The 57,671-nt window shown below is 61.5% G+C and carries 44 protein-coding genes and 2 pseudogenes (2 of these 46 running past the window's edge); 18 read left to right on the plus strand and 28 right to left on the minus strand.

From position 1 onward, the window contains the following. Window positions 1-2,250, minus strand: the 5' portion of a protein-coding gene (locus tag L8K08_RS19390; RefSeq protein ID WP_242199437.1) for a winged helix-turn-helix domain-containing protein. It extends 567 nt beyond the left edge of the window; 2,250 of the gene's 2,817 nt are visible here — the first part of the coding sequence; it begins with the start codon at window positions 2,248-2,250; its stop codon lies beyond the left edge, outside the window. Between the two features lie 567 nt (window positions 2,251-2,817). On the opposite strand from L8K08_RS19390, the pseudogene L8K08_RS30360 reads away from it, so the two are divergent. The 3 genes and pseudogenes from L8K08_RS30360 to L8K08_RS19400 form a co-directional block, all read left to right on the plus strand. Then, window positions 2,818-3,015 (plus strand): annotated as a pseudogene (locus L8K08_RS30360) (DUF2063 domain-containing protein); the annotation flags it as partial. 240 nt (window positions 3,016-3,255) lie between these two features. After that, window positions 3,256-4,620 (plus strand): MFS transporter, encoded by a 1,365-nt coding sequence (locus L8K08_RS19395; RefSeq protein WP_242199438.1) that lies wholly within the window; start codon window positions 3,256-3,258, stop codon window positions 4,618-4,620. Window positions 4,621-4,690: 70 nt separating this feature from the next. Further along, window positions 4,691-5,818 carry an MFS transporter gene (locus L8K08_RS19400; RefSeq protein WP_106579913.1) on the plus strand — a complete coding sequence of 376 codons (1,128 nt, stop codon included), beginning with the start codon at window positions 4,691-4,693 and terminating at the stop codon, window positions 5,816-5,818. A gap of 74 nt (window positions 5,819-5,892) precedes the next feature. Here the strand turns inward: L8K08_RS19400 and L8K08_RS19405 are convergent, their stop codons facing one another. Beyond that, window positions 5,893-6,414 (minus strand): DUF3087 domain-containing protein, encoded by a 522-nt coding sequence (locus L8K08_RS19405; RefSeq protein ID WP_242199441.1) that lies wholly within the window; start codon window positions 6,412-6,414, stop codon window positions 5,893-5,895. A gap of 117 nt (window positions 6,415-6,531) precedes the next feature. Here L8K08_RS19405 and L8K08_RS19410 point away from each other — a divergent pair, with 117 nt between their 5' ends. Both L8K08_RS19410 and L8K08_RS19415 read left to right on the plus strand, forming a co-directional pair. Further along, entirely contained in the window at window positions 6,532-6,708 is a 177-nt protein-coding gene (locus tag L8K08_RS19410; RefSeq protein WP_178119767.1) for a hypothetical protein, read from the plus strand. Between the two features lie 15 nt (window positions 6,709-6,723). Beyond that, the gene (locus L8K08_RS19415) at window positions 6,724-6,921 is read left to right on the plus strand and encodes a DUF6021 family protein (RefSeq protein ID WP_242199442.1); all 198 of its coding nucleotides are present in this window, start codon (window positions 6,724-6,726) and stop codon (window positions 6,919-6,921) included. Window positions 6,922-6,958: 37 nt separating this feature from the next. On the opposite strand, the gene L8K08_RS19420 is transcribed toward L8K08_RS19415, so the two are convergent. Beyond that, a complete protein-coding gene (locus L8K08_RS19420) occupies window positions 6,959-7,195 on the minus strand; it encodes a DUF6555 family protein (protein WP_106579910.1) in 237 nt (78 codons plus the stop codon). Between the two features lie 120 nt (window positions 7,196-7,315). Here L8K08_RS19420 and L8K08_RS19425 point away from each other — a divergent pair, with 120 nt between their 5' ends. The 9 genes and pseudogenes from L8K08_RS19425 (at window position 7,316) to uvrA (ending at window position 19,543) form a co-directional block, all read left to right on the plus strand. Beyond that, a complete protein-coding gene (locus L8K08_RS19425) occupies window positions 7,316-8,149 on the plus strand; it encodes an arylamine N-acetyltransferase (protein ID WP_242199445.1) in 834 nt (277 codons plus the stop codon). Between the two features lie 124 nt (window positions 8,150-8,273). Further along, window positions 8,274-9,026, plus strand: coding sequence for an outer membrane beta-barrel protein (locus L8K08_RS19430; RefSeq protein ID WP_145166135.1), 753 nt, complete (start codon window positions 8,274-8,276; stop codon window positions 9,024-9,026). 230 nt (window positions 9,027-9,256) lie between these two features. Further along, window positions 9,257-9,355 (plus strand): annotated as a pseudogene (locus L8K08_RS19435) (hypothetical protein); the annotation flags it as partial. A 107-nt stretch (window positions 9,356-9,462) separates the two neighbouring features. Then, window positions 9,463-10,080 (plus strand): transcriptional repressor LexA, encoded by a 618-nt coding sequence (lexA, locus tag L8K08_RS19440; RefSeq protein WP_106579904.1) that lies wholly within the window; start codon window positions 9,463-9,465, stop codon window positions 10,078-10,080. Further along, a complete protein-coding gene (gene imuA, locus L8K08_RS19445; RefSeq protein ID WP_106579903.1) occupies window positions 10,080-10,694 on the plus strand; it encodes a translesion DNA synthesis-associated protein ImuA in 615 nt (204 codons plus the stop codon). The genes lexA and imuA overlap by 1 nt, the downstream gene beginning before the upstream one ends. A gap of 7 nt (window positions 10,695-10,701) precedes the next feature. Continuing rightward, window positions 10,702-12,117, plus strand: coding sequence for a DNA polymerase Y family protein (locus L8K08_RS19450; protein ID WP_242199448.1), 1,416 nt, complete (start codon window positions 10,702-10,704; stop codon window positions 12,115-12,117). After that, the gene (locus L8K08_RS19455; RefSeq protein WP_242199451.1) at window positions 12,093-15,185 is read left to right on the plus strand and encodes an error-prone DNA polymerase; all 3,093 of its coding nucleotides are present in this window, start codon (window positions 12,093-12,095) and stop codon (window positions 15,183-15,185) included. The genes L8K08_RS19450 and L8K08_RS19455 overlap by 25 nt, the downstream gene beginning before the upstream one ends. A 126-nt stretch (window positions 15,186-15,311) precedes the next feature. Beyond that, window positions 15,312-17,015 (plus strand): ATP-binding protein, encoded by a 1,704-nt coding sequence (locus tag L8K08_RS19460; RefSeq protein WP_242199454.1) that lies wholly within the window; start codon window positions 15,312-15,314, stop codon window positions 17,013-17,015. 8 nt (window positions 17,016-17,023) lie between these two features. After that, window positions 17,024-19,543, plus strand: a complete 2,520-nt coding sequence (gene uvrA, locus L8K08_RS19465) for an excinuclease ABC subunit UvrA (RefSeq protein ID WP_242199456.1) — start codon at window positions 17,024-17,026, stop codon at window positions 19,541-19,543. Window positions 19,544-19,595: 52 nt separating this feature from the next. Here uvrA and tkt read toward each other — a convergent pair whose 3' ends face one another. Beyond that, entirely contained in the window at window positions 19,596-21,653 is a 2,058-nt protein-coding gene (gene tkt, locus L8K08_RS19470) for a transketolase (RefSeq protein ID WP_242199457.1), read from the minus strand. A 175-nt stretch (window positions 21,654-21,828) separates the two neighbouring features. Here tkt and L8K08_RS19475 point away from each other — a divergent pair, with 175 nt between their 5' ends. After that, window positions 21,829-22,053: a DUF465 domain-containing protein gene (locus L8K08_RS19475; RefSeq protein WP_145166142.1), complete on the plus strand. Its 225-nt coding sequence runs from the start codon at window positions 21,829-21,831 to the stop codon at window positions 22,051-22,053. A gap of 156 nt (window positions 22,054-22,209) precedes the next feature. Here L8K08_RS19475 and L8K08_RS19480 read toward each other — a convergent pair whose 3' ends face one another. Next, window positions 22,210-23,586 (minus strand): VOC family protein, encoded by a 1,377-nt coding sequence (locus L8K08_RS19480; RefSeq protein ID WP_242199458.1) that lies wholly within the window; start codon window positions 23,584-23,586, stop codon window positions 22,210-22,212. A gap of 290 nt (window positions 23,587-23,876) precedes the next feature. On the opposite strand from L8K08_RS19480, the gene L8K08_RS19485 reads away from it, so the two are divergent. Together L8K08_RS19485 and L8K08_RS19490 are read left to right on the plus strand one after the other, a co-directional pair. Next, the gene (locus L8K08_RS19485) at window positions 23,877-25,286 is read left to right on the plus strand and encodes an OprD family outer membrane porin (RefSeq protein ID WP_145166144.1); all 1,410 of its coding nucleotides are present in this window, start codon (window positions 23,877-23,879) and stop codon (window positions 25,284-25,286) included. A gap of 146 nt (window positions 25,287-25,432) precedes the next feature. Next, window positions 25,433-28,066: a glucosidase gene (locus L8K08_RS19490; RefSeq protein WP_242199459.1), complete on the plus strand. Its 2,634-nt coding sequence runs from the start codon at window positions 25,433-25,435 to the stop codon at window positions 28,064-28,066. A 1,282-nt stretch (window positions 28,067-29,348) separates the two neighbouring features. Here the strand turns inward: L8K08_RS19490 and nuoN are convergent. The 22 genes from nuoN to L8K08_RS19600 form a co-directional block, all read right to left on the minus strand. Then, window positions 29,349-30,812, minus strand: coding sequence for an NADH-quinone oxidoreductase subunit NuoN (gene nuoN / locus L8K08_RS19495; protein ID WP_242199460.1), 1,464 nt, complete (start codon window positions 30,810-30,812; stop codon window positions 29,349-29,351). A gap of 7 nt (window positions 30,813-30,819) precedes the next feature. Then, window positions 30,820-32,352 carry an NADH-quinone oxidoreductase subunit M gene (gene nuoM, locus L8K08_RS19500; RefSeq protein WP_106579875.1) on the minus strand — a complete coding sequence of 511 codons (1,533 nt, stop codon included), beginning with the start codon at window positions 32,350-32,352 and terminating at the stop codon, window positions 30,820-30,822. 49 nt (window positions 32,353-32,401) lie between these two features. Next, window positions 32,402-34,255, minus strand: coding sequence for an NADH-quinone oxidoreductase subunit L (gene nuoL, locus L8K08_RS19505; RefSeq protein WP_145164680.1), 1,854 nt, complete (start codon window positions 34,253-34,255; stop codon window positions 32,402-32,404). Beyond that, window positions 34,252-34,560, minus strand: a complete 309-nt coding sequence (nuoK, locus tag L8K08_RS19510) for an NADH-quinone oxidoreductase subunit NuoK (protein WP_003219560.1) — start codon at window positions 34,558-34,560, stop codon at window positions 34,252-34,254. The genes nuoL and nuoK overlap by 4 nt, the downstream gene beginning before the upstream one ends. Before the next feature lie 2 nt (window positions 34,561-34,562). After that, entirely contained in the window at window positions 34,563-35,066 is a 504-nt protein-coding gene (gene nuoJ / locus L8K08_RS19515; RefSeq protein ID WP_017137519.1) for an NADH-quinone oxidoreductase subunit J, read from the minus strand. A 9-nt stretch (window positions 35,067-35,075) separates the two neighbouring features. Continuing rightward, a complete protein-coding gene (nuoI, locus tag L8K08_RS19520) occupies window positions 35,076-35,624 on the minus strand; it encodes an NADH-quinone oxidoreductase subunit NuoI (RefSeq protein WP_003174725.1) in 549 nt (182 codons plus the stop codon). A gap of 11 nt (window positions 35,625-35,635) precedes the next feature. Further along, window positions 35,636-36,643, minus strand: coding sequence for an NADH-quinone oxidoreductase subunit NuoH (gene nuoH / locus L8K08_RS19525; protein WP_053256843.1), 1,008 nt, complete (start codon window positions 36,641-36,643; stop codon window positions 35,636-35,638). Continuing rightward, window positions 36,640-39,354, minus strand: a complete 2,715-nt coding sequence (nuoG, locus tag L8K08_RS19530; RefSeq protein WP_242199461.1) for an NADH-quinone oxidoreductase subunit NuoG — start codon at window positions 39,352-39,354, stop codon at window positions 36,640-36,642. Before nuoG ends, nuoH begins: the two co-directional genes overlap by 4 nt. 135 nt (window positions 39,355-39,489) lie before the next feature. Continuing rightward, a complete protein-coding gene (nuoF, locus tag L8K08_RS19535) occupies window positions 39,490-40,848 on the minus strand; it encodes an NADH-quinone oxidoreductase subunit NuoF (RefSeq protein WP_106579872.1) in 1,359 nt (452 codons plus the stop codon). Next, window positions 40,845-41,342 carry an NADH-quinone oxidoreductase subunit NuoE gene (gene nuoE / locus L8K08_RS19540; RefSeq protein ID WP_056861694.1) on the minus strand — a complete coding sequence of 166 codons (498 nt, stop codon included), beginning with the start codon at window positions 41,340-41,342 and terminating at the stop codon, window positions 40,845-40,847. The genes nuoF and nuoE overlap by 4 nt, the downstream gene beginning before the upstream one ends. Window positions 41,343-41,344: 2 nt before the next feature. Next, complete coding sequence (gene nuoC / locus L8K08_RS19545; RefSeq protein WP_106579871.1) at window positions 41,345-43,129, minus strand: NADH-quinone oxidoreductase subunit C/D; 1,785 nt, start codon at window positions 43,127-43,129, stop codon at window positions 41,345-41,347. Between the two features lie 72 nt (window positions 43,130-43,201). Continuing rightward, window positions 43,202-43,876, minus strand: a complete 675-nt coding sequence (locus L8K08_RS19550) for an NADH-quinone oxidoreductase subunit B (protein WP_003174719.1) — start codon at window positions 43,874-43,876, stop codon at window positions 43,202-43,204. A 10-nt stretch (window positions 43,877-43,886) separates the two neighbouring features. After that, a complete protein-coding gene (locus L8K08_RS19555; protein WP_003219575.1) occupies window positions 43,887-44,300 on the minus strand; it encodes an NADH-quinone oxidoreductase subunit A in 414 nt (137 codons plus the stop codon). A gap of 572 nt (window positions 44,301-44,872) precedes the next feature. Further along, window positions 44,873-46,198: an isocitrate lyase gene (gene aceA, locus L8K08_RS19560; protein ID WP_003219577.1), complete on the minus strand. Its 1,326-nt coding sequence runs from the start codon at window positions 46,196-46,198 to the stop codon at window positions 44,873-44,875. 492 nt (window positions 46,199-46,690) lie between these two features. After that, the gene (locus L8K08_RS19565) at window positions 46,691-47,428 is read right to left on the minus strand and encodes a secretin N-terminal domain-containing protein (protein WP_242199462.1); all 738 of its coding nucleotides are present in this window, start codon (window positions 47,426-47,428) and stop codon (window positions 46,691-46,693) included. 259 nt (window positions 47,429-47,687) lie between these two features. Beyond that, the gene (locus L8K08_RS19570) at window positions 47,688-48,110 is read right to left on the minus strand and encodes a GNAT family N-acetyltransferase (RefSeq protein WP_145164686.1); all 423 of its coding nucleotides are present in this window, start codon (window positions 48,108-48,110) and stop codon (window positions 47,688-47,690) included. After that, window positions 48,103-49,269 (minus strand): cupin domain-containing protein, encoded by a 1,167-nt coding sequence (locus L8K08_RS19575; RefSeq protein WP_124417851.1) that lies wholly within the window; start codon window positions 49,267-49,269, stop codon window positions 48,103-48,105. The genes L8K08_RS19570 and L8K08_RS19575 overlap by 8 nt, the downstream gene beginning before the upstream one ends. 84 nt (window positions 49,270-49,353) lie before the next feature. After that, window positions 49,354-50,724, minus strand: a complete 1,371-nt coding sequence (gene purB / locus L8K08_RS19580; protein WP_242199463.1) for an adenylosuccinate lyase — start codon at window positions 50,722-50,724, stop codon at window positions 49,354-49,356. A gap of 124 nt (window positions 50,725-50,848) precedes the next feature. After that, window positions 50,849-51,472, minus strand: coding sequence for a high frequency lysogenization protein HflD (gene hflD / locus L8K08_RS19585; protein WP_046068637.1), 624 nt, complete (start codon window positions 51,470-51,472; stop codon window positions 50,849-50,851). Further along, entirely contained in the window at window positions 51,469-52,593 is a 1,125-nt protein-coding gene (mnmA, locus tag L8K08_RS19590) for a tRNA 2-thiouridine(34) synthase MnmA (protein WP_242199467.1), read from the minus strand. The genes hflD and mnmA overlap by 4 nt, the downstream gene beginning before the upstream one ends. Before the next feature lie 59 nt (window positions 52,594-52,652). Beyond that, the gene (locus L8K08_RS19595; RefSeq protein ID WP_124417848.1) at window positions 52,653-53,099 is read right to left on the minus strand and encodes an NUDIX hydrolase; all 447 of its coding nucleotides are present in this window, start codon (window positions 53,097-53,099) and stop codon (window positions 52,653-52,655) included. Between the two features lie 220 nt (window positions 53,100-53,319). Next, window positions 53,320-55,545: an NADP-dependent isocitrate dehydrogenase gene (locus tag L8K08_RS19600; protein ID WP_242199470.1), complete on the minus strand. Its 2,226-nt coding sequence runs from the start codon at window positions 55,543-55,545 to the stop codon at window positions 53,320-53,322. 493 nt (window positions 55,546-56,038) lie between these two features. On the opposite strand from L8K08_RS19600, the gene icd reads away from it, so the two are divergent. Beyond that, complete coding sequence (gene icd / locus L8K08_RS19605) at window positions 56,039-57,295, plus strand: NADP-dependent isocitrate dehydrogenase (protein WP_122729012.1); 1,257 nt, start codon at window positions 56,039-56,041, stop codon at window positions 57,293-57,295. A gap of 80 nt (window positions 57,296-57,375) precedes the next feature. Here the strand turns inward: icd and cspD are convergent, their stop codons facing one another. Continuing rightward, window positions 57,376-57,671 carry the 3' portion of a cold shock domain-containing protein CspD gene (cspD, locus tag L8K08_RS19610; RefSeq protein ID WP_145164692.1) on the minus strand. It continues 16 nt past the right edge of the window, so the window shows 296 of its 312 coding nt (coding positions 17-312); the start codon falls outside the window, past its right edge; its stop codon occupies window positions 57,376-57,378.

Consider the following 57,671-nt stretch of genomic DNA (forward strand, 5'->3'; position numbering starts at 1 on the left):
GTACCAGAGGGTCGCCGGGTGATCGAGTGACACCGCTTCATCGACGCAGGTGCTGATCAGCCGCAGGGCCGGGTCGACGTCGCCTTCCATCAGTTGCACCTTCGCCTTGAGGCAACGTGCGGCGATGCGCTGATCAAACAGCGCGTCGATGATGTGCGAGCGCGGGGCCGACGGTGAACCCAGGGCTTCGTCGATATTTTGTCGGGCGCCCGCCAGGTCGCCCATGTGAAACAGCACCACCGCCCGCATGCGTTTGCCCAGCAGTTGCTGGTTCCCGCTGTTGTTCAACGCAATGTAGCGCTCGGCCAACTCCAGCGCTTCGGCGTACTGGTTACACGCGCAACGGTCACCCCAGAGCCCCCACAGCGCGCGAAGTTTGTGCTCGGCATCGCCGAGTTCGCGGCCGTCCTCGCGCACCTGGCGCCACGCTTCCCGCAACGGGCCGCCCGTGCCGTCGGTGAGCATCAGCGCGCTGGCCAGCGCGGTGTTCAGCAGCATGCGTTGGCGCGCCGGCAACGGGGTGCTGGCGTCGCTGGCCAGGCCCTGGTCAACCCAGCTGCGGCACTCACTGACCAGCGACAGGCGCAGCCATAACGGCACGCCGCCCAACGTCAGTTCAACCCCCAATGGCAGGTTGCCGGTCGTTGAGTAGGCCCAGTCGAGTGCCGAGCGCACCGTGTTGATCTCGGGGCCATACAGCGCGACCCAGGTTTGCGGTGACAGGCCATCCAGGGTCTGCCCGGCTTCCTGCAACACCCCAAGGGCATAGCGCGCATGGCGTTCGGCGGTGGCGTTGGTTTCGCCCTGTTCGGCGAGCTTTTCCAGGGCGTAGGCGCGGGTGGTTTCCAGCAGGCGATAACGTTTGAGCAACTGCGATTCGCCGGCGAGCAGCAGTGACTTGTCCATCAGGCTTTCGAGCAAGGGCAGGGCATTGCGCGGGTCGAGGGCGCTGCTGGCAGTCATGGCCTTGACGGCATCAAGGGTGAAGGAGCCGGTGAAGACCGCCAGTTGGCGCAGCATCGCCTGCTCGTCGCCGCTGAGCATCGAATAGGTCCAGTCCAGGGTCGCGCTCAGTGAGCGATGGCGGGCGAGGGCGGTGCGCCGGCCGGTCATTTGCAGGCGAAAGCTGCCGTCCAGCAGGCCGACCAGGTCCTGGATGCCAAAGGTGCGTACCCGCGCGGCCGCTATTTCGATGGCCAGCGCATTGCTGTCGAGCTTGCGGCAGATGGCGCTGACGGCCGCCACGTCGGCGTCGTTGAAAACAAAGTCGGGGTCGAGGGCGCGCACGCGCTCCACAAACAGGCGCACGCCGGACCATTTCAGGGCTTCGACGGCGCTGAGTGTCCTGTGTTCGTCGGGCACTTGCAGCGGCGCCAGGTCGTGCACGCGCTCGCCCTCGGCGCGCAGCGGCTCGCGGCTGGTGGTCAGCACGTAGCATTGAGGGGCACTGCGCAACAGGGTTTCCACGGCATCGGCGGTGGCCGGCAACACGTGTTCGCAGTTGTCCAATACCAGCAACAGGCGGCGGTCGGCCAGGGTGGCGGCGATGCTGCGCAGCGGCTCGTCGCTGACGGTCTGGATGCCCAGGGCGCTGGCGAGCATGCCAGTGACCCATTGCCCGCTGGTGGCCGGCGCCAGGTCGACGAAGCAGGTGTCCAGCTTGAGTTCGTTGGCTAATTGATGGGCCACGGCCATGGCGACGGTGGTCTTGCCGATGCCGCCAGGGCCGGTGATGGTCAAGAACCGCTGGGTCAGCACCTGGTCGGCAAGGCTGTCGACCAACTCATCGCGGCCAATCACCTCGCAGGACGGCGGCGCGACAGAGGGCTCATGGACGCGCGCGTGGGGCACCGGCAGATGGTCTTCGCCGGCCGCCTGCACGGTCACCGGCGCCACGAAGCGGTAGCCGCGGCCCGGCACCGTGACGATATAGCTGAAGTTGCCATCGTCGCCCAAGGCTCGGCGCAGCGCGACGATCTGCGCGCGCAGGTTGCATTCCTCCACCACCACCTTGGGCCAGGCGAACGAGATCAGCTCGGCTTTCTCCAGCAGTTCGCCGGCGCGGGTGGCCAGGGCAATCAGCAAACACAGGGCGCGGCTGCCCAAGGTGACGGGCTCACCGTTTCGCAGCAATACGTGCTGGCGTGCGAGTAACAGGAAGGGGCCAAAACCAAGGGCGCTTTCGGCGCACGCCGGGGCCAGGGGTTCTGCGTCCATGAAGGACACTGCGTGGTTCTTGCTCGAGCTCATCAATTCGTCCTTTTTATAGTCAGGCTTGTTATTGGCGATCAGGCCATTCGCCCTTTTGGGTACAGATGTGCAGCAGCAGTCTTGGAAAGTTGATGTCGATCAAAAAGTCGAAAAGGTCGCCCTCCTTTGGGGCGTTGTCGTTTTTATTGGCGTGCCACGGATTGTGTTTCAGTTGATGAGACTGTCTCAAAGCTGAAACATTTTATTACCAGAAACAGGGATAAAGCAGAATGTATGCCAGTTGGCATGTAACAAAGATGACAACAACCGCATGAAATTTATGGTGATTTTTAGGGTCATCGAGGCCGCTTGGAGGGCTTCGTTCGGAAAGGCGAATATTTCTAATTGTGTCGTTCGGGATGCCGAATAATTTGGCGTCTATCTGGCGGTTAATTATTCACTGTGTATCGCTGTGTATCCGCGCACCACCTTGATACACCGGCATGACGTTCTGTCGTGTTTGCGACACAGAGCGCATACACGCCTGGCGTTAACGCTGTTCACCAGCCGGCGCTGGCGGTCACGCACCGCGACGTTGAAGACGGTGTTCCCGCATAACCCCGACGTGTATGGCGGCGCCAGTTCACCTCGCGCTTGCGGCAGGTGCAGGCGTTGGAGCTTGACGCTTTGCTGCATGTGCAGGGCGACGGCCGTTGTGCCCGGTTGTGTGAATTTTTGATGGCGCGCCTGGGCGAGGAAGCAGGCGTGGTCTAGGCCGGTTGGTTGGGCGGTGAGTTGATAGTGGGGGCTGTGGCGAGTGAATAACCTGTGGCGAGCGGGCTTGCCCCGCGTTGGGCTGCGAAGCGGCCCCAAAGGCTGCCTACCGGGTTTGTCAGATACACCGCGGCGACTGGAGGGGGAGCGTACGCACTCCAACGCGGGGCAAGCCCGCTCGCCACGAGGCGGTGGTAAACATGAAAACTCTGACAGCCAGGCAATTGGCCACTGAAAAAATCCGCATCTGCCCGTACTCTAGGGGCCTTTGTTACCAGTGCCGGATTGTTCATGTCTTCTGTTGCCGATGGGTTGCACTTCAATAAACGCCTGCCGGCCGTGATCGCTCTTTCTTTGGGGATCGGCATGGCGACCCTCGACACGGCCATCGTCAACACCGCGCTGCCCACATTGGTCGAAGGCATCGGCACCGACTCGGCCTCGGTGATCTGGGTGGTCAACGCCTACCAACTGGCGATTATCGCCACGGTGCTGCCATTCGCTTCGTTGAGTGATGTGTGGGGGCACCGTCGGGTGTACCTCGGTGGGTTGCTGCTGTTTATTGTCTCGTCGCTGTTGTGCGGGCTGGCCGGGTCGTTGCTGACCCTGACGGCCGCGCGTGTGGCGCAAGGCCTGGGCGCGGCGGCGGTCATGAGCGTGAATACCGCGTTGCTGCGGCATATCTACCCGGCAAAAATGCTCGGGCGCGGCCTTGGCTATAACTCGCTGGTGGTGGGGCTGGCGTTCACCCTCGGGCCGACTGCCGCGTCGGCGATTCTGTCGGTGGCCAGCTGGCACTGGCTGTACCTGATCAACGTGCCGTTGGGCCTTTTGGCCCTGGGGCTGGGCCTGCGGTCATTGCCGACACTGCCCATGACCGGTCACGCGTTCGACCGCCTCGCCGCGCTGCTGTGTGCCGGGTTGTTCGCCTTGCTGGTGCTTGGCCTGGGCACGGCGGTGCACGGCGTTCAGGGCGCATTGACCCTGGGCCTGATCGCCGTGGCGCTGGTCTGCGGTGCGTTATTGTTACGCCGCCAGGCTGGGCACCCGGCGCCGATGCTGGCCCTGGATCTGTTCAAGCGCCCGGTGTTTGCGCTGTCTTCCCTTACGGCGATCTGTGCGTTCAGCGCTCAAGGCCTGGCCTTTGTGTCATTGCCGTTTCTGCTGCAGGCGGTGCTTGGTCATAGCCAGGTGGAAACCGGTTTTCTGATGACGCCGTGGCCGGCTGTTGTTGCGGTCATGGCCCTGGTCGCAGGGCGCCTGGCAGACCGCGTGTCGCTGGGCGTGTTGTGCGGCATCGGCCTGTTGCTGCTCAGTGCGGGGATGGCGGCGCTGGCCACCCTGGGCAGCGGCGCGTCGGCCTTTGATATCGGCTGGCGCATGGCGCTGTGCGGCGCCGGTTTTGGCTTTTTTCAATCGCCCAACCTCAAGGCGATCATGACCAGCGCACCCTTGGCCCGCAGCGGCGGGGCCAGCGGCATCGTGGCGATCTCGCGGCTGCTGGGACAAACGCTGGGGGCGTCATTGGTGGCGTTGTGTTTTCACCTGTCCCTGGGCAGTGGCCCGCAATACGCGCTGTGGCTGGGTTGCGTGTTTGCGTTGGTGGGCAGTGTGGCCAGCGGTTTGCGTTTGTTGCCCTATGGGAAAAAGGCGTGATTGGGCGTTGTAAAGTCCGCCATGGGAAGGCTAACGTGGCGGCCTGAATATTTCAGGATGTTTCAGATTTATGTCCAGCCTGGCCCAACGCACTGCCGATACCACGTCCCGACGCGCCGCGCTGACCCTCGCGTTATGCCTGCCCAGCGATGTGTTGCTGTACTTGCTGTTGCCGATGGAGTCCCAGGCCTTTGGCATCACGCTGGCGCAGGCCGGGGTGTTGTTGGCAGCCAACCGCCTGGTGCGGATTTTTGGCTATCGGCATGTGCTCAATTTCTATGCGCGCAACGGTGACCGGCTGACGTGCATGATTGCTGCCGGCGCGGCGACGGTGTGCGCCCTGGGCAACTCGCTGCTGTCAGGGTTCGCTGCGCTGCTGGGCCTACGGCTGATCTGGGGCCTGTGTTTTGCCGCGTTGAACCTGTCGACCCAAGTGTTGGCAACGTCCGAGCCCGCTGGCGCAGCCCGCCGCGCGGGGCGTTCACGCGCGATGATCGCCCTCGGGCCGATGCTGGCGCTGCCGCTGGGTGGCTGGTTGACCTTATGGGCCGGTCCACGTCCGATCTTTGTGATGCTTGCCGGCTGCTGCCTGGCGGGCTTGTGGGTGGCGCGTGGCTTGCCCACCGCCGGGCATGATTTGCACAGCACCGGGCGGCGCTTCAAGTGGCCCGACAGTGTGGCGACCTGGTCGTTTATCGAGGGCGTGGCGCTGGACGGGCTGTTTATTTTTGGCCTGTCGATCCAGGCACAAAAGATTCTCGGCGGCGATGCGGTGCTGATCGCCGGCGGCTTGATGGCCCTGCGGTATGCCTCGGAAATGCTCCTGAGCCCCCTGGGCGGCCGGGCGGCGCAGCGCTTTGGCGCCACGTCGATGCTGTTGCTGTTTTCATTCTTGAGTGCTCTGGCCCTGACGGCGTTCGGCAGTTATTGGGTGATCGTCGGCGCGGCGGCGGTATTGGTGCTGCGCGCGCTGCAACTGCCGCTGGTGACCACCCTGGTGGCCGAGCGCAACCCGGGCTCGATGCGCGTCTCGGCACTGGCCTCGAATGCGGTGTGGCGCGATGTCGGCGCGGGCCTCGGGCCGTTGCTGGCGGGTCTGTTGCTGCCGGTGGCGTCAGCGCCGTGGGTGTTCGGCCTGGCGGGCGCGGCCATCGCGGTGAGCGCGGTATTTTGCTGGCGCACCCAGGTTTCCAACTGACACGGTGGGGGGTGTGTGTCCCTTCAAGAAGACTTCGTACAGGTGCTGGATGAACAGCGCATCGGCGTGCTGGCTTAGGCGCTTTTAAGGCTGTCCAGCCATGCGGGGTCCAGGCGGGTTTGCTCGGTGTCGATGCCCAGTGCCTGCATCTTCGCCTGGTGGGCGTCGATCTCGCCGAGCAATTGCGCCTGGGCACTGGAGTTGGCGTCCAGCGCATGCATCTGCGTGAGCCCCAAGTGGTAAAAACGCAGCAGCTTGATCGCCGTCGGGTCGTTGGCTTGCACGCCTTCGGTGACCTTGTGCATCACGTTGGTGACGCTCATCAAACTGCGCTTGAGCTGCCAGCCATACACCGCCGGCGCGAGCCAGGGCTGGGTCCAGAACGGCCCGCGCACCAACGCGACGGTGATCAACACCCCGGCAAACACGCCGCCGACATTGAAGCGAAAGTTGTCACCGCCGGGTTCACCAAACAGCATGACCGCCAGGCTCGACAGCAGCATCGCCAGGGCCACGAACAGCACGGCAATGATCAGGGTGCTGCGGCGGGTCTGCTGGCGGAAGGTGGCGGGGTCGCAGGGTTTGAGCTCGAACATCCGGGTCTGGTCTCAAGAGGGGCGGGGTGGCATCTTCGCATGCTTTGCGCAATCAAGTTGAACGATGGCTTGCCGCGGTTTCTCTACATCTGTGTAGCCCCCGTGAGGTAAACCATCATGCCCGAATACAAACAGCCGCCGCCCGGCACCCCTGACCCTGATCGCACACCTGGTGAAGAGGAGCGCGATAACGATGCGTTACGCCCCAACGACCCGGCGCAGCGTCAGGACGACGATGTGGAACAGGTCGAGCAAGACCTCGAACACCTTCACGACAAAGCCCGCCCGCTTTAAAACCAGGAGATCGCCGTGAGTAATCCCCCGAAAGGCCCGCGTTCAGACGAGCATGGCAGTGGCAAGGACGAGCTGGGTTTTGACCCGGACTCCCCGGATGTAGCCGACCCGCAAGTCGACCCCATCGGCCCTGCGATCGCGCCGCTGGACAAGGAAAAACAGCCGAAAAAAAAGCCGCCCTATGATCCGCTGGGCGACTTGAAAACTAACTAAAGAAACACAAAAAGCCCCGCCATTGCGGGGCTTTTGCTTATTTGGGCGGCACCCAGGTGACGTCGGTAATACCGAACTTTTCCGCCCAGGGCCGGGTGGTTTTTTTCACCTGTTCGTGACCCACACGCCCAATGCGGCTGACATGGGCGATGTCGGCATCCACCGCTGCCCAATGCCACGCCTCGGCGTTGTTCATCACCTCCGCGCGCACCACAAAGGACTTCGGTTGGCCGTGCAGCTGGTAATTAATGGTGTAGATTTTTGCGGTACTCATGTTGCCTCCCTGTCTTGTTATAGATGGATCGGTGAGTGTTCAAAAAGGTTCAGTCAAAATGACAAGTCGCACACTGGCCCTGCATAGTGAGCGCTTCGCCCCGCGCTCAAGGATCGTGCCATGCCCCGCTTGACTCATCGCCAGCTTTATCTGCAACGCCTGGGCTACGACACGCCGCCGCCGCCGACCCTGCAAACCCTGCAGCAATTGCAACTACGCCATGTGTGCACGTTCGCCTTTGAAAGCCTGTCGACGTTGCTGCACTGCCCGGTGCCGATCGACTTGCCGAGCATCGAGCAAAAGGTTCTGCTCGATGGGCGTGGCGGGTATTGCTTCGAGTTGAACCACTTGTTTCTCGCGCTCTTGCAGGATTTGGGTTTCGAGGCGCGCGGTCTCACCGGCTGGGTAGTGATGGGCGGGCCGGTAGATGCGCGCACCGGGCGCACCCATCGCCTGAGCCTGGTCACCCTGGAAGGCGTGCGCTATGTCACCGACGTCGGCTTCGGCGGCATGGTGCCAAGCAGCCCCTTGCAGCTGGACACCGAGGCGATCCAGGCCACCGCCCACGAACCCTATCGGCTGACGTTCAATGGCGCCGATTACACCTTGTGGGCCAAGGTGGGCGAGGAGTGGCGTGGCTTGTATGTGTTTGACCTGCAGGTGCAGGCGGACAGGGACTATGAAATCGGCAACTGGTACGTGTCGACGCACTCGGATTCGGTGTTTGTCGGCCAATTGAAAGCTGCGCTGCTCGCGCCGGGTAAACGCTACACATTGAATAACGCCCACTACGCGGTCCACTGCCTGGATCAGCCCAGTGAAAAGCGTGCAATCGAGAGTGTTGATGAGCTGCTGGCAGTGCTGCATGGCACCTTGGGCATTCGCCTGCCGGCGCATCCACTTCTTCGCGAGAGCCTTAATGGCCTAGTGATGGCGATTTCCAAAGAGGCTTGAGATAGAGCCTGCGCTGAACCGTTTTTTCTCCAAATCGACGCAAATTAATTCGAACCTTTCGCGAAAGCCGAGGTTCGAAGCGATTCCTGAATAATTTGCTCACCAGACAAGGAGATGTAAAACGATGTCCAAGCTATTCGGAAAATTCCTCAAGGGCTCCTCGCTGTTGGCGCTGGTCGCTGCGCCTGCCGTGGTGTTCGCCGCTGCACCGACGGGCCCGATTTCGGTTTTCGGTCTGCAGGGCAGCTACAACGACTTCAAACTCGAAGGCGGCAGCGACAGCGACAAGGACCACATGCCTGAAGCGGGCCTGTTCTACAACTTCGGCAACAAGCTCACCGCTGAATCCGGCTTTATCTACCAGGCCGGGATCGAAGCCAAGTACGGCGAAAAGAGCGACAACAAACTCAAGGAAGGCCAGGCTGACCTGGACCTCGGCTGGCGTGCCGCGCTCGACGCGCGCAACTTTGTCGACGTGATTGTGGGTGGTGGCTACAGCTGGACCCGCTACGAGCCGGACACCAATGACTACGACGTCAAGCTCACCAACAAGTCGCCGTTCGCCAAAGCTGCCCTGGGTTACAACCACCAGTTCGATGACATGACTCTGCGCGTCGAAGCCGGTGCCCGTCGTACCATCGACGGCCGTGCCAAGCTCAAGGTCGATGGCGTGGGCAGCGACACCGTGGACCTCAAGGACCGCACCAACCCTTACGCTGAAGTCAGCCTGCTGATGAACCAGAAAGGCGACCTGCCAGTGATGGCGGGCCTGTACTACACCCGTACCGAATACAAGCTTGACGACGACTCCTATGTCGCCGACAACACCAAGCTCAAGCGTGACGAGTACGGTTTCAAGGTCGGTATCGCGTTCTAAGCGAACCGCTGGATGCGGGGTGGCCAACGCCCCGCATTCGACTGTCCCACCAAGCCCCCTTTGTGTCCGCCAAAACCCTCAACGCCGTGGCGTTGCTGCCTTAGTGTGCAAGCAACTTCCACAGCCTAAGAAGAGAGGGTGGCCATGCGCTGCGTTGCTTTATTGCTGGCCGTCCTCGGCCTGCTCACCGTCTGTAACGACACGCCCAAACATCCCCCCCGAACGCGCCACTGCGGCCCACGCAGAGTGAGTATGTGCTGTTGCAGTTTGGGGATCTGCTGGCGGTGCGCGGCGCAAAGATAGTTGAGACCTGGCCTGTTTATGGCTGACTCGAGGGGCAGGCTTGCGCTGAGTGCCGGTGCGTTGCGGCCCTGAGATAGGCACTCAAGCGCTCCCGACTGACGGCTATTGTCAGAGATTTCCTACAAGAGTACAAATGTACTCCATGACGACCCTGACCCCCCGCCGCACTGCCATCCTGACCTTCATCCGCGACCGTATCGCGCAGCAAGGCCAGCCCCCCAGCCTCGCCGAGATCGCCGAGGCGTTCGGTTTTGCCTCCCGCAGCGTTGCGCGCAAGCACGTGGTGGCCCTCACGGAAGCCGGTTACATCGAGGTCAACCCTAACCAGGCCCGGGGCATCCGCCTGCTCAACCAGCCGGCACGCCCCGAATGGCTGGATGTGCCCGTGCTCGGCCGCGTCGCCGCCGGTTTGCCGATTGGCGCCGACGCCGAAGTGCACAACCGCCTGCAACTGGACCCCGCCACCTTTGCGAAAACCCCGGATTACCTGTTGCGGGTGCAGGGCGACTCGATGATCGAAGACGGCATTCTCGACGGCGACCTGGTCGGCGTACGTCGCAGCGCCGAAGCCTTGAACGGCCAGATTGTGGTGGCGCGTCTGGACGGCGAGGTCACCATCAAACGCTTCGAGCGCCATGGCGAGCATGTGCGCCTGCTGCCGCGTAACCCCGCGTATCAACCCATCGAGGTAGGCCCCGACCAGGACCTGGCCATCGAAGGGGTGTTCTGCGGCCTGGTGAGGCAAGGCTGATGGGCGCCGTCGTTGCTCTGGACTCGCTGTTCAATGGCGGCCGAGTCTGGAAGGGCCGGCCGGTTGCGCCGCCGGCCAGCGTGCACCCCACCGGGCTGGCGGCGCTGGACGCGGTGCTGCCCAGCGGCGGCTGGCCGGAGGCGGCCCTGAGCGAAATCCTGATGGCCAAGGAAGGGGTCGGCGAGTTGCAATTGGTGTTGCCGACCCTGGCGCGCTTATCAACGGCAGGGGAGCGCATCGTGCTGGTCGCGCCGCCTTACACGCCGTACCCGCACGCCTGGCAGAACGCCGGGGTGGATTTGCGCCAGCTTTCGGTAATCCAGGCCGAGGAGCGCGATACCTTGTGGGCCGTCGAACAATGCCTGCGTTCCGGCAGTTGCGGCGCCGTGCTGTGCTGGCCGCGCAAGGCCGATGACCGCGCCTTGCGCCGTTTGCAGGTGGCGGCCGAAACCGGGCAGACCCTGGCGTTTGCCTGGCGCTCTTTACACGAGGCAATCAATGCCTCGCCCGCCGCCTTGCGCCTGGCCGTTGAGGCAAAACCTGCGCAAGTGCGGGTGCTCAAGTGCCGGGGCGGGCTGGCCCATCCGGCGCCGATTGCGCTGGCGGGGCACTGAGGTTGCCATGCGCTGGGTGTGTATTGTCTTCCCGCAATTGGCGCTGGACGGGGTGCAGCGTGTGCATCCCGAGCCCGACCAGCCGCTGGTGCTGCTGGCCGGCACGCCACAGCGCCGCGTGTTGCAAACCGTCAATGCCGCCGCCCGCGCGCTGGGCCTGCGCCCCGGGCAATCGCTGACGGCTGCGCATGCGCTGGTCAAGACCTTCGCCAGCGCCGAATACGACCCCGCCGAGATCGAGCGCTGGCAGCAGTTTCTGGCGGCCTGGGCTTACCGTTTCAGTTCCCAGGTCAGTGTGTATTACCCGCGCGCCTTGCTGTTCGAGATCGAATCGAGCCTGGGCCTGTTCGGGCCGTGGCCGCAGTTCGAGGCGCGGTTGCGCAACGAGCTGACCGCGTTGGGGTTTCGCCACCGTATCGTCGCCGCGCCCAATCCGGCGGCGGCGCGGGTGCTGGCCAATATCTACGATGGCCTGGCCGTGGCCGATGATCACGCGCTGCACCAAGCCCTGGCGCCACTGCCTGTCGACCGTTCAGGCCTCGACCCGCAGGCCGCCACCGCCTTGTCACGCATGGGCCTGCGCACGCTGGCCCAGGTGCAGGCGTTGCCCCGCCACACGCTGGCGCGGCGCTTTGATGCCGGCTTGCTCAAGCACCTGGATGCGCTGAGCGGGCAGCGGCCGCTGCCACTGGCGTTCTATCAGCCACCGGAGCAGTTCGATGCACGCATCGAGCTGAATTTCGATGTGCAGTCCCACCAGGCCTTACTGTTTCCGTTGCGCCGCCTGACCGGTGACCTGTCGGCCTTCCTCTGCGGTCGCGACAGCGGCGTGCAGCGTTTCGACCTGCACCTGGAACATGCCCAGGCGCCTGACAGCGTGATCAAGGTCGGCCTGCTCAGCGCCGAGCGCGAACCGGCGATGCTGTTCGAACTGGCCCGCGGCCGTCTGGAGCAGGTGCAAGTCACCGCGCCGGTACGCGGCTTTCGCCTGGTGGCCCAGGACCTGCCGGTGTTCGTGCCGCAGCGCCAGGACTTGTTCGACGACCGCCCGCAACAGACGTTGCCCTGGGAGCAACTGCGCGAACGCCTGCGCGCACGCCTGGGCGATGAAGCTGTGCAAGGCCTGCGCTTTCATGCCGACCACCGCCCCGAATGCGCCTGGCAAGCCGCCGCCGATAGCCGCGCGTGCCCCACCTTGAACAAGGTGCAGCGCCCAGGCTGGTTGCTGCACGAGCCGACCTTGCTGGCCGAGCAGGGCGTACAGATTCTGATGGGCCCGGAACGCATCGAATCCGGTTGGTGGGATGGCGCCGATATTCGCCGCGACTATTACCTGATCCAGACCCGCGCCGGGCAGCAAGGCTGGGCCTATCGCACCGTCGGGCAAAGCGATGGGCTGTGGCTGCAAGGCTGGTTTGCATGAGTTACGCCGAGCTGCATTGCCTGTCCAATTTCAGTTTCCAGCGCGGCGCGTCGAGTGCGCTGGAGTTGTTCGAGCGCGCCAAGCGCCAAGGCTACAGCGCCTTGGCGATCACCGACGAATGCACCTTGTCGGGCATCGTGCGCGCCTGGCAGGCGGCGAAGGCGGTGGAGATGCCGCTGATTATCGGCAGCGAGGTGCGCATCGAGAACGGCCCCAAACTGGTGTTGCTGGTAGAAGACCTCAGTGGCTACCAGCACTTGTGCCGGCTGATTACCCTGGCCCGACGCCGTGCCGAAAAAGGTCGTTATCGCCTGCTGCAGGAAGACTTCGACCAGCCTCTGCCTGGCCTGCTGGCGCTGTGGGTTGCCGAGGACAGCGACACCCAGGCCTCGATCCAGTGGCTGCGGCGTACCTTCGCCGATCGCCTGTGGCTGGCGGTGCACCTGCATTGCGGCCAGAACGATGCGCGCCACCTGGAGCAGCGCCTGGCCCTGGCCGCCAGCCTGCACATCAAGGCGGTGGCCTGCGGCGATGTGCACATGCATGCGCGCGGACGCCGCGCCCTGCAAGACACCATGACCGCCATCCGCCATCACGTCACGGTGGCCGACGCCGGCACACGCCTGCACCCCAATGGCGAGCGGCATCTGCGCAGCCTCGACGCCCTCGGCGCGCTGTACCCGCAGGCCTTGCTCGATGAAACCCAGGCCATTGCACGGCGCTGCACGTTCGACCTCAGCCAATTGCGTTACCACTACCCGCGCGAGCTGGTGCCCGCCGGCCAGAACGCGAAATCCTGGTTGCGCCAGCTCACCGAAGAAGGCATTGCCCAGCGCTGGCCTGAGGGTGTCGACGCCAAGACCTTGCAGCAGATCAACCATGAGTTGGCGCTGATCAGCGAGCTGGGTTACGAAAGTTATTTCCTCACCGTGCACGACATTGTGCGCTTTGCCCGCAGCCGTTCGATCCTGTGCCAGGGCCGGGGCTCGGCGGCCAACTCGGCGGTGTGTTTTGCCTTGGGCATCACCGAGATCAACCCGAGCCTGATGAGCATGCTGTTCGAGCGCTTCCTGTCCAAGGAGCGCAACGAGCCGCCGGATATCGACGTCGACTTCGAACACGAACGCCGCGAAGAAGTGCTGCAGTACGTGTTCCAGCGCTACGGCCGCACCCGCGCGGCCTTGACGGCGGTGGTCAGCAGCTACCACGCGGCCGGCGCAGTGCGCGATGTGGCCAAGGCCCTCGGCTTACCGCCGGACCAGATCAACGCCCTGGCCGAATGCTGTGGGCGCTGGAGTGACGATGCGCCGCCCCTGGAGCGCCTGCGCGAAGGCGGCTTCGACCCGCAAAGCCCGCTCCTGCGCCGTGTGCTCACGCTGACGCAGCAATTGATCGGCTTCCCCCGGCACTTGTCCCAGCACCCGGGCGGCTTCGTGATTTCCGAATACCCGCTGGACACGCTGGTGCCGGTGGAAAACGCCGCCATGGCCGAGCGCACCATCATCCAGTGGGACAAGGACGACCTCGACGCCGTCGGCCTGCTCAAGGTGGATATTCTGGCCCTGGGCATGCTCAGCGCGATCCGCCGCTGCTTCGATTTACTGCGCCGGCATCGCAACCTGGACCTGGCGCTGGCGACGATTCCCAAGGAAGACGCCGCCACCTACGCGATGATCAGCAAGGCCGACACCATTGGCGTGTTCCAGATCGAGTCGCGCGCGCAGATGTCGATGCTGCCCAGGCTCAAGCCGCAAAAATTCTATGACCTGGTGATCGAGGTCGCCATCGTGCGGCCGGGGCCGATCCAGGGCGGCATGGTGCACCCGTATTTGCGCAGGCGTAATAACGAAGAGCCGACGACGTATCCCTCACCGCAACTCAAGGCGGTGCTGGAACGCACCTTGGGCGTGCCGCTGTTTCAGGAACAGGTCATGCAGATCGCCATGGTCGCCGCCGACTATGGCCCCGGCGAGGCCGACCAGTTGCGCCGTTCCATGGCCGCCTGGAAACGCCACGGCGGGCTGGAACCGCATCAGGAGCGCCTGCGCACCGGCATGCTCAAGAACGGTTACAGCGAGGCATTTGCCGCGCAAATCTTCGAGCAGATCAAAGGCTTTGGCAGCTATGGTTTCCCCGAGTCCCACGCGGCCAGCTTTGCCTTGCTGACCTACGCCAGTTGCTGGCTCAAATGCCATGAGCCGGCGGCCTTTGCCTGTGCACTGATCAACAGCTGGCCCATGGGTTTCTACAGCCCGGACCAGATCCTGCAGGATGCGCGGCGTCATCGCTTGCAGATCCGCCCGGTGGATGTGCTGGCCAGTGACTGGGATTGCAGCCTGGAACCCATCGACGGCCAGCAACCGGCGATCCGCATGGGCTTGCGCATGATCTCGGGGTTTCGCGAGGAGGACGCGCGGCGCATCGAAGCGGCCCGCCAGCGCGGTACGTTCAGCGACATTGCCGACCTGGACGAACGCGCCGGGCTGGATGCTCGCGCCCAGGCGTTGCTGGCGGACTCGGGCGCCTTGCGCGCGTTGGCCGGCAACCGGCACACGGCGCGCTGGGAAGTGGCCGGGGTGCATAAACAGCTGGGGCTGTTCGCTGGCCTGCCCAGCCCCGACGAAGCGGCGGTGGAGCTGCCGGCACCAACGGTTGGCGAAGACCTGCAGGCCGACTACGCCACGGTCGGCACCACCCTTGGCCCGCATCCCTTGGCGTTGCTGCGTGATGAGCTGCGTAAACGCCGCTGTCGCAGTTCCCTCGAGCTGATGGCGGTGGCGCATGGGCGCAACGTCAGCGTCGCGGGGCTGGTCACTGGCCGGCAACGCCCGGGCACCGCCAGCGGGGTTACCTTCGTCACCCTGGAAGATGAGTTCGGCAACCTCAATGTGGTGGTCTGGCGTGACTTGGCCGAGCGTCAGCGTCAGGCGTTGGTCGGTTCGCGCCTGTTGAAAGTCGACGGGCGCTGGGAGGCGGTAGGCGAGGTGCGGCACTTGATTGCCGGGCGCCTGACCGATCTGACGCCGCTGCTGGATGGGATTAACGTGCGCAGCCGGGATTTTCACTGAAGGGAGTTGCCCAGGCCTTCTCGGATAAGCTATATGCAATGAAACGAATTATTGCAGGCAGGCTCCAAGTTTTTATCAGCGTAACTGCATCACTCATCCATCCTTCTCTTCGCCACGAGCCCATAGATGCAATTTTTCTCCAACACCCATGGCTGCGAAGGCTGGGGCGGTGAAATGGCCCAGCGGATCCGCGCCTTCGACTGGTCGACCACTGACCTGGGCCCGATCCACGCCTGGCCGAAGAGCCTGGTCAGCGCCGTGCAGATGCTATTGGCATCCCCCATGCCGATGGTGATGCTGTGGGGACGGCCGGGTTACATGATCTACAACGACAGCTACTCGATATTTGCCGGCGGCCGGCATCCGTTTCTGTTGGGCACGCCCGTGGAGCTGGGCTGGCCGGAAGTGGCCGAGTTCAACCGGCATGTCGTGGACACCTGTCTGGCGGGCGGCACGTTATCGTTCAACAATAAGGCACTGGTGCTGCTGCGCAATGGCAAGCCGGAAGATGTCTGGATGGATCTTTACTACAGCCCCGTCGCCGGCGATGACCAACAACCGGCCGGTGTGCTCGCGATTGTGGTGGAGACCACCGGCCACGTGAACTCCGAGCGCTTGCGCCAGGAATTGACGCATAACCTGGAGCAACGCGTGGCGGCCGAAGTGCAGGCGCGCTCCTCGGCCGAAGCGCAATTGCGTCAGTCGCAAAAACTCGAAGCCATCGGCGGCCTGACCGGTGGCGTGGCCCACGACTTCAATAACCTGCTGCAAGTGATCGCCGGCAACCTGCACCTGCTGGCCCGGCACGAACCCGAGAATGCCCAGGTACAGCGCCGTGTCACGGCCGCCATCGCAGCGGTGGAGCGCGGCGCCAAACTGTCGTCGCAACTGCTGGCTTTTGCTCGACGCCAGCCGTTGTCGCCGGCTGTTTACAACCCCCAGCGCATCTACGCAGGTTTGGGTGAATTACTGCAGCGCGCGTTGGGCGAAACCATCCATATCGATGTGCAGTTGCCCCAGGATTCCTGGTGCATCAACGTCGACCGCAACCAGCTGGAAAACGCCTTGCTCAATTTGGCGATCAATGCCCGCGATGCCATGCAAGGCGAGGGCGTGATCCGCATCACCGGCGATAACATCATCCTCAACCCCGACGACTGTGCGGGCAAGAGCGTCCTGCCTGGCGAATATGTGCGCCTGGCCGTCACGGATATCGGCGTGGGCATGTCGTCGGCGGTCCTGGCGCGGGTGTTCGAACCGTTCTTTACCACCAAGCGTGAAGGTCATGGCACCGGCCTTGGCCTGAGCATGGTGTTTGGTTTTGTGCGGCAAAGCGGCGGCCATGTCGAGGTGTGGAGCGAGGAGGGCAAGGGCACGGTGGTGCAGATGTACTTTCCGCGCAGCCTCGGCGCCGAGGACCCGGACAGCCACCCCGTTGAGGCTGTACCGCACGCGGGGGGCCAGGAAACCATTCTGGTGGTCGAGGACAACGTCGATGTACGGGTGACGGTGGTGGAATTGCTCGAGCAGTCGGGCTACACCGTGCTCACCGCCGAAGACGGCGACCGCGCAATGCAAGCGCTGCAGGGCGGCGTGCAGCCGGACCTGATTTTTACCGACGTGGTCATGCCCGGCCGGGTCAAAAGTACTGACTTGGCCGACTGGGCCCGCGCCCAGGTACCGCCGGTGGCGGTGCTGTTCACCTCCGGGCATACCCGCGACATTCTCTCCAGCAATCATCTGCTGAGCCCCGACATTCATCTGCTGAGCAAGCCCTACAGCCCCGAATCCCTCACACAACGGGTGCGCAGCGTGCTCACTGTCCGATAAGGTCTTTCATGACTTCACAGCGCAACATCCCTCCTGTCACCGGCCAGCACCTTGGCTTTGTGCGAGTGCGCGGCGCTCGCGAACATAACCTGCGTAACGTCGACGTCGACATTCCGCGGGACGCCCTGGTGGTGTTCACCGGCGTCTCGGGCTCCGGCAAATCATCCCTGGCGTTTTCCACGGTGTACGCCGAAGCCCAGCGTCGCTATTTCGAATCGGTAGCGCCTTACGCACGGCGCCTGATCGATCAGGTCGGCGTGCCGGATGTGGATTCCATCGAAGGCCTGCCGCCGGCCGTGGCCCTGCAGCAGCAGCGCGGCACGCCGAGTGCGCGTTCTTCGGTGGGCAGCGTCACGACCTTGTCGAGCCTGATCCGCATGTTGTACTCGCGTGCCGGCAGTTATCCGCCGGGCCAGGCCATGCTGTACGCCGAGGACTTTTCGCCGAACCTGCCCCAGGGCGCGTGCCCGCAGTGCCATGGCCTGGGCCGGGTGTATGAGGTGACCGAGGCGCTGATGGTGCCCGATCCGTCGTTGACTATTCGCCAGCGTGCGGTGGCGTCGTGGCCGTTGGCGTGGCAAGGGCAGAACCTGCGCGACATCCTTGTGACGCTCGGCTATGACGTGGACATTCCCTGGCGCGACCTGCCAAAAAAACAGCGCGACTGGATCCTGTTCACCGAAGAAACCCCGACCGTGCCGGTGTACGCAGGCTTCACGCCCGAACAAACCCGCGCGGCCTTGAAGCGCAAGCTCGAACCCAGTTACCAGGGCACCTTCAGCGGCGCGCGGCGCTATATCCTGCACACCTTCACCCACACCCAAAGTGCGCTGATGAAAAAGCGCGTCTCGCAGTTCATGCAGGGCAGCGCCTGCCCGATGTGCGAGGGCAAACGCCTGACCCGCGCGGCGCTGTCGGTGAAATTTGCCGGGGTGGATATCGGTGAGCTGTCGCAACTGTCGCTGTCGCAGTTGGCCGAGTTGCTGCGGCCGGTTGCGGCGGGGCAGGACAAGATGAAGCTGTCGGTGGAAAAACGCCTGGCCGCCCAGCGCATCGCCGAGGATTTGCTTGAACGCGTGAGCACCCTGATCGAGCTGGGCCTGGGCTACCTGTCCCTGGAGCGCAGTACGCCGACGTTGTCATCCGGCGAGCTGCAGCGCCTGCGCCTGGCCACGCAATTGGGCTCGCAGTTGTTCGGCGTGATCTATGTGCTGGATGAACCATCGGCGGGTCTGCACCCGGCGGATGGCGAAGCGTTGTTCACTGCGCTGGAGCGCTTGAAAGCCGCAGGCAATTCGCTGTTTGTGGTTGAGCATGACCTGGAAACCATGCGTCGCGCCGACTGGCTGATCGACGTGGGGCCGGCTGCCGGCGAGCACGGCGGGCAAGTGCTGTACAGCGGCCCGCCAGCGGGCCTGGCGGATATCGAGGCGTCGCAGACGCGCGAATATCTGTTTGCCGAGCGGCGCCCGCCGAGCCAGGCGCGCCGTGAGCCCACCGGTTGGTTGAAGCTCGAAGGCGTGACGCGCAACAACCTCAATGACCTGAGCGTGGACTTCCCACTGGGATGCTTTACGGCCGTAACGGGTATTTCTGGCTCGGGCAAATCCAGCCTGGTCAGCCAGGCGCTGCTGGAACTGGTGGGCGCGGGGTTGGGCCGTGTGGTGGAAGCCGACGAAGAGCCCAGCCTGGAAGACGACACCCCGCAAACCAGCGGCGGACGTATCACTGCGGGTCTGGAGTCGATCCGGCGCCTGGTGCAGGTGGACCAGAAACCCATCGGCCGTACGCCGCGCTCCAACCTTGCGACCTACACCGGGCTGTTCGACAACGTGCGCAAACTGTTCGCCGCCACGCCGGCGGCGAAGAAGCGCCACTATGACGCCGGGCAGTTCTCCTTCAACGTCGCCAAGGGCCGCTGCCCCAATTGCGAGGGTGAGGGGTTTGTGAGTGTCGAGTTGCTGTTCATGCCGAGCGTGTACGCGCCGTGCCCGACTTGTCACGGTGCGCGCTACAACCCTGAGACCCTGGCGATCAAATGGCAGGGGTTGAGCATTGCCCAGGTGCTGGGGCTGACGGTGGAGCAGGCGGTGGCGGTGTTTGCCGAGCAGCCTGGCGTGCTGCGCTCGTTGCAGGTGTTGCGCGATATTGGCCTGGGGTATTTGCGTTTGGGCCAGCCGGCCACCGAGCTGTCCGGCGGTGAGGCGCAGCGCATCAAGCTGGCGACCGAGCTGCAACGCAATGCGCGCGGCGCCACGCTGTATGTCCTGGACGAGCCCACCACCGGGTTACACCCACGCGATGTGGACCGCTTGCTCAGCCAGCTGAATCATCTGGTCGAGGCGGGGCATACGGTGGTGGTTGTGGAGCACGAGATGCGCGTCGTGGCGCAGAGTGACTGGGTGATCGATATCGGGCCGGGGGCCGGCACGCAGGGCGGGAAGGTGGTGGCCAGTGGCACGCCGCAGAAGGTGGCCAAAAGCAAGGTCAGCCGTACTGCGCCGTTTCTGGTGCGAGAACTGACTTAACTGCCAATCAGGTCAAAATGCGCAAGCGGGCCAGCCGCTTGCGCATTTTTTATCAGGCGTTAGCCAGTTGTTCCTTGGCCAGCTTCACCACATTCTCTGTGGTAAACCCAAACTTTTCCTGCAGCTTGGCCAAGGGTGCCGAGGCGCCAAAGGTGCTCATCACCACTTTGGCGCCGGTCTGCCCGACGTAACGGTCCCACCCCAGCGGGCCGGCTTGTTCCACGACGACCCGGGCTTTCACCGCCGGCGGCAACACGCTGTCGCGGTATGCCTGGTCCTGTTCTTCGAACAGTTCCCAGCTGGGCATCGACACCACCTGCGCGGCAATGCCTTCGCTTTTCAACTGCTCATAAGCCGCAACCGCCAGGCTGACTTCACTGCCTGTCGCCAACAGCAGGACTTTAGGGTTATCCGCGCCCGCCAGGACATAAGCGCCCTTGGCCGCACCGGACGCCGCCGCGTATTTCGTACGGTCCAGGGTGGGCAGCGCCTGACGCGACAACACCACACAACTTGGCCGATGGGTCTGCGCCAGCGCGACTTTCCACAGCTCCAGGGTTTCGTTGGCGTCGCCGGGTCGCAGGGTCAGCAACCCCGGCGTTGCGCGCAGTTGCGTCAGGTGCTCGATGGGTTGGTGCGTCGGCCCATCTTCGCCGACGCCGATCGAGTCGTGGGTAAACACAAACACCACCGGCAATTCCATGATCGCCGCCAGGCGGATCGGCGGTTTCATGTAGTCGCTGAACACCAGGAAAGTCGAGGTGTAGGGTCGCAGGTACGACAGCGCCATGCCGTTGGCAATCGCGCCCATGGCGTGCTCGCGAATACCGAAGTGCAGGTTGCGCCCGCTGTAATCATCGGCACTGAACCGCCCGGCGCCATCAAAGGTCAGGTTGGTCTTGGTCGACGGCGACAAGTCTGCGGAGCCGCCAAGCAGCCACGGAACCTGTTGAGCAAAGGCATTCAATACCTCGCCACCGGCTGCACGGCTGGCGACGCCTTTGGCGTCGGTGTCGAAGCTGGGCAGCTCATCCTGCCAATGCTCGGGCATTTCGCCTGCGCGCATGCGGCGCAGTTCATCGGCCAGTTCCGGTTCGTGCTGTTCCAGCTGCGACACGTGGCGGGTCCATTCTTCATACTGCGGCTGGCTGCGTTCAAGCAGCGCATCGCGCAGCACGGTGCGGACCTCGTCGGGCACCAGGAAGCTGGAATCCTCGGGCCAGCCGTAGGCAGCCTTGGTCAGACGGATCTCATCAGCGCCCAGCGGTTCGCCATGGGCGGCGGCGGTGTTGTGTTTGTGTGGCGAGCCGTAGCCGATCACGCTGTCGACCACAATCAGGGTCGGCGCGCCGGTGTTGGCCTTGAAGGTTTCCAGGGCGCTGCTCAAGGCCTGCAAGTCATTGGCATCGGTGACGTGCAGGGTGTGCCAGCCGTAGGCCTGGAAGCGCTTGATCACATCTTCACTGAATGCCAGTTCGGTATGGCCCTCGATGCTGATGGTGTTGTTGTCGTAGATCCAGCACAGGTTGTCCAGCTTCAGGTGCCCGGCAATCGAGGCCGCTTCGCTGCTGATGCCTTCCATCATGTCGCCGTCGCCGCACAGGTTGTAGACGCTGTAATCGAACAGCACGCTGCCGTCGCGGTTGAAACGCTGGCCCAGCCAACGCTCGGCCATGGCCATGCCGACACTGTTGGCGCACCCCTGGCCAAGGGGGCCGGTGGTGGTTTCAACGCCGGTGGTCATGCGGTATTCAGGATGGCCCGGGGTCTTGGAACTCATCTGCCGGAACTGCTTGATATCGTCCAGGCTGATTGCCGGCTGGCCGGAGCGCTTGCCTTGAGCATCAATTTCCACCACGCCGGCCAGGTGCAGCAGCGAATACAGCAGCATCGACGCGTGCCCCACTGACAACACAAAACGGTCGCGGTTAGGCCAGTCGGGATGCTGCGGGTGATAACGCAGGAAGCGGCTCCACAACGTGTAGCCCACTGGCGCCAGGCCCATCGGCGTGCCGGGGTGGCCGGAGTTGGCCTTCTGCACGGCGTCCATGGCCAGGGTGCGAATCGTGTTGATGCATTGGGTGTCGACAGCAGTGGCAGCGTGTTTCATGAAACCGTTCTCCCTCGGGTGGCGATCTACAGTGGAGGGCAGGGCGTGGCAAAGGTTTGATCGCATCGCCCGCATTACGACGAACGGGGATGTAATGACCCCGGACATGACAAGACCCCCCGCAATGGGCTAGCTTCAAACGCGTAGGCCATTGATCAACTTGCGGAGGTACTCCATGCCAGTGAAACACGACCTGTATCAGGATCTGGGTTTGACCAAGGAAGTCGTTCACGAACGCAGGAGGGGCGATGACCGTTTGAACACGCTGCTCGAGCAATACGACGCCGCCGACAAGGAGGTGCTGGCATTCGAGTCTTCAGGCGGGGCTGACGAAGAACTGGAAAAATTGAAGAAGAAGCGCCTGCTGGTCAAAGACAAGATTGTGCAGCAGTTGGCGTAGTTGCAGTCCGCGCTCCTACAGGGCGCGGACATATTTGTTCAGAATTGTCTGAGGGACAGAGCGCTTCTCACTGTCTATCATGCGCACCGCCCACCCGGCTCTGGGGACTGTTGCGGCGCAAGGATTGCGCTGGTGAGCCGGGTGGGCACTCTCATTTCATGCCTGCAGCGCCTGGATGCATTCATCCATCGAGCGCTGTTGCGTCTCGCTGTACAGCTTCAGCTCATCAATCGTTCGGCAGCCCAGTGCTTTCTCGAATTCGGCCTGGTTTGAATTCGCCGCATAGTGACTCTGCGCCGCATCGCCAAGATTGGACTGAAAGATCCCCGCCGCACTCACCGGCAGAAAATCCTCATACACCAGCGGTTCCACGTCCACATGGCCGGCAGCAATGCGCGCCTGGAGTGTGGCCGGTTGATTGGCTTGGCCGCGCGCCGCCAGGCCTTGCTCAGTGACGAAATAGCGAAAGTACGCCAGCCCTTGCTCGCGCATCTGGGTGTGGTTGTCGGGGAAGGCCTCGAAGTGCTGCTCCATCAATTGCACATACCGCGCGGCGTTGGCCTCGTTCGGGAAGGCGCCCAATTCGTCGCGCGCAGCGTTCAGCAACTGGTCGTACAGGGCGCGGCCCTTGGGGGTCAGCGCGACGCCGCGTTGTTCGATTTCGCCGAAGCGCGCGCTGTGGCTGCCCTTCGCGTCGGTAAAGGCGATCGGCTCGTCCAGCGCCTTGAAGCTGGTCTGGCGGAGCAGGATCGGACAGTGGCGACGTGGTGGCCCTTCGATCACAGCCTTGGGGGTGATGCCTTTGCCGGGCATGGCGGCCTGCACCTGGTCGATGTCCAGGGTGCGCGGGGTCAGGTGGTTGATGTGCGGGCCCTTGAACGCAACCACGTCGGCGATCAGGCGGTGCTGGTCGCTCAGTTGCTGGTATTGCGCGCCGGTGACCGTGGCGGTGTGGTGCCAGCGAAAGGTTTCCAGGGCTTGGCGGATAAATGCATCGGCGTCTTGGGCGTTGAGGCCGCCGTCGCGTTCCGCTTGTTCGATTAACGCCATGGCGCCGGGGGTGAAAATGTTGCGTTTGGCCAGGGCGTTTTCGGCAAAGGCGCGCAGCTCAGGGTTTTCAATCAGTTCCAAACGCAGCAGTGAAGTAAAGACACGGAACGGGCTGGCTTGCAGTGAGCGTTCATGCACGGCGCGAAACGCAGTGGAATGCACCGGCACGCCCGCGGGCGTCAGGTCGTAGTAGCCCACCGGCTGCATGCCCATCACGGCAAACAGACGGCGGATGGTTGCCAGTTCCATGGCTGTGCCCAGGCGAATGGCGCCGTGGCGTTCCATGTCCAGACGCTCGATTTCACCCGTGCGCTGCAACTGCCGGGAAAGCCCCGAATCACCGGCCAACACCCGGCTATTGGTCTCGGCCACCAGGGCCATCAGCGCCCCGTACAGCGGAACTTCATCTCGGTACATGTCGGACATGGCTTTGGAAAAGCCTCTGCGGATGTCGTCGGGGCTGACATGTGCGGTGGTGGGCATAGAAAAATTCCTGATGGCTAGGGGCGTGAACTTGGCCTATCGCTGGATTTTGTTGAGCTTGAGCCAGTGTTGCAAACGAAGAATCCTCTGGACTTCATTCTGCAAATGAATGAGATGACGTGAATATGACAAAAAACCCTGGCGGCGAAATTTCATTTTCACAGGCACTTTTCTAACAAATTCTTCACGAGGAGCGCCGCGGTGCTCATGAAACAATCGTCACGTTTGTAGGGATGAAAACGCCGTTTTGCACACAACGCACATAAAAAAATGTTTAGGGGCCGTCACGCATGAAAATTTCTACACTGGCGTTATCCATCACCGCTGCATTGCTCGCGCAACACGCCTGCGCGGATGACTTCGGGCTCGGTTCTCTGGGCACTGGCACAGGTCACAGTGGCTTTCTTGAAGACAGCCACGCCGCCATCAGTTCGCGGACCATGTACTACAGCGCAGACAACCGTTCGGGGACCAACAACGATCTGCGCGAAGCTGCGACACTGCTGCGCTTCGACTACAAGTCCGGCTACACCCAAGGCACCCTTGGTGTCGGTTTCGACGTCATGGCGTTCGGCGCCTTGCGTCTTGATGGTGGCGACGGCCACGCCGCAGGCCCAGGGCTGGCAGGGAACGGCAACAGCTTCTTCCCGACCAAGAACAACGGCACTGAACCGGCCGACAGTTTCGGTCGCGCCGCCGGTAACGTGAAATTCCGTATTTCCCAGACCGAGTTGCACGTCGGCGGTGGTTTGGCCCCGGTGCTGCCTATTCTGGTCTCCAACGACAGCCGTGTTGCGCCACAGACCTTTGACGGCGGCATCCTTACCTCCAGCGACATTCCGAACGTAACCTTCACCGGCGGTGAGCTGAACAAGGCCGAAGGCCGTGCGTCCAGCAACTCCACGGGCCTGAGTGTGGCCGGCGGTACGCGCGACAGCGACAGCTTCAAGTTTGGTGGTGTGGACTACAAACCGTTCGGGTCGTCCGACAACGCCATCGCGAAAAACCTGACGCTGCAGTACTACTACGCCAACCTGCAAGACTTCTACAAACAGAACTATTTCGGCCTGGTCCACGTATTGCCGCTGGGCAATGACCAATCGTTCAAGACTGACCTGCGCTACTTCGACAGCACCAGCGACGGCAAGAATGGCGAAAGCGGTTATGCGTTCAACAACAACGGTGGCTACGCCAAGCACGCCGGTGAAGTGGACAACAAAACCTACAGCGCCGCGTTCACTTACCAACTGGGCGGCAGCAGCCTGATGCTCGGCCACATCGGCGTGAGCGACGACGGCGGCTTCGTCTGGGTCAACCAGGGCAGCCTCGCTGACCCACAGCAACAAGGCGCGGGCGGCAGCGACTTCTACCTGTTCACCGACGCCGTGGTTGGCCAGTTCTCCCGTGCGGGTGAGCAAGTCAACTTCGGTCAGTACTCGTATGACTTCAAGGCATACGTACCCGGCCTGAAAGCTTCCGTGGCTTACCTGGACGGTACGGACATCAAGTCCAAAGTCGCCGGCGGCCCTGACCAGAAAGAAAACGAAACCGACTTCCGCCTGGATTACGTCGTGCAGGCAGGCCCGCTCAAAGGCTTCGGCACCACCTTCCGGACCGGTACTTATCACGGTCACAACACCGGCACAGCGGATCAGGATCAAACCCGCCTGATCTTCAACTACACCTACGCGATCTTCTAAGCACGTTCGCACTTTTACCGCGTTGAAAAAACCGAGGCCGCCTGATCAGCGGCCTCTTTTTTTGCCTGGGTGGAGGAGACTTCATGTGCATCCGGGCGTGGATGGGTTCTACACTGCCCGTCACTGTGTCAGTGATGGAGGACCCAATGACGGCCGCACCCGTAACCAACATCCTTGAAACGATTGAAGGCCAGCGCCTGGCGACGCCAGATGCCGAGCGTTGGCGCGAGTGGGGCCCGTACTTGAGTGAACGCCAATGGGGCACGGTGCGCGAAGACTACAGCGCAGACGGCGATGCCTGGGCCTACTTCCCGCATGACCACGCGCGCAGCCGCGCCTATCGCTGGGGCGAAGATGGCCTGGCCGGTTTCAGCGACAAGGCGCAACGCTGGTGCCTGGGCCTGGCGCTGTGGAACGAGCGCGACGCAATCCTCAAGGAACGGTTGTTCGGCTTGAATAACGCCGAGGGCAACCACGGTGAAGACGTCAAGGAACTGTACTTTTTCGTCGACGGTGTACCCAGCCATGCCTACATGCGCATGCTCTACAAATACCCGCATGCGGCCTTTCCCTACGCCGACCTGACCACCGAGAACGCGCGCCGTGGGCTTGCGGATGCCGAGTACGAAATCCTCGACACGGGCGTGTTCGAAGACAACCGCTACTGCGATGTCAGCGTTGAATACGCCAAGCATCAGCCCGACGATATTTTCATGCGCGTCACCGTGCATAACCGCTCGGACCAGCCGACGCGCCTGCAGGTGCTGCCCCAGGTGTGGGCGCGCAATGACTGGAGCTGGACCCTGGATGCGCCCAAGCCGCAGTTGCGCCTGGACGGCGATCAGGTGCTGGCCCGTCATCACGAGCTTTCCGATCGCCACCTCAGCGCCTGGGGCCAGGACGGCGTGGAGTGGCTGTTCTGCGAAAACGAGAGCAACTATCAGCGCCTGGACGGGCAGCCGGCACCTGGGCCGTTCAAGGATGGCATCAACGATTACGTGGTGGCTGGCGTGCAGTCGGCGATTCGCCGCGATGCGGGCACCAAGGTCGCCGCACGTTTCATCCTCGAACTGGCGGGCCTGGAAAGCAAAATCCTGTACCTGCGGTTTGCGCCCACCGATGCGCCGCAGATCAACGCGCGCAAGCTGTTCGAACAGCGCCGCGAGGAGGCCGATCAGTTCTACGCGGCCTTGCAACACGGCATCTCCGATGCGGACGCGCGCAATGTGCAGCGCCAGGCCCTGGCAGGTTTGCTGTGGTCCAAACAGCTCTACTATTTCGACGTGAACCAATGGCTCGACGGCGACCCTGCCCAACCGGCGCCACCGCCCGAGCGCCTGCACATCCGCAATACCCATTGGCGGCACCTGTCCAACTTCGACATCCTCTCCATGCCCGACACCTGGGAATACCCGTGGTACGCCTCCTGGGACCAGGGCTTCCAGGCGGTGGCGATTGCGCTGATTGACCCCGGGTATGCCAAGCAGCAGTTGCTGCTGTTGGTGAAGGACCGCTTCATGCACCCCAACGGCCAACTGCCGGCGTATGAATGGCGTTTTGACGATGCCAACCCGCCGGTGCATGCCTGGGCCAGTTGGCGGGTGTATCAGCAGGACAAGGCGTTGACGGGTGTCGGCGACATGGATTTTCTTGAGCGGATTTTCCACAAGCTGCTGCTGAATTTTTCCTGGTGGGTCAACCGCAAGGATGCCGAAGGCCGCAACCTGTTCCAGGGCGGGTTCCTGGGCCTGGACAACATTGCCTTGTTCGACCGCTCGGCGACCTTGCCGCCGGGTTACCAGCTGGATCAGGCCGACGGCACGGCGTGGGTCGCGGCCTACGCGCTGGACCTGATGCGGATCGGGCTGGAGCTGGCAAAGCGCAATGTCGTGTACGTCGATATTGCAGTGAAGTTTTTCGAGCACTTCCTGTACATCGCCGGCGCCATCAACCGCGTCGACGACAGCGCCGAAGGGCTGTGGGATGAGCAGGATCTGTTCTTCTACGATGTGCTGCACCGCCCCGACGGCCAGAACGAACCGGTGCGCTTGCGTTCCATCGTCGGCCTGATGCCCTTGTTTGCCGTGCTGGTGCTGGAGCAGCGCGAACATGAAGGCCTGGAAGGCTTGCGTGAGCGGCTGCTGGGGTTCATGCATCACCGGCCGGACTTGGCCAAGTTGGTGTCGCGCTGGAACGAGCCGGGGCAGGGCAATCGCCTGTTGCTGGCGCTGTTGCGTGGCGAACGGACCAAGGATTTGTTGCGCCGCATGCTGGATGACCAGGAGTTTCTGTCAGGCTTTGGTGTGCGGTCCTTGTCCAAGGCGTTTGCCCAGGAGCCACTGGCGCTGAAGATGAACGGCGACACCTTGTGCGCGCGCTACCAGCCGGGCGAATCGGACTCGCGGTTGTACGGCGGCAATTCGAATTGGCGCGGGCCCTTGTGGATGCCGGTGAACTACATGCTGATCGAATCGTTGCGCGAGTTTCATCGGTACTACGCGGACAACTTCTCGGTGGAGTACCCGACGGGGAGTGGTTATCTGGCGTCCCTTGAAGAAGTTGCAGACGGCCTCAGTCAGCGTCTGACGCGATTGTTCCTGAGGGATGAGGACGGGCTGCGTCCATCGATGGCGGGGTATGCGCAGCTGGAAGCGGACCCGGCCAGTCATGATCTGGTGCTGTTTCATGAGTATTTTCACGGGGAAACCGGGCGCGGCCTGGGCGCCTCGCACCAGACGGGCTGGAGTGCGTTGGTGGCGCTGCTGTTGCAGCCTCGTTAGGGCACGCTCCCTTGCTGGGGGCACGGGGCTTCTCGGATCACGATTGGAAGGGCACGCCGCCTCGGCTGGGCGGTTGATCTTGAGCTTAGGTGGCCCCTGCTCAACAAGCGGATTTACCCAACGACCCCGACGCCTCACAAGGCAAACGGAATCGTCAGCTTGGCCTACAGCATGTCGCAACTGCGTGGGTGGATTGATCCGTTGGCCCTCGCGAGCCACTCGCTGTTCTGGACTGAGGGTTCACCGCACGTGGCGCCATCGGTGTGGGTGGGTTGAGGGGTTGCCGGGCAGCGAGACCGTTGCCGAGATGCTTGGCGGCCGCTAGATACTAGCCAACCGCCCCGAACCTGTCGGAGCTTGATTTGTCAGCGTATAGTTTGTTGGCCCGCGCGCACTCGGTCGAGTGACCTGGCTGTGGGAACTTTCCTAAAATGCAACCACCATACGGCGGCCCTTAACGGGGAGATGCCGGACGCGGCGGCAAACGGAAGCGGAATTTTCCGTGATTGGAAGAGGATAAAAGCACTGCAAGCGAGCAGGGCAAAAGCACCTCTACCTGATGTACTGAAATCCAAATGTGGGAGCGGGCTTGCTTGCGAAAGCGGTGGGTCAGCCAGCTCATGTGTCACTGACACAACGCCTTCGCGAGCAAGCCCGCTCCCACAATTCAACCGAGTGCATCTGCCAGCACCGTACTGCTTTGCTTTTCTGTGGGAGCTGGCTTGCCTGCGATGCAGACAACTCGGTGTATCAGGCATTACCAGTAGATGCCATCGCAGGCAAGCCAGCTCCCACATTTGATTGAGTTCGGCCTCCAGGATCAGGTCGGCTGCCAGGCCGTCTCGGCCTTGCTTTTGATCTAACCACTCCAACCGAGTGCATCTGCCAGCACCGCACTGCTTTGCTTTTCTGTGGGAGCTGGCTTGCCTGCGATGCAGACAACTCGGTGTATCAGGCATAACCAGTAGATGCCATCGCAGGCAAGCCAGCTCCCACATTGGAATTGGGTTCAGCTTCAAGGATCAGGTCGGCTGTCAGGCCGCCTTGCTCTGTTTTTGATCTTGATCTGCTTTTGACTTTGATCTTAGGCGCCCCGTTAAACCGCGCTGGCCGAACGCAGGTAGTACGGAGCGGGTAAACCGGCAGGACGCCGGTTTAGCCGCGACCGGCCCTAACCCAAATAACGGATAGGTACCAAGAGACACCTTGCCCAATACATTCCCCCAGAACGCAAAAACGGCGCCCGAAGGCGCCGTTCCGTTTACTGCATAGTCCTAAGCGATCAAACGCCCAGTACCGCGTGCTGCACCAGGGTGAGCAATGGTTGTGGGTACACACCCAGGAAGAACGCGAGCAGGGCGATAGCCAGCAGCATCACGCCACCGGCTTTCTGTTCCCAGTGCAGCTCGGCGTCCACACGCCGCAGGTTTGGCTCGATCAGGTACAGGGTGACCATCACGCGCAGGTAGTAGAACACGCCGATGGCGCTGCCCAGTACCAGGGACGCCACCAACCACCATTCGTGGGCTTGGACACCGGTCGCGACGATATAGAACTTACCGATAAAGCCTGCGGTCAGCGGGATACCGGCCAGGGACAGCATCATCACGGTGAGCACGGCAGTCAGGTACGGACGGCGCCAGAACAGGCCGCGGTATTCGTACAGGGCATCGGCATCACGGCCTTTGTACGGCGAGGACATCAGTGTGATCACACCGAACGCGCCGAGGCTGGTGATGACGTAGGTGACCAGGTACACGCCGATGGCTTCCACGGCCAGGCCTTTGCTCGCCACCAGGGCGATCAGCAGGTAGCCGAAGTGGGCGATGGACGAATAACCGAGCAGACGCTTGAGGTTGTTCTGGGTCAGGGCCAGCAGGTTACCAAACAGGATCGACGCAATGGCGATCACGGTCAGCACGTTGCTCAGCACGCCGGTGTTGGCAGCAGGCGAGATCTGGAACAGACGCACCATCACCGCAAACACCGCAACCTTGGAGGCCGTGGCCAGGAACGCCGCCACCGGCGCCGGGGCGCCTTCGTACACGTCCGGGGTCCACAGGTGGAACGGCACCAGCGACAGCTTGAACGCCAGGCCGATCAGCATCATGGCCAGGCCCAATTGGGCAATTGGCGCAGGCATGCTGGTGGCCGCCAGGGCGTGACCGATACCGGTGAAGCTCAGGCTGCCGGCTTCTGCGTAGAGCAGGGCCATACCGAACAACAGGAACGCCGAGCCGGCGGCCGACAGCACCATGTACTTGATGCCGGCTTCCAGGGAGCGCTTGTTGAAGAAGGCGTAGGCCACCAGGCCGTAAGTCGGGATCGACAGCAATTCCAGGCCGATGAACAAGCCGGCCAGGTGCTGAGCGCTGACCAGCACGATGCCGCCGGCCGCAGCCAGCAGGATCAGCAGGTACAGCTCTTCCTTGTTGCCCGGGTAGCCCGTGCCGCCTTCGCCGAGGTAGGCGTGGGCGAGGGTCACGCACGCCAGTGTGGCGACGAGGATCAACGCGATATACAGCAGCGCGAAGTCATCGATCATCATCAGCGGGGTGACCGCCAGTGGCGCAACCTTGAGTGCCGGGATAATCGACAGCAGGGCCAGGTTCAAACCGGCACAGGACAGCAGGAACGTTTGCGAGTGATTGCGGCGCCAGGCGATCGCCAGCATCACCACCACAATGGTGAGGCTGGTGATCAGCAGCGGCGCAAGCGCGATAAAGTGTTGGATCGTGAATTCCATAGCGCTCTTACCGTGCCGAAGCGAGTTGAGTGAAGGCGGTGCCGAACCACTGCTGCACGCCATGCATCGTCGCGGCAGAAGTGTCCAGGAACGGTTGCGGGTACACGCCGATGTAGATCAGCAGCACCGCAAGGCCGAGCACCATGATCAGTTCGCGAGCATCCATCCCGTGCAGGACGGTGTCGGACTTGGCCGGACCGAAGTACGCACGGTGGATCATGATCAGCGAGTAGACCGAACCGAATACCAGGCCGGAGGTAGCGATGGCGCTGATCCACGGCGTGTGCACGAACGAACCCATCAGGATCAGGAACTCGCCGATGAAGTTACCGGTGCCCGGCAGGCCCAGGGACGCGGCGGCAAAGAACAGGCTGATCGCCGGCAAGTACGCGATGCGCGACCACACGCCACCCATTTCACGCATGTCACGGGTGTGCAGGCGCTCGTACAGCTGACCACTCAGGATAAAGAGGGCAGCAGCCGAAACACCGTGGGCCAACATCTGGATCACTGCGCCTTGCAGCGCCAGTTGGCTGCCGGAGTAGATGCCGATCAGTACGAAGCCCATGTGGGAAACGGACGAGAAGGCAATCAGACGCTTGATGTCGGTTTGTGCGAAGGCCAGGAACGCACCGTAGAAGATCCCGATCAGACCCAGGGTCATGGCGATCGGCGCAAACTCGGCCGAGGCATTCGGGAACAGCGGCAGGGCGAAACGCAGCAGGCCGTACGCAGCGGTTTTCAGCAGGATACCGGCCAGGTCCACAGAACCTGCGGTCGGCGCCTGGGCGTGCGCGTCAGGCAGCCAGGAGTGGAACGGCACCACCGGCAGCTTCACCGCGAACGCGATGAAAAAGCCCAGCATCAGGATGTACTCGGTGGTCAGCGACATCTTGGTTTTCAACAGGTCGGCGTAGTTGAACGTGATCACGCCGGTGTTGTTGAAGTTGACCAGCACCAGACCCAGGATCGCCACCAACATGATCAGGCCGGAAGCCTGAGTGAAGATGAAGAACTTGGTCGCCGCGTAGATCCGGGTTTTCTTGCCGTCCGAAGAACTGTGACCCCAGAGCGCGATGAGGAAGTACATCGGCACCAGCATCATTTCCCAGAAGAAGAAGAACATGAACAGGTCCAGCGCCAGGAACACGCCGACAACGCCGCCCAGAATCCACATCAGGTTCAGGTGGAAGAAACCCACGTGACGCTGAATCTCTTTCCAGGAGCAGAGTACCGAGAGGATACCCAGCAGGCCGGTCAGCAGGATCATCAACAGCGACAGGCCGTCGAGGGCCAGGTGCACGTTGATGCCGAAGCGCTGGATCCACACGTGCTTGAATTCAAGCGCGAAGGTGGGATCGACACCCGGTGCCGGAGCAAATGAATAGTCGCCATGCGCCCACAGCCAGAGGCCGAGTGCGAGTTCCAGGGACATGGTCAGCAACGCAATCCAGCGGGGGAGGGTGGCGCCGAAGCGTTCACCCATCCAGCAGAGCAGGCCGCCGATAAAGGGGATCAGGATTAGCCAGGGCAGAATCATGACGGGCTCGTTTCCTTTCGCAAGTTCGCAAAGTACGCAATGTTCATAGTCAGACCGCTACCACAACGATGGCGCCGATCACCAGCACGGCACCGACGGCCATGGAAGCTGCATACCAACGCAGTTGGCCAGTCTCGCTGCGGCTCAGGGCGGTGTGACCGGCCTTTGCGGCACGCGGGATCAAACCGATGGTCTGGTCGAGCGGGTCTTTGCGCAGAATGTGGCTGATAGCAAGGTATGGCTTGACGAACAGCTTGTCGTAGATCCAATCGAAGCCCCAGGCGGCGAACCACCAGGCCGACAGGAAACGGCCAATGCCGCTGTTGGCAACCGCCGTCACGAAGCGACGCTTGCCCAGGAACAGCAGCGCCGCCAGCAGGATACCGGCGATGGCGATGGCGCCCGAGGCGATTTCCAGGCTGTGCTTGGCAGCGCCGCCGGCATGGCCAGCGCTTTGCGGCAGTACGCCGGCCAGTGGCGGGGTGATCATGGCGCCGATGAAGGTCGACAGGATGATCAGCACCGACAGTGGCAACCAGTGGGAGATGCCGTGGCCTGCGTGTGCTTCGGTCTTGGCTTCACCATGGAAGGTGATGAAGATCAGGCGGAAGGTGTACAGCGAGGTCATGAAGGCACCGACCAGGCCTGCGTACAGCAGGTTCTGGTTACCGCTGGCAAAAGCTTCCCAGAGGATTTCGTCTTTGGAGTAGAAACCTGCGGTCACCAACGGCAGCGCAGCCAGAGCGGCACCACCGACGATGAAGCTGGCGTAGGCCAACGGCAGTTTCTTCCACAGGCCACCCATCTTGAAGATGTTCTGCTCGTGGTGGCAGGCAACGATCACCGCACCGGAGGCAAGGAACAGCAGCGCCTTGAAGAAGGCGTGGGTCATCAGGTGGAAGATCGCCGCGTCCCAGGCACCGACGCCCAGGGCCAGGAACATGTAGCCGATCTGGCTCATGGTCGAGTAGGCGAGGATACGCTTGATGTCGGTCTGCACCAGCGCGGCGAAGCCGGCCAGTACCAGCGTCACGCCGCCCACCAGGCCCACCAGGTGCAGGATTTCCGGCGCCAGGGTGAACAGGCCGTGGGTACGGGCAATCAGGTAGACGCCGGCGGTTACCATGGTTGCCGCGTGAATCAGTGCGGACACCGGAGTCGGACCGGCCATCGCATCCGCCAGCCAGGTTTGCAGTGGCAGCTGCGCAGATTTACCGACCGCGCCACCCAGCAGCATCAGGGTCGCCAGGGTGATCCAGAAATCACCGACCTGGAATTTCTGCGGCGCCAGCACCAGCAGTTCCTGGATGTTCAGCGTGCCCACTTGTTGGAACAGGATGAACAGGCCGATGGCCATGAACACGTCGCCGATGCGGGTAACGATGAACGCCTTGAGTGCCGCGTTACCGTTGTTGCGGTTGCTGTAGTAGAAACCGATCAACAGGTACGAGCACAGGCCCACGCCTTCCCAACCGAAGTACAGGAACAACAGGTTATCGCCCAGCACCAGGAACAGCATGCTGGCGATAAACAGGTTGGTGTACGAGAAGAAGCGCGAGTAGCCCGCTTCGCCGCGCATGTACCAGGATGCGAACAGGTGGATCAGGAAGCCCACACCCACCACCACGCCGAGCATGGTGATCGACAGGCCGTCGATGTAGATCGCGAAGTTGGGCTTAAAGCCCTCAACCGACATCCACTGCCACAGTACCAGGGTGTAGTGGCCGCCTTCGGGCGGTGCCACGTTGAATTGCCAGATGACGTAGGCGGCGACAATTGCCGACAGGCCAATGGAACCCACACCGATCAGGGCAGACAGGTTTTCCGACCAGCGTCCACGGGAGAACGACAGCAGCAGGAAACCGATCAGGGGAAATACGAAAGTCAGAAAGATCATGTTCATCCGCGCATCTCACTGGCAGCGTCGATATCAAGCGTGTGGAAGCGACGATACAGTTGCAGCAGGATCGCCAGGCCAATACTGGCCTCGGCGGCTGCCAGGCTGATCACCAGGATGAACATGACTTGTCCATCCGGCTGGCCCCAACGGCTACCCGCCACGATGAAGGCCAATGCCGCAGCGTTCATCATGATTTCCAGGCTCATCAACACGAACAAAATGTTACGGCGAACCATCAGGCCGACCAGGCCAAGGCAGAACAGGATGCCGGCGACCGCCAGACCATGCTCCAAAGGGATAGCAGGCATCGTCATTGCTCCTTGGCTTCGTTGCGGCCCAAGTGGAAGGCGGTGATGGCTGCAGCGAGCAGCAGCATCGAAGCCAGTTCGACCACCAGCAGGTACGGGCCGAACAGGCTGACGCCCACGGCTTTGGCGTCTACGGTGGTGTGGCCGATGGCCTGGCCGCTCTGGTGAGCGAACAAGACATACAGCAGTTCACCCAGCAGCAGCGCTGCGAGGATGACCGGGCCAAGCCAGATGCCGGGCTTGAGCCAGACGCGTTCCTGGGCGACCGAAGCCGGCCCCAGGTTGAGCATCATCACCACAAACACGAACAGCACCATGATGGCGCCGGCGTAGGCGATCACTTCCAGGACACCGGCGAACGGCGCGCCGAGGCTGAAGAAGGTCATGGCCACGGCGATCAGCGAAATGATCAGGTAGAGCAGGGCGTGCACGGGGTTGGTGTTGGTGATCACGCGAAGCGTGGACACCACTGCAATACCCGACGCGAAATAGAAAGCGAATTCCATCTTTCTTCCTTAAGGCAGCAAGCTCTTCACGTTGATCGGCTCGGCTTCGTTTTGTGCGGCGCCCTTCGGCTTACCGGCAACGGCCATACCTGCAACACGATAGAAGTTGTAATCAGGGTTTTTACCGGGACCAGAGATCAGCAGATCTTCTTTCTCGTACACCAGGTCCTGACGTTTGAACTCGGCCATCTCGAAATCCGGTGTCAGCTGGATCGCGGTGGTCGGGCAAGCTTCCTCGCAGAGGCCGCAGAAAATGCAGCGCGAGAAGTTGATGCGGAAGAAGTCCGGGTACCAGCGACCGTCTTCGGTTTCAGCTTTCTGCAGGGAGATGCAACCCACCGGGCACGCCACGGCGCACAGGTTGCAGGCTACGCAACGCTCTTCGCCATCGGGGTCGCGGGTCAGCACGATACGGCCGCGATAGCGCGGCGGCAGGTACACCGCTTCTTCCGGGTATTGCAGGGTGTCGCGTTTGCGAAAGCCATGGCCGAAAACCATCACCAGGCTTCGCAACTGGGTACCGGTACCCTTAACGATGTCGCCAATATATTTGAACATGGGTCAAATCCTCACTGAACCGCGCCGGCTGGCGTGTTCAACAACACAACAGCAGCCGTCACCAGCAAATTGATCAGGGTCAGCGGCAGGCAGAATCTCCAGCTGAAATCCATCACCTGGTCATAGCGTGGGCGCGGAATAGAAGCGCGCAGCAGGATGAACAGCATGATGAAGAACGCCGTCTTCAAGAAGAACCAGAAGAACGCCAGTTGCGGCAGGATGTTGAACGGGCCGTGCCAGCCGCCGAAGAACAGCGTGACCAGCAATGCCGAGATCAAGATAATGCCGATGTATTCACCGACGAAGAACATGCCCCATTTCATGCCGGCGTATTCAATGTGGTAACCGTCGGCCAGTTCCTGTTCCGCTTCCGGCTGGTCGAACGGGTGACGGTGAGTCACGGCGACGCCAGCGATGAAGAAGGTACAGAAGCCAAAGAACTGCGGAATGATGAACCACAGGTTCTGCGCCTGGTACTCGACGATGTCGCGCATGTTGAACGAGCCGACCTGCACCACGATGCCCATCAGCGCCAGGCCCATGAACACTTCGTAAGACACGGTCTGGGCCGAAGCCCGCAAGCTGCCCAGCAGGGCGAACTTGTTGTTACTCGACCAACCGGCGAACAGCACCGCGTAGACCGACAGACCGGCCATGGCGAAGAAGAACAGCAAGCCGATGTTCAGGTCCGCGACGCCCCAGGTCGGGGTGATCGGGATAACGGCGAAGGCAATCAGCAAGGCGCTCATGGCCACGACCGGTGCCAGGGTGAAGATCACCTTGTCGGCAAACGGCGGGGTCCAGTCTTCCTTGAAGAACATTTTGAGCATGTCGGCAGCGATCTGGAACATGCCGAATGGGCCAACGCGGTTAGGACCGTAACGGTCCTGCCACCAGCCCAGCAGGCGACGTTCGACGAAGCTGAGCAGGGCGCCCGCAACGACCACGGCCAACAGGATCACGATGGCCTTGACGACCGAGATGATCACGTCGATCACTTCAGGGGTGAACCAGGTCATTGCGCTGCCTCCTGCAGACCGTCAACGGTTTGGCCAAAGATCGCAGGCGGAATGCCTGCAAGGCCTTTAGGCAGTGCAACCAGGCCCGCGCCCAACTCGTCATTGATGCGCAGCGGCAGACGCAGAGTCTTGCCACCGACGTTCAGGCTGAGCAGGGCACCGTCGTTGACGCCCAGGCGGTCGGCTTCGGACTTGGCCACGGACACATAAGCGGCCGGGATGCGCTCTTGAACCGGTGCGGCTTTCGAAGAGGTCTCTTCGCTGCCGAACAGGTGGAAGAACGGCACAACCTGCCAGGTGCCCTGGGCCGGGTTGAACGGACGCGGTACGGCGGTGAACCAGTTCAGCGAGTCACCGGTGCTTTCGATCAGGCGCGTGCCCGGGTCGCCAGCGCGGATGTGACCACCCACTTCGTCCTGGAACTTGTTCCAGGCCTGTGGCGAGTTCCAGCCCGGCGACCAGGCAAACGGCACCTGCTGACGTGGCTCGACCGAACCCGAGTAACCTTCCATGGAGAAGGCGAACGCGGTGTCAGGGTCTTGCGGTGTACGCGGTTCGTGCACGCTGATGTCGGCGCGCATGGCGGTACGACCGGAGTAACGCAGCGGTTCACGGGCCAGTTTCAAGCCCTTGATGCGGAACGAGGCAGACGGTGCAGCATCAACGATACGTGCCAGCTGCGGGGCGCTTGCGGCGGCCGCTGCGGTGACGTGGTCAAGCTGGGTCCAGTCGATCGGCTGGTTCAGCAGGGTAGCGCGCAGGGCATGCAGCCAGCGCCAGCCTTCGTGAACCAGGATGCTGGCGTCCATGTACTTCGGATCGAACACCTGGAAGAAGCGCTGGGCGCGGCCTTCCTGGCTGACCAGCGTACCGTCGCCTTCGGCGAAGGTGGCGGCGGGCAGCACCAGGTCGGCACGTTCGCTGGTGGCGGTCTTCTGGTGGTCGGCAACGATCAGCACTTTGGCCGCATCCAGCGCGGCGTCGACCTTGGCCGAATCCGTGCGGGTGTACAGGTCGTTTTCCAGTACCACGATGGCGTCGGCTTGACCGTCAGTCACGGCTTGCAGCGCGGCGTCCAGGGATTCGCCGCCGAGCATGGCCAGGCCGAGGCTGTTGGCTTCCGGCACGACCAGGCTGATGGAACCGTTCTTGTCACGCAGCTTCAAGGCTTTGGCGATGTTGGCAGCCGCTTCGATCAGTGCTTTGGAACCCAGCGAGGTACCGGCAATGATCAATGGACGCTTGGCGGCCAGCAGGGCGTCGGCGATGCGCTGGGCCAGTTCACCGGCTTCAGTGTCCAGGCCTTCGACGGCAGGCGCGCTGGCGTCCAGGGCGTGAGCCACGGCGAAACCGATGCGGGCCAGGTCGTCAGGTGCGGCGTGGACGCATTCTTCAGCGATGTCGTCGAGCTTGGTTTCAGCCAGGCTTGCAATAAACAGCGGGTTCAGCGCGTGCTGGCCGATGTTTTTCACCGCAGCGTCGAGCCAAGGCTGAACGCGCATGGCATCGGCCATGTCTTCAGCTTTGCCTTTGACCGACTGACGCAGCGACAGCGCGATACGCGCGGCGGTCTGGGTCAGGTCTTCACCGAGCACGAAGATCGCGTCGTGGTCTTCGATGTCACGCATGTTCGGCACCGGCAACGGGCTGTCGTTCAGCACTTGCAGGACCAGGCGAATGCGCTCCAGCTCAGCGGCTTCGATACCGCAGTAGAAGTGCTCGGCGCCGACCAGCTCGCGCAACGCGTAGTTGCTTTCGAGGCTGGCGCGTGGCGAACCGATACCGACGATGTTGCGGCCGCGCAGCAGCTCGGCGGCTTTATCCAGCGCGTCGTCCAGGCTCAGCTTGGCGCCATCGGCGAGCAGTGGCTGGCGTGGGCGGTCTTCGCGGTTGACGTAGCCATAGCCGAAACGGCCACGGTCACACAGGAAGTACTGGTTGACCGAACCGTTGAAGCGGTTTTCGATGCGACGCAGTTCGCCGTAACGCTCGCCCGGGGAAATGTTGCAACCGCTGGAGCAGCCATGGCAGATGCTCGGCGAGAATTGCATGTCCCACTTACGGTTGTAGCGCTCGGAGTGAGTCTTGTCGGTGAACACACCGGTCGGGCAGACCTCGGTGAGGTTGCCGGAGAACTCGCTTTCGAGCACGCCGTCTTCAACGCGACCGAAGTACACGTTGTCGTGAGCGCCGAATACGCCCAGGTCGGTGCCGCCGGCGTAGTCTTTATAGAAGCGTACGCACCGGTAGCAGGCGATGCAGCGGTTCATTTCGTGAGAAATGAACGGGCCGAGGTCCTGGTTCTGGTGCGTACGCTTGGTGAAGCGATAACGGCGCTCGTTGTGGCCGGTCATCACCGTCATGTCTTGCAGGTGGCAGTGTCCGCCTTCCTCACAGACCGGGCAGTCGTGGGGGTGGTTGGTCATCAGCCATTCGACAACGCTGGCGCGGAACGCCTTGGATTCTTCATCTTCGATGGAGATCCAGGTGTTGTCGGTGGCTGGCGTCATGCAGGACATGACGATACGACCACGGGTGTCGTTCTCGTCGGTGTACTGCTTGACCGCACACTGGCGACAGGCACCAACGCTACCAAGGGCTGGGTGCCAGCAGAAATAAGGGATGTCGAGGCCTAGTGAGAGACATGCCTGTAACAGGTTGTCTGCCCCATCGACTTCGAGCGCTTTGCCGTCTACGTGGATAGTGGCCATGGTTCAAAGTTCTTCGTTGGCCCGTTGTCAGCGGGCGTGGCTAATGGAATCTTGTTATTCATGTGCATCTACACAGCCATAAAGGCGTCAGCACATGAGAAGGCGAAGCGCACGGGCCCTTCGCCTTTTTAAGCGTTACGCACCGACCATGGTCGGTGTGACCACCTGATTCAGATCGCCGGCGCGCGCAGGTGCGATGCCAGCCTCGAATTCAGAGCGGAAGTATTTGATTGCGCTGCCCAGTGGTTCCACGGCGCCCGGTGCGTGAGCACAGAAGGTTTTGCCTGGGCCGAGGAAACCGACCAGACCCAGCAGGGTCTCGATGTCGCCTGGCTGGCCTTCGCCTTTCTCGATCGCCATCAAGAGCTTCACGCTCCAGGGCAAACCGTCACGGCATGGGGTGCAGAAACCGCAGGATTCGCGGGAGAAGAACTGCTCCATGTTGCGCAGCAGCGAGACCATGTTCACGGTGTTGTCCACCGCCATCGCCAGGCCGGTCCCCATACGGGTGCCGACCTTGCCGATGCCGCCGGCATACATTTGTGCGTCCAGGTGCTCAGGCAGCAGGAAACCGGTGCCGGCGCCGCCTGGCTGCCAGGCTTTCAAGGTGTAGCCGTCGCGCATGCCGCCGGCGTAGTCCTCGAACAGCTCGCGTGCGGTCACGCCGAACGGCAGCTCCCACAGGCCAGGGTTCTTGACCTTGCCGGAGAAGCCCATGAGCTTGGTGCCCATGTCTTCACTGCCTTCGCGGGCCAACGATTTGTACCAGTCCACGCCGTCGGCGATGATCGCCGGCACGTTGCACAGGGTTTCCACGTTGTTTACGCAGGTCGGCTTGCCCCACACGCCTACGGCGGCAGGGAAGGGCGGCTTGGAGCGCGGGTTGGCGCGGCGGCCTTCGAGGGAGTTGATCAGTGCGGTTTCTTCACCGCAGATGTAACGCCCGGCGCCGGTGTGCACGAACAGTTCGAAGTCAAAACCGGAACCCAGGATGTTCTTGCCCAACAGGCCTGCAGCCTTGGCTTCTTCCACGGCACGGGTGAGGTGCTTGGCGGCGGTGGTGTATTCGCCACGCAGGAAGATGTAGCCCCGGTAGGTTTTCAGCGCACGGGCGCTGATCAGCATGCCTTCGATCAGCAGATGGGGCAGTTGCTCCATCAGCATGCGGTCTTTCCAGGTGTTGGGCTCCATTTCATCCGCGTTGCACAGCAGGTAGCGGATGTTGATGGATTCGTCTTTGGGCATCAGGCCCCACTTAACGCCCGTGGGGAAGCCTGCACCGCCGCGGCCTTTGAGGCCGGCGTCTTTCACGGTCTGGACGATGTCGTCCTGAGCCATGTCGGCGAAGGCTTTGCGCGCGGCGGCGTAACCGTTCTTGGCCTGGTACTCGTCGAGCCATACAGGCTCGCCGTCGTCACGCAGGCGCCAGGTCAGCGGGTGAGTCTCGGCCGAACGCTTGATCAGGTTGGCCGGGCCGAAAGATGTAAGGGTCATGGGTAGCCCTCGAGCAATTGGGTCACGCCAGCAGGCTGCACGTCACCGAATGTGTCGTCGTCGATCATCAACGCCGGCGCCTTGTCGCAGTTGCCCAGGCAGCACACCGGCAGCAGCGTGAAGCGCCCGTCCGCGGTGGTCTGGCCCAGGCCGATGCCCAGTTTGTTCTGGATCTCGCTGACCACTGACTCGTGGCCACCGATGTAGCAGACCATGCTGTCGCACACGCGAATGATGTGGCGGCCCACCGGCTGACGGAAGATCTGGCTGTAGAACGTGGCCACGCCTTCAACGTCGCTGGCCGGGATGCCGAGGATCTCGCCGATGGCGTAGAGGGCGCCGTCCGGCACCCAGCCACGTTCCTTCTGGACGATCTTCAAGGCTTCGATCGACGCCGCGCGCGGGTCTTCGTAGTGATGCAGCTCGTGCTCGATGGCCGAGCGCTCGGTTTCACTCAGGGTGAAACGATCTGTTTGGATAAGCGTGCTGTTCATGCTTAGCGGTCCACGTCGGCCATAACGAAATCGATACTACCCAGGTACGCAATCAAGTCCGCGACCATCTCGCCTTTGATCACCGAAGGGATCTGCTGCAAGTGCGCGAAGCTTGGGGTACGAATCCGGGTGCGGTAGCTCATGGTGCCGCCATCGCTCGTCAGGTAATAACTGTTGATACCCTTGGTCGCTTCAATCATCTGGAAGGATTCGTTGGCCGGCATGACCGGGCCCCACGAAACTTGCAGGAAGTGCGTGATCAGGGTTTCGATGTGCTGCAGCGTGCGTTCTTTCGGCGGCGGCGTGGTCAGCGGGTGATCCGCCTTGTACGGACCCGCCGGCATGTTGCGCATGCACTGCTCGATGATCTTCAGGCTCTGGCGCATTTCTTCGACGCGCACGATGCAACGGTCGTAGGCATCGCCGTTGGCCGCCAGCGGTACTTCGAATTCGAAGTTCTCGTAGCCGGAGTACGGGCGTGCTTTACGCAGGTCGAAATCGCAGCCGGTGGAGCGCAGGCCGGCACCGGTGACGCCCCATTCCAGGGCCTCTTTGGTGTTGTACTGCGCGACGCCGATGGTACGACCCTTGAGGATGCTGTTGTCCAGCGCGGCCTTTTGGTACTCGTCCAGACGCTTGGGCATCCAGTCGATGAATTCCTTGACCAGGCGCTCCCAGCCGTTTGGCAGGTCGTGCGCCACGCCGCCGATGCGGTACCAGGCCGGGTGCAGACGGAAACCGGTGATGGCTTCGATAACCTTGTAGGCGCGCTGACGGTCGGTGAAGGTGAAGAACACCGGGGTCATGGCGCCAACGTCCTGGATGTAGGTACCCAGGAACAGCAGGTGGCTGGTGATCCGGAAGAACTCGGCCATCATGATGCGGATGGTGTCGACGCGGTCCGGCACCTTGATGCCGGCCAGCTTCTCGACCGAGAGCACGTACGGCAGGTTGTTCATCACGCCGCCGAGGTAGTCGATACGGTCGGTGTACGGAATGAAGCTGTGCCAGGACTGACGTTCGGCCATCTTCTCGGCACCACGGTGGTGGTAACCGATGTCCGGCACGCAGTCGACGATTTCTTCGCCGTCCAGTTGCAGGATGATACGGAAGGCACCGTGGGCCGAAGGGTGGTTCGGGCCCAGGTTGAGAAACATGTAGTCCTCGTTGGTGCCGGAGCGTTTCATGCCCCAGTCTTCCGGACGGAAGCGTGCAGCCTCTTCTTCCAGCTGCTGCTTGGCGAGCGTCAAGCTGAACGGATCGAATTCGGTGGCGCGCGCAGGGTAGTCCTTGCGCAGCGGGTGACCTTCCCAGGTGGGCGGCATCATGATGCGCGTCAGGTGCGGGTGGCCCGGGAAGTCGATGCCGAACATGTCCCAGACTTCGCGCTCATACCAGCTGGCGTTCGGCCAGATGCCGGTGATGGTCGGAATGCTCAGGTCGCTTTCGGACAGGGCAACCTTGATCATCACGTCGCTGTTACGCTCCAGCGACATCAGGTGATAGAACACGGTGAAATCGGCGCCGCTCGGCAGCCCCTGGCGCTTGGTGCGCAGACGCTCGTCCACGCCATGCAGGTCATAGAGCATGACGTACGGCTTGGGCAGGTTGCGCAGGAAAGTCAGGACTTCGACGAGCTTGGCACGCGCCACCCACAGCACCGGCATACCGGTGCGTGTGGCCTGGGCGGTGAAGGCGTCAGGGCCAAAACGGTTATTGAGTTCGACAACCACATCCTGGTCGTCTGCCTTATAAGGCGGGATGCGTCGAGCACTGCCTGTAGTCATGGTTTTTTATCGCTTTCGGTCAACGTAAAGAATGAAGCCAGGTTTTCGTTCTATAAAAGAAGCGGTGCTGGATCAGACTTCGTCGGGGCTGCGCAGGTTGGTGACTGCGATTCGCTGTTCGCGGCGCTGTTCCTTTTGTGACGGCATCTCGGCGCGATACACGCCTTGATCGCCGACAACCCAGGAAAGTGGGCGACGCTCCTTGCCAATCGATTCCTGCAACAGCATCAAGCCTTGCAGAAACGCTTCGGGGCGGGGCGGGCAGCCAGGCACGTAGACGTCCACGGGCAGGAACTTGTCCACCCCTTGAACGACGGAGTAGATGTCGTACATGCCACCGGAGTTGGCGCACGAACCCATGGAGATAACCCACTTTGGCTCGAGCATTTGCTCGTAGAGACGCTGAATGATCGGCGCCATCTTGATAAAGCAGGTGCCGGCGATAACCATGAAATCCGCCTGGCGCGGTGATGCCCGGATAACTTCGGCGCCAAAGCGCGCGATGTCGTGGGGCGCCGTGAAGGCGGTGGTCATTTCCACGTAGCAGCACGAAAGACCGAAGTTGTACGGCCATAGGGAGTTCTTACGCCCCCAATTGACCGCGCCACTCAGCACGTCTTCGAGCTTGCCCATGTAGATGTTTTTGTGGACTTGGTCTTCTAACGGGTCGGAAACGGTTTCGCGTTCGCCGATTGGGTACTGCTCGTTAGGAGCATCCGGGTCGATCCTGGTGAGATTGTATTGCATCGCCAAAGCCTCATTGTTTCAGCTTCGCTTGCCGCTTGCGACGAGCTTCCGGAGCCCAGTCAAGGGCGCCCACTCGAAATAGGTAGACAAGGCCTGCCAACAGAATTGCTATGAAAACGAGGGCTTCGACGAATCCGGTCCAGCCGCTTTCGCGGACGGACACAGACCAGGCAAAGAGAAAGAGGGCTTCGATATCGAAGATCACGAACAGCATCGCGACCAGATAGAATTTGGCTGAGAGCCGCAAGCGGGCGCCACCTGTAGGCAGCATGCCGGACTCGAACGGTTCATTTTTGCTGCGGCCCCAGGCTTTTGACCCGAGGAGGCTGGAGACACCAAGCATGAAGGCGCAAAGGCCGACAACACCGAGGAGGAAAATGGCAAAGCCCCAGTTGTGGGCCATGAGTCCTGTCGCTTCGGTCATGCTGGAAATCCTTAACAGAGAGCAAAGGTCTCTGAGCTCGAAAAAAGTAACGATGCAGTGACGATATGTCGCACTGCAATCAATCGCGGTGATTTTATGGCTAAACACCGGGCAAGTAAAATTCCGATAGCGAAATTATTCGATGGAATAAGCACATAGTGCACCTTCTTGGGGCTGTAGCCCTTGCGGGGCGGGGATTAGCGGGCATTTAATCAATTCTGTTTTGTTTAACGGGTAACGAAGTTTTCATGCGCTAAATGATAATGAATATTGTTTGCGCGGGGTTTAAGCGAATGTTTCTCGTGTGGCGGGGGAAGTTGCCGTTACTTGCTTGATTGGTGCTTAGTTGCTGGTGGGGATCTTTTAACTGATTTGATTCGGGCAAACACCGCTCTGGATCAATGTTTTGCGCAAAACATTCAGGTTGCATGCATCCCCACATTTTTAATCTCCTGTGTCTCAGGGCGTTTTTTCCTGGCAAAAAAAAACGCCCCGAACCAGTCGGGGCGTGATTGTTGTGCGGCAATGCGGTTAGGTCTTCCATGGGGCCGCAATGGCCGTGTACTCGCTACTTAGTGGAACTGCTCTTCTTCGGTCGAACCGGTCAACGCGGTCACAGACGAGGTGCCGCCCTGGATCACGGTGGTCATGTCGTCGAAGTAGCCCGTGCCGACTTCCTGCTGGTGCGCCACAAAGGTGTAACCCTTGGCGGCGTCAGCGAATTCCTGCTCCTGCAGCTTCACGTAGGCGGTCATGTCGTTGCGGGCGTAGTCATGCGCCAGGTTGAACATGCTGTGCCACATGTTGTGAATGCCGGCCAGGGTGATGAACTGGTGCTTGTAACCCATGGCGGACAGTTCGCGCTGGAACTTGGCGATGGTCGCGTCGTCCAGGTTCTTCTTCCAGTTGAAAGAAGGCGAGCAGTTGTAGGACAGCAACTGGTCCGGGTATTCCTTCTTGATCGCTTCAGCAAAGCGACGCGCTTCGTCCAGGTCCGGCTTGGCTGTTTCGCACCAGATCAGGTCGGCGTACGGCGCGTAGGCCAAGCCGCGAGCGATGGCTTGGTCGAGGCCGGCGCGCACTTTATAGAAGCCTTCCTGGGTACGTTCGCCCGTCACAAACGGCTGGTCGTACGGGTCGCAGTCCGACGTCAGCAAGTCAGCGGCGTTCGCATCGGTACGGGCCAGGATGATGGTCGGGGTGCCAGCAACGTCAGCAGCCAGGCGAGCAGCAGTCAGCTTTTGTACGGCTTCCTGAGTCGGCACCAGTACCTTGCCGCCCATGTGGCCGCATTTCTTCACCGACGCCAGTTGGTCTTCGAAGTGCACGCCGGCAGCGCCAGCCTCGATCATGCTCTTCATCAGCTCGTAGGCGTTGAGTACGCCGCCGAAACCGGCTTCAGCGTCCGCCACGATTGGTGCGAAGTAGTCGATGTAGCCTTCGTCGCCCGGGCCTTTACCAGCTTTCCACTGGATCTGGTCGGCGCGGCGGAACGAGTTGTTGATGCGCTTGACCACGGTGGGTACCGAGTCCACCGGGTACAGCGATTGGTCGGGGTACATGGATTCAGCGGAGTTGTTGTCCGCTGCCACTTGCCAGCCGGACAGGTAGATCGCCTGGATACCGGCTTTTACCTGCTGGACTGCCTGGCCACCAGTGAGGGCGCCCATGCAGTTGACGAAATCTTTTTCGGGACGGAAGGACGGCTTGGCACCCTGGGTGACCAGCTTCCACAGCTTCTCGGCGCCGAGTTTTGCAAAGGTGTGCTCAGGTTGAACCGAGCCACGCAGGCGGACGACGTCAGCAGCGGAATAAGCGCGGGTTACGCCTTTCCAGCGTGGGTTTTCAGCCCAATCTTTTTCAAGGGCTGCAATTTGCTGTTCGCGTGTCAGTGCCATGGGAAAAACCTCGTCGCATAGGTCTAGGTGGAAAATTCCATTTGCCAGCCACGTACTCAGTGCGTGGTGATGGCTGCTCGCTGACCAGAAGCTTGGCGGTCAAGCCGGGTTTGGCGGGGAGGGCGACGGGATGAACGACAGGCTCAAGGGGGAGTTGAGCAGGTAAGGGCGAACTGCGAACGGTCTTCGGGCATCGTGGGCCTTTGTACGATCCATCAGTGTGTAGCCGGGTTACCTGGTTAGCTTCCGTCCCTCGGGACAACTTCATTCCAGTCGCAACCTCGTCAAACACACCTTGTGGGCGGTACAGACACGGATCGGCTCAGGTGGGTAGCTTAGAGCGGCGATCCGAAGGCCCTTGCCAGGGCCCCTGATTAGCGGGAGCGAGGCCATCATGCACAGGCTTTTTTGGATCGTCAAATGTTTTGTAGTGCTTTTTTTAAAGCACTACATCTTTAGTCTAAGACGACTCGTCAGTCAGTTTTTGGTGCTTCAGTTCAAGGTGTCGACCTTGACCCGCAAAGTCAGGTCATCACGGCCTTGAGTAGAGTAATTGCGGGTTGTAGAGGATTTGTCGGCCTGGGTCTCACGGTTGATGCCGGCCAGTGGGATCCACTCGCCCAGCCTGCCGCTGACAGTTGTGTCGGTACTCTGAACGTTCACTACATCGGGACGTTCCTGGCTCATGCGGTCACGGTTGGTGCTGATGGCCAGGTGCACGGTCTCGCCGGTGACGCTGGCGGTGACGTAAAAGCCCTGGGTGACGTTGCGATACTGGGTCTGGTTTTGCGGGCGGCCGTAGGCGTCGGGCTGAGTAGTGGTCAGCGGTACGCTCTGGCCAACCTGGATCAGCGCGGGCACGCCTTCACTGGCCTGGATCTGCTGGATGCCGCCGTCGCGGCTGGCGGTACCGTAGCTGATGATGCGCGTCTGGTTGTCGCCGCTGTTCTGCTGGTTGTTTTCGTTGGTGTCGACGGTAATCAGCAGGCGCTTGGCGGGTGTGTCCAACTGCGCGAGCAGCGCGCGCAGGTCCTCGATCTTGCCCGGGTCGGCTTTCACAATCAGCTGGTTGCCGTAGGCGCTGACGCTGCCGTCCTTGCCGATGAAGTTCTGCGCTACCGGCAGCAGGTCGGCGCTGGTGCGGTTGCTCAGGTTGACGACCGCGGTGTCGGCGATTGCCGAGGCGCTGAGAGTCAGGAGGAGGGCGGTGAGCAGGGTGCGTAGGGACATGTCCGTTATCTCTGCGAGTCATTTAGCGTGATAGTGCCAGTTTGTCGGCCTGGCAGGTCGCAAGTTTAGTCGTGAGCCGGCTTGGTGCAGTGAGCGGCCTTGCCGTGGTGAGCGAGCTTGTTGTGGCGAGCGGGCTTGCCCCGCGTTGGGCTGCGCAGCAGCCCCAAAAAAAACGCCGCATTCTTTCAGAAAGAACGCGGCGTCTGGTTTTAGGGCCGTTGCGCAGCCCAGCGCGGGGCAAGCCCGCTCGGCACAGGGATCAGCCTTCGCGTACCATGTCCACATGCGGAATCCCGACTTCAAGAAACTCATCGCTGACAATCTTGAAACCCAGCCGCTCATAGAACGGCGCCGCATACACCTGCGCACTCAGAAACTGCTTGGTCTGGCCGCGTTGCTCGGCCAGCCCAATCACCGCTTCCATCAGCTTGTCGCCAACCTTCAGGCCGCGCCAGTCCTTGAGCACCGACACGCGCCCGATCTCGCCACTGGGCAGCAGGCGCGCAGTACCAATCGGAAAATCGCCTTCGAACGCCAGAAAATGCACGGCGTCGGCGTCGTCCGCGTCCCACTCAAGCTCAGGTGGAACCGATTGCTCAGCGATAAATACCGCTTCACGAATGCGCCGAATCTCGTCGATATCCTTTCGCCAGTCCGCGACACTTACGTGAATCTTATTCATCGGCAAATCCCAGGCTTCCTTGCTTGACCAATTCGCACAGCAGGTCGCGACCGTCTTCGTCTGCGAGCCACTCGCCGAGGTTTTCGCTGTGCAAGGCGTCGGCCGAGCACACCAGCTTCAACAGCTCGCGCAGTTTGCCTGGCAGGTAACGGCTCTGACCGCTGGCGAACAGCAATACATCGTCATCGACTTCCGACCACGCCATCCGCGCGCTTGGGTTGCGCACCAGGATCGCGCCGCCTTCCAGGCTGTTGACGAAGTCCTCTTCGCCCAATTCTTCGCCCGCCACCAGTTCAGGGTAGCGCGGCTCGGTCATGAACTGGCCAAACCAGGTCAGCAGCATGCGCTCGTCGCTCATGTGCTCGGCCAGCAGGCTCTTCAGGCGGTCCAGCGCGTCACCCTGGATCTGGTGCGGGTCGCTTGCCGGCTGGGCGTCGGCGTCGGTGTAACGCTCTTCGTCCGTCAGGTACTGGCTGAGGAAGTCGGTGAAGTGGGTCAGCACTTCAGCGGCGCTTGGCGCGCGAAAGCCTACCGAATAGGTCATGCAGTCATCTTCGGCGATACCGAAGTGTGCCAGGCGCGGCGGCAGGTAGAGCATATCGCCCGGTTCCAGCACCCATTCTTCGCTTTGTTCGAATTCGGCGAGGATGCGCAGGTCGGCATGCTGCAGCAGCGGGCTTTCGGAGTTGCACATCTGGCCGATTTTCCAGTTGCGCTTGCCTTGGGCTTGCAGCAGGAACACGTCGTAGTTATCGAAGTGCGGGCCAACGCTGCCGCCGGGTGCGGCAAAGCTGATCATCACATCGTCGATGCGCCAGCTTGGCAGGAAGCGAAAGTGCTCCAGCAACTCGGCGACTTCCGGCACGAACTGATCGACGGCCTGCACCAGCAGGGTCCACTCACGCTCGGGCAGGGTGCTGAAGGCGTCTTCGGCGAATGGGCCGCGACGCAGTTCCCACGGGCGTTCGCCGTGTTCGATCACCAGGCGCGATTCAACTTCTTCTTCCAGGGCCAAGCCGGCCAGTTCGTCGGCGTCGATCGGGCTTTCGAAATCAGGGATGGCCTGACGGATCAGCAACGGTTTTTTCTGCCAGTAGTCGCGCAGGAATTCGCGTGCCGTGATGCCGCCCAGAAGTTGAAGAGGAATATCAGGATTCATGTGTAACCTATTGAAAGAAAGCACTTTTAAGACAGGAATAAAAACGCCCGGCGCGGCCGGGCGTCTCAAGAGGGCTTGCGCGAATCAGATGCGCTTGGCTTGGGCCACCGCGTTGCCGATGTAGTTGGCCGGGGTGAGCAGTTTCAGCTCGGCCTTGGCAGCGGCTGGCATCTCCAGGCCGTCGATGAAAGTTTGCAGCGCCTCGGGGCTGATGCCCTTGCCGCGCGTCAATTCTTTAAGCTTCTCGTACGGGTTTTCGATGTTGTAGCGGCGCATCACGGTTTGAATCGGCTCGGCCAACACTTCCCAGCACGCGTCCAGGTCAGCGGCGATTTTCTGCTCGTTGAGCTCAAGCTTGCTGATGCCTTTGAGGCTGGCTTCGTACGCGATCACGCTGTGAGCGAAGCCCACGCCGAGGTTGCGCAGTACGGTGGAGTCGGTCAGGTCACGCTGCCAGCGGGAGATCGGCAACTTGCTGGCCAGGTGCTGGAACAGGGCGTTGGCGATGCCGAGGTTGCCTTCGGAGTTTTCGAAGTCGATCGGGTTGACCTTGTGCGGCATGGTCGAGGAACCGATTTCACCGGCAATGGTGCGCTGCTTGAAGTAGCCCAGGGAGATGTAACCCCAGATATCGCGGTCGAAGTCGATCAGGATGGTGTTGAAGCGCGCAATCGCGTCGAACAGCTCGGCGATGTAGTCGTGCGGTTCGATCTGCGTGGTGTACGGGTTGAAGCCCAGGCCCAGCTCGTCTTCGATGAACGCGCGAGCATTTTCTTCCCAGTCGATTTCCGGGTAGGCAGAGAGGTGGGCGTTGTAGTTGCCCACGGCGCCGTTGATTTTGCCCAGCAGCGGCACGGCGGCGACTTGAGCGATCTGACGCTCCAGGCGGTACACCACGTTGGCCAGTTCTTTGCCCAGCGTGGTCGGCGAAGCCGGTTGGCCGTGGGTGCGCGACAGCATCGGCACGTCGGCGAAACGGATCGCCAGTTCGCGGATGGCGTTGGCGGTCTGGCGCATCAGCGGCAGCATCACGTCATCGCGGCCTTCGCGCAGCATCAGAGCGTGGGACAGGTTGTTGATGTCCTCGCTGGTGCAGGCAAAGTGGATGAACTCGCTGACCTTGGCCAGTTCCGGCAGCTTGGCCGCTTGCTCTTTGAGCAGGTATTCGATGGCTTTTACGTCGTGGTTGGTGGTGCGCTCGATCTCTTTGACACGCTCGGCGTGCTCCAGAGCGAAGTTTTCCGCCAGGGCGTTCAGCACCGCGTTGGCTTCGGCGGAGAACGCCGGCACTTCGCTGATGCCAGGGTGGGCGGCCAGGCGCTGGAGCCAGCGCACTTCAACCAGAACACGAGCACGGATCAAGCCGTATTCGCTGAAAATAGGGCGCAGGGCCTGGGTTTTGCCGGCGTAGCGGCCGTCAACAGGGGAAACCGCAGTGAGCGAAGAAAGCTGCATGGGGTGTTCTCGGACAGTCGGGCAACGAAATGGGGCGCGTATCATACATGAAAAAATCCGCCGGTCCGTTGCCAACTGACCGGCGTATTACGCGTGAGGCGATAAAAATCCTGGTTGCTGCGACTTATTCGTTGCGCATCAACGGGTAAAGCTCTTTGAGCAATTTGCGTCGGCTGATCACCAGTTGCCAACGATGACCGCCCAACTGGCGCCACAACCGTGCCGAACGGATACCGGCCAGGAGCAGGGCGCGGATTTTAGAGGCATTGTTCGGTTGCTGCAGGTTGCGCATGTCGCCGTGCACCTGGATGCGTTGGCGCAAGGTGCTCAAGGTGTCCTGGTACAGCGCGCCGCAGGCGGCGATCACGTTTTCGTGGGCCGGGCCGAAGTGCTCGACCTGGGATTGGATCTGCGGCAGGCGCTTGCCGATGGTCTCGAGCATGTCGTCACGCTTGGCCAATTGGCGCTCAAGGCCCAGCATCGACAGGGCGTAGCGCAGGGGTTCGCGCTGCAAGGTGCTCGGATCGCGCTCCAGTGCGCCGATCAGCGCGCGATAGCCTTCGCGCAGCGCCAGGTCGTCGCCGCCATAGACTTCCAGGGTGTCCTTGGGGTCGCGGATCAGCAGGCTGCCGAGCATGCAGGTCAGGCCTGCCTCCGTCACCTGGCCGGTCTTGGCGATCTTGTCGACCAGTACCGCAGCGAGGAAAACCCCACCGAGTGCGGTCAGTTGCTCCTGGGTCGGGCTCATGCCGGGCTGCTCCAGGGTTCGGCGACTTCAATCACACCGCCCCCCAGGCAAATTTCGCCGTCATAAAACACCACGGACTGGCCAGGCGTGACCGCGCGTTGCGGGTCATCGAACGTGGCGCGATAGCCACTGGCGGTTTTCTCCAGGGTGCAAGGCTGGTCGCTCTGGCGATAGCGCACCTTGGCGGTCAGGCGGCGCGGCGTGCTAAGGTCGATCGGGTTGACCCAATAGATCTCCGAGGCCAGCAGCGCGCGCGAGAACAGCAGCGGGTGTTCATTGCCCTGGCCAACGATCAGCACATTGTTTTCCAGGTCCTTGACCAGCACGTACCACGGCTCTTCACCTGCGTCTTTCAAACCGCCGATGCCCAGGCCCTGACGCTGGCCGATGGTGTGATACATCAGGCCGTGGTGGCGACCGATGACATCACCTTCGGTGGTTTTGATTTCACCCGGTTGTGCCGGCAGGTACTGCTTGAGGAAGTCGCTGAAGCGGCGCTCGCCGATAAAGCAGATCCCGGTGGAGTCCTTTTTCTTGGCGGTGGCCAGGCCGTGTTTCTCGGCAATTCTGCGCACTTCGGGTTTTTCCAGCTCGCCCACCGGGAACAGGGTCTTGGCGATCTGTTCGCCGCCGACGGCGTGCAGGAAGTAGCTCTGGTCCTTGTTCGGGTCCAGGCCTTTGAGCAGTTCGGTGCGGTCATCCACGTCGCGACGGCGCACGTAGTGGCCGGTAGCAATCAGGTCCGCGCCAAGGATCATGGCGTAGTCGAGGAACGCCTTGAACTTGATTTCGCGGTTGCACAGGATGTCCGGGTTCGGCGTGCGGCCGGCCTTGTATTCGGCCAGGAAGTGCTCGAACACGTTGTCCCAGTACTCGGCGGCGAAATTGGCGGTGTGCAACTTGATGCCGATCTTGTCGCACACGGCCTGGGCGTCCGCGAGGTCGTCCATGGCGGTGCAATATTCCGTTCCATCGTCTTCTTCCCAGTTCTTCATGAACAGGCCTTCCACCTCATAACCCTGCTCCATGAGCAGAACGGCGGAAACGGAAGAATCCACGCCGCCGGACATACCGACGATGACGCGCTTCTTTTGTGTGTCAGAAGGGGCTGGATCACGCATAGGATTTCAACGGGTGTCTTTAAAAAGGACGCGATTCTAGCAGGCTCGCGTCCGCAAGGCTAAAGAGAAGGGCGGATCAGTTCCAGACTGTGGCGCTGGCCGCTCAAATAATCATCGATGCAACGGATGATCAACTCGCTGCGCCAGTCGTCGCGCAGGGCCATCAGCTCGTCGCGGGTCAGCCAGCGGGCGCGGACGATGCCGTCGTCCAGTTGATAGTCCGGGTGGTGTTTCAGCGCCTTGGCGGTGAAGCAGACCCGCTGGTAGGTCACGCCATTGCTGGGCGCGGTGTACAGGTAGATCCCGACAATGCCGGTAGCCTCGACGTCCCAGCCGGTTTCTTCAAGGGTTTCGCGCACGGCGGCTTCGGTCAGGGTTTCGTTCGGGTCCAGGTGGCCGGCGGGCTGGTTGAGCACGGCGCGGCCGCCCTTGAGTTCCTCGACCATCAGGAAGCGGCCGTTGTCTTCGACGAGGGTGGCGACGGTGATGTGGGGTTGCCAGGTCATGGGAGGCCTCGATTCAAGATATGACGCGGTGTTTGGGCACAATTGCGGTCAGTGTGGGAGGGGGCTTGCCCCCGATGACGGTGTGTCAATTACCAATAGCTCGACTGATCCATCGCTATCGGGGGCAAGCCCCCTCCCACATTTGATCCGGTTTCTTGCGTAGAACGGCAAAAACAGAAACCCCGGCACGGGGCCGGGGCTTCTTTGCATCCTTACAACCTTACTTCAACTTGGCAATCGCCGCGTTGAGGGTGTTGCTTGGGCGCATGGCTTTGCTGGTCAGTTCCGGGTTCGGCGCGTAGTAGCCGCCGATATCCACTGGCTTGCCCTGCACGGCGTTCAGCTCGGCAACGATGGTCGCCTCGTTGTCGCTCAGGGTTTTGGCCAGTTCGCCGAACTGCGCTTGCAGTGCAGTGTCTTCGGTCTGGGCGGCCAGGGCTTGAGCCCAGTACAGCGCCAGGTAGAAGTGGCTGCCGCGGTTGTCGATGTTGCCGACTTTGCGCGATGGCGACTTGTTGTTGTCCAGGAACTGGCCAGTGGCCTGGTCCAGGGTCTTGGACAGCACCAGGGCTTTCGGGTTGTTGTAAGTGACACCCAAATGCTCAAGGGATGCTGCCAGGGCCAGGAACTCGCCCAGGGAATCCCAGCGCAGGAAGTTCTCTTCAACCAGCTGCTGCACGTGTTTCGGAGCCGAACCGCCGGCGCCGGTTTCGAACAGGCCACCGCCGTTCATCAGCGGCACGATCGACAGCATCTTGGCGCTGGTGCCCAGTTCCATGATCGGGAACAGGTCGGTCAGGTAGTCGCGCAGTACGTTGCCGGTCACCGAGATGGTGTCCAGGCCTTTGCGGATGCGCTCCAGGGTGAACTTCATCGCGTCGACCGGCGACATGATGCGGATGTCCAGGCCGTCGGTGTTGTGGTCTTTCAGGTAGGCCTGAACTTTCTCGACCACGACGCCGTCGTGCGCGCGCTGTGGGTCCAGCCAGAAAATGGCCGGGGTGCTGCTGGCGCGGGCACGGTTGACGGCCAGTTTGACCCAGTCCTGGATCGGCGCGTCTTTGGTCTGGCACATGCGGAAGATGTCGCCGGCTTCAACAGTCTGTTCCATCAGCAGGTTGCCCTTGCTGTCGGTGACGCGGACAACGCCGTCAGCCTTGATCTGGAAGGTCTTGTCGTGAGAGCCGTACTCTTCGGCTTTCTTCGCCATCAGGCCAACGTTTGGCACGCTGCCCATGGTGGTTGGGTCGAAAGCGCCATTGGCCTTGCAGTCTTCGATGACGGCTTGGTAGATGGTGGCGTAGCAGCGATCCGGGATCACTGCCTTGGTGTCGTGCAGCTGACCATCGGTGCCCCACATCTTGCCGGAGTCACGGATCATGGCCGGCATCGAGGCGTCGACGATCACGTCGCTCGGCACGTGCAGGTTGGTGATGCCTTTGTCGGAGTTGACCATCGCAAGCGATGGGCGAGCGGCGTAGACCGCCTGAATGTCGGCTTCGATCTGCGCTTGCTGCTCGGCCGGCAAGGCCTTGATGCGAGCGTACAGGTCGCCGATGCCGTTGTTCAGGTTGAAGCCGATCTGCTCCAGCACGGCAGCGTGCTTGGTCAGGGCGTCTTTATAGAACTCGGCAACGATCTGGCCGAACATGATCGGGTCGGAGACCTTCATCATGGTGGCTTTGAGGTGAACCGACAGCAGCACGCCTTGTTTCTTGGCGTCTTCGATTTCGGCGGCGATGAACGCGCGCAGGGCTTTTTTGCTCAGCACGGCGGTGTCGATGATTTCGCCAGCTTGTACCGAAGTCTTTTCTTTCAGCACGGTAGCGGTGCCGTCTTTGGCAATCAGCTCGATCTTCACTGCGTCAGCGGCTTCGATCTGTACGGCTTTTTCGCTGCCGTAGAAGTCGCCGTTGCTCATGTGAGCGACGTGCGACTTGGAGTCTGCAGCCCAGGCGCCCATTTTGTGCGGGTGCTTGCGTGCGTAGTTCTTGACCGACAGCGGTGCGCGGCGGTCAGAGTTGCCTTCGCGCAGTACCGGGTTCACGGCGCTGCCCTTGACCTTGTCGTAACGTGCACGGGTTTCTTTTTCCGCGTCGGTGGTTACGGTTTCCGGGTAGTCCGGCAGGGCGTAGCCCTGGGCCTGCAGCTCCTTGATCGCCGCTTGCAGCTGCGGGGTCGAGGCGCTGATGTTAGGCAGCTTGATGATGTTGGCTTCAGGCGTAACGGCCAGGTCGCCCAGTTCGGCGAGGTGGTCCGGGATAGCCTTGGTGCCCAGTTGCTCGGGGAAGCTTGCGAGGATGCGCGCGGCGAGGGAAATGTCGCGGGTTTCCACAGCAATATCAGCGGAAGCGGTGAAGGCCTCTACGATAGGCAGCAATGAATAGGTGGCGAGGGCTGGGGCTTCGTCGGTGAAGGTGTAGATGATCTTCGAGCGGGTGGGCATATTCGGATTAACTCTCTTCTTTGCTGAAAGCGTGCGCAGAAACTCGAGATGCGCCGGGTGGAGCGCGTTCGTTCAAAGTCATCCATGAGCGAAATGTCGAGGTTTCTTCGCGGTGATGTTGGGTTGCATCAGTCGAGCGTCAAGCGGGTGGACTATTGTAATAGTCCTGCTTTCTGGCTGAAGGCTACTGTCTAGAGCGGTCAGCTGTCGTGACTCTTGGGTCAGCGGCGGCATTATACATACGTCGCTATGCTTACGCCGAGCCTTCATACAAAAGGTGCGTCGTCCATTGGTCTAAAGGTCGCAGGTTGCCAGGTACGACTAACGTCGCACGATGTGCTCAAGATTGGCGATTTTGCCTTTGCTTTCAGGCTTGTAGGCAACCAAATATGCTGTTTTCGATGCAAATGAGCGTGGCGTGAGGTTTCAGTCGCCATATATCTGGAGTAGGCTCGAACGCAGCCAGATGTTCAATCCATAGATGGAGTTCAGCATGGGATACAAGAAGATTCAGGTTCCGGCAGTCGGCGACAAAATCACCGTCAATGCAGACCATTCTCTCAATGTTCCTGACCAACCGATCATCCCTTATATAGAAGGCGACGGTATTGGCGTCGACATCAGCCCGGTGATGATCAAGGTGGTCGACGCCGCTGTTGAAAAGGCTTACGGCGGCAAGCGCAAGATCTCCTGGATGGAGGTTTACGCGGGCGAGAAAGCGACTCAAGTCTACGATCAGGACACCTGGCTGCCCCAGGAAACCCTGGATGCGGTCAAGGATTACGTGGTCTCCATCAAGGGGCCCCTGACCACGCCGGTCGGCGGTGGCATTCGTTCGTTGAACGTGGCCCTGCGTCAACAACTCGACCTTTATGTGTGCCTGCGCCCGGTGCGCTGGTTTGAAGGTGTGCCCAGTCCGGTCAAAAAGCCTGGCGATGTCGACATGACGATCTTTCGTGAGAACTCCGAGGATATTTACGCCGGCATCGAGTGGAAGGCCGGCTCGCCGGAAGCGATCAAGGTGATCAAGTTTCTCAAGGAAGAAATGGGCGTCACCAAGATCCGCTTCGACCAGGACTGCGGGATTGGCGTCAAGCCGGTCTCCAAAGAGGGCACCAAACGTCTGGCGCGTAAGGCCCTGCAATATGTGGTGGATAACGATCGTGATTCGCTGACCATTGTGCACAAAGGCAACATCATGAAGTTCACCGAGGGCGCCTTCAAAGAGTGGGCCTACGAAGTGGCGGCTGAAGAATTTGGTGCGACGCTGCTCGACGGTGGGCCGTGGATGCAGTTCAAAAATCCTAAAACCGGCAAGAACGTGGTGGTCAAGGACGCCATTGCCGATGCCATGCTTCAGCAAATTCTGCTGCGTCCGGCCGAATATGACGTGATCGCGACCCTCAACCTGAACGGTGACTACCTTTCCGACGCCCTGGCGGCGGAGGTGGGGGGGATTGGTATTGCGCCGGGGGCCAACCTGTCCGATACCGTGGCGATGTTCGAAGCCACCCATGGCACGGCGCCCAAGTATGCGGGCAAGGATCAGGTCAACCCGGGCTCATTGATCCTGTCGGCGGAAATGATGCTGCGCCATATGGGCTGGACCGAAGCCGCCGACTTGATCATCAAGGGCACCAATGGCGCGATTTCGGCCAAGACCGTGACCTATGACTTCGAGCGCTTGATGGACGGCGCCAAGCTGGTGTCGTCATCGGGTTTTGGTGATGCGCTGATTTCGCATATGTAAATCACGGGCCATAAAAAACCGGCCATTCTGAAGTCTCGGAATGGCCGGTTTTTTTGTGGGGCACTTACTGAAAAAACTGATCAGGCCGTTTGCTTCTTCTTTGATTGAGTGGGCTGATCTGTCTTGAGCTTCTTTTCGTGCATTTCTTCAGGTGGTTGCGCCTCTGTTTGCGCCTCGGCCGCCGAGATTGCAACCGCGTGCAGTCCCTTGGGCCCCTGAATGGTTTCAAATGTCACTGCTTGGCCCGCTTTCAGCGTCTTGTACCCGTCCATGGTAATCGCTGAATAATGCGCAAAGAGATCTTCTTCGGGTTTTCCTTCTGCATTTATGAAACCGTAGCCTTTGGCATTGTTAAACCATTTGACCTTGCCATTGA

This window comes from Pseudomonas sp. TREG-RG-20F-10-E-6-01, from assembly GCF_022662455.1.
In the GTDB taxonomy this organism is placed as follows: domain Bacteria; phylum Pseudomonadota; class Gammaproteobacteria; order Pseudomonadales; family Pseudomonadaceae; genus Aquipseudomonas.

Excerpts from the sequence above, each read along its gene's own strand:
- L8K08_RS19395 (WP_242199438.1), top strand. The coding sequence starts at position 3,256 with ATGTCTTCTGTTGCCGATGGGTTGCACTTCAATAAACGCCTGCCGGCC.
- L8K08_RS19400 (WP_106579913.1), top strand. The coding sequence starts at position 4,691 with ATGTCCAGCCTGGCCCAACGCACTGCCGATACCACGTCCCGACGCGCC.
- L8K08_RS19405 (WP_242199441.1), bottom strand. The coding sequence starts at position 6,414 with ATGTTCGAGCTCAAACCCTGCGACCCCGCCACCTTCCGCCAGCAGACC.
- L8K08_RS19410 (WP_178119767.1), top strand. The coding sequence starts at position 6,532 with ATGCCCGAATACAAACAGCCGCCGCCCGGCACCCCTGACCCTGATCGC.
- L8K08_RS19420 (WP_106579910.1), bottom strand. The coding sequence starts at position 7,195 with ATGAGTACCGCAAAAATCTACACCATTAATTACCAGCTGCACGGCCAA.
- L8K08_RS19425 (WP_242199445.1), top strand. The coding sequence starts at position 7,316 with ATGCCCCGCTTGACTCATCGCCAGCTTTATCTGCAACGCCTGGGCTAC.
- L8K08_RS19430 (WP_145166135.1), top strand. The coding sequence starts at position 8,274 with ATGTCCAAGCTATTCGGAAAATTCCTCAAGGGCTCCTCGCTGTTGGCG.
- lexA (WP_106579904.1), top strand. The coding sequence starts at position 9,463 with ATGTACTCCATGACGACCCTGACCCCCCGCCGCACTGCCATCCTGACC.
- imuA (WP_106579903.1), top strand. The coding sequence starts at position 10,080 with ATGGGCGCCGTCGTTGCTCTGGACTCGCTGTTCAATGGCGGCCGAGTC.
- L8K08_RS19450 (WP_242199448.1), top strand. The coding sequence starts at position 10,702 with ATGCGCTGGGTGTGTATTGTCTTCCCGCAATTGGCGCTGGACGGGGTG.
- L8K08_RS19460 (WP_242199454.1), top strand. The coding sequence starts at position 15,312 with ATGCAATTTTTCTCCAACACCCATGGCTGCGAAGGCTGGGGCGGTGAA.
- uvrA (WP_242199456.1), top strand. The coding sequence starts at position 17,024 with ATGACTTCACAGCGCAACATCCCTCCTGTCACCGGCCAGCACCTTGGC.
- tkt (WP_242199457.1), bottom strand. The coding sequence starts at position 21,653 with ATGAAACACGCTGCCACTGCTGTCGACACCCAATGCATCAACACGATT.
- L8K08_RS19475 (WP_145166142.1), top strand. The coding sequence starts at position 21,829 with ATGCCAGTGAAACACGACCTGTATCAGGATCTGGGTTTGACCAAGGAA.
- L8K08_RS19480 (WP_242199458.1), bottom strand. The coding sequence starts at position 23,586 with ATGCCCACCACCGCACATGTCAGCCCCGACGACATCCGCAGAGGCTTT.
- L8K08_RS19485 (WP_145166144.1), top strand. The coding sequence starts at position 23,877 with ATGAAAATTTCTACACTGGCGTTATCCATCACCGCTGCATTGCTCGCG.
- L8K08_RS19490 (WP_242199459.1), top strand. The coding sequence starts at position 25,433 with ATGACGGCCGCACCCGTAACCAACATCCTTGAAACGATTGAAGGCCAG.
- nuoN (WP_242199460.1), bottom strand. The coding sequence starts at position 30,812 with ATGGAATTCACGATCCAACACTTTATCGCGCTTGCGCCGCTGCTGATC.
- nuoM (WP_106579875.1), bottom strand. The coding sequence starts at position 32,352 with ATGATTCTGCCCTGGCTAATCCTGATCCCCTTTATCGGCGGCCTGCTC.
- nuoL (WP_145164680.1), bottom strand. The coding sequence starts at position 34,255 with ATGAACATGATCTTTCTGACTTTCGTATTTCCCCTGATCGGTTTCCTG.
- nuoK (WP_003219560.1), bottom strand. The coding sequence starts at position 34,560 with ATGCCTGCTATCCCTTTGGAGCATGGTCTGGCGGTCGCCGGCATCCTG.
- nuoJ (WP_017137519.1), bottom strand. The coding sequence starts at position 35,066 with ATGGAATTCGCTTTCTATTTCGCGTCGGGTATTGCAGTGGTGTCCACG.
- nuoI (WP_003174725.1), bottom strand. The coding sequence starts at position 35,624 with ATGTTCAAATATATTGGCGACATCGTTAAGGGTACCGGTACCCAGTTG.
- nuoH (WP_053256843.1), bottom strand. The coding sequence starts at position 36,643 with ATGACCTGGTTCACCCCTGAAGTGATCGACGTGATCATCTCGGTCGTC.
- nuoG (WP_242199461.1), bottom strand. The coding sequence starts at position 39,354 with ATGGCCACTATCCACGTAGACGGCAAAGCGCTCGAAGTCGATGGGGCA.
- nuoF (WP_106579872.1), bottom strand. The coding sequence starts at position 40,848 with ATGACCCTTACATCTTTCGGCCCGGCCAACCTGATCAAGCGTTCGGCC.
- nuoE (WP_056861694.1), bottom strand. The coding sequence starts at position 41,342 with ATGAACAGCACGCTTATCCAAACAGATCGTTTCACCCTGAGTGAAACC.
- nuoC (WP_106579871.1), bottom strand. The coding sequence starts at position 43,129 with ATGACTACAGGCAGTGCTCGACGCATCCCGCCTTATAAGGCAGACGAC.
- L8K08_RS19550 (WP_003174719.1), bottom strand. The coding sequence starts at position 43,876 with ATGCAATACAATCTCACCAGGATCGACCCGGATGCTCCTAACGAGCAG.
- L8K08_RS19555 (WP_003219575.1), bottom strand. The coding sequence starts at position 44,300 with ATGACCGAAGCGACAGGACTCATGGCCCACAACTGGGGCTTTGCCATT.
- aceA (WP_003219577.1), bottom strand. The coding sequence starts at position 46,198 with ATGGCACTGACACGCGAACAGCAAATTGCAGCCCTTGAAAAAGATTGG.
- L8K08_RS19565 (WP_242199462.1), bottom strand. The coding sequence starts at position 47,428 with ATGTCCCTACGCACCCTGCTCACCGCCCTCCTCCTGACTCTCAGCGCC.
- L8K08_RS19570 (WP_145164686.1), bottom strand. The coding sequence starts at position 48,110 with ATGAATAAGATTCACGTAAGTGTCGCGGACTGGCGAAAGGATATCGAC.
- L8K08_RS19575 (WP_124417851.1), bottom strand. The coding sequence starts at position 49,269 with ATGAATCCTGATATTCCTCTTCAACTTCTGGGCGGCATCACGGCACGC.
- purB (WP_242199463.1), bottom strand. The coding sequence starts at position 50,724 with ATGCAGCTTTCTTCGCTCACTGCGGTTTCCCCTGTTGACGGCCGCTAC.
- hflD (WP_046068637.1), bottom strand. The coding sequence starts at position 51,472 with ATGAGCCCGACCCAGGAGCAACTGACCGCACTCGGTGGGGTTTTCCTC.
- mnmA (WP_242199467.1), bottom strand. The coding sequence starts at position 52,593 with ATGCGTGATCCAGCCCCTTCTGACACACAAAAGAAGCGCGTCATCGTC.
- L8K08_RS19595 (WP_124417848.1), bottom strand. The coding sequence starts at position 53,099 with ATGACCTGGCAACCCCACATCACCGTCGCCACCCTCGTCGAAGACAAC.
- L8K08_RS19600 (WP_242199470.1), bottom strand. The coding sequence starts at position 55,545 with ATGCCCACCCGCTCGAAGATCATCTACACCTTCACCGACGAAGCCCCA.
- icd (WP_122729012.1), top strand. The coding sequence starts at position 56,039 with ATGGGATACAAGAAGATTCAGGTTCCGGCAGTCGGCGACAAAATCACC.